At 36.9% G+C, this 57,671-nt stretch carries 60 protein-coding genes, 1 other RNA gene, 1 pseudogene and 2 riboswitches (1 of these 64 running past the window's edge); of the genes and pseudogenes, 15 read left to right on the forward strand and 47 right to left on the reverse strand.

The annotated features are described in order from the left end of the window. Positions 1-536: 536 nt before the first annotated feature. The 4 genes from SAZ04_RS06690 to SAZ04_RS06705 all read right to left on the reverse strand — a co-directional run bounded on the left by SAZ04_RS06690 (position 537) and on the right by SAZ04_RS06705 (position 2,943). Positions 537-764: a hypothetical protein gene (locus SAZ04_RS06690; RefSeq protein ID WP_332692977.1), complete on the reverse strand. Its 228-nt coding sequence runs from the start codon at positions 762-764 to the stop codon at positions 537-539. A gap of 34 nt (positions 765-798) precedes the next feature. After that, on the reverse strand, positions 799-1,524 hold the full coding sequence (locus SAZ04_RS06695) for a hypothetical protein (protein WP_332692980.1): 726 nt from the start codon (positions 1,522-1,524) through the stop codon (positions 799-801). 169 nt (positions 1,525-1,693) lie between these two features. After that, positions 1,694-1,987 carry a hypothetical protein gene (locus tag SAZ04_RS06700; protein WP_332692983.1) on the reverse strand — a complete coding sequence of 98 codons (294 nt, stop codon included), beginning with the start codon at positions 1,985-1,987 and terminating at the stop codon, positions 1,694-1,696. A gap of 539 nt (positions 1,988-2,526) precedes the next feature. Next, the gene (locus SAZ04_RS06705; protein WP_332692986.1) at positions 2,527-2,943 is read right to left on the reverse strand and encodes a hypothetical protein; all 417 of its coding nucleotides are present in this window, start codon (positions 2,941-2,943) and stop codon (positions 2,527-2,529) included. Between the two features lie 61 nt (positions 2,944-3,004). On the opposite strand from SAZ04_RS06705, the gene SAZ04_RS06710 reads away from it, so the two are divergent. Together SAZ04_RS06710 and SAZ04_RS06715 are read left to right on the forward strand one after the other, a co-directional pair. Next, positions 3,005-3,229, forward strand: coding sequence for a DUF4372 domain-containing protein (locus SAZ04_RS06710; RefSeq protein ID WP_332692989.1), 225 nt, complete (start codon positions 3,005-3,007; stop codon positions 3,227-3,229). A gap of 2 nt (positions 3,230-3,231) precedes the next feature. After that, on the forward strand, positions 3,232-3,972 hold the full coding sequence (locus tag SAZ04_RS06715; protein ID WP_332692992.1) for an IS4 family transposase: 741 nt from the start codon (positions 3,232-3,234) through the stop codon (positions 3,970-3,972). A 444-nt stretch (positions 3,973-4,416) separates the two neighbouring features. On the opposite strand, the gene SAZ04_RS06720 is transcribed toward SAZ04_RS06715, so the two are convergent. Both SAZ04_RS06720 and SAZ04_RS06725 read right to left on the reverse strand, forming a co-directional pair. Continuing rightward, on the reverse strand, positions 4,417-4,794 hold the full coding sequence (locus SAZ04_RS06720; protein WP_332692995.1) for a hypothetical protein: 378 nt from the start codon (positions 4,792-4,794) through the stop codon (positions 4,417-4,419). 106 nt (positions 4,795-4,900) lie between these two features. Then, positions 4,901-5,099, reverse strand: a pseudogene (locus SAZ04_RS06725) (insertion element protein); the annotation flags it as partial. A gap of 388 nt (positions 5,100-5,487) precedes the next feature. Here SAZ04_RS06725 and SAZ04_RS06730 point away from each other — a divergent pair. After that, positions 5,488-6,696, forward strand: coding sequence for an MFS transporter (locus tag SAZ04_RS06730; protein ID WP_332692998.1), 1,209 nt, complete (start codon positions 5,488-5,490; stop codon positions 6,694-6,696). Between the two features lie 96 nt (positions 6,697-6,792). Here SAZ04_RS06730 and SAZ04_RS06735 read toward each other — a convergent pair whose 3' ends face one another. From SAZ04_RS06735 to SAZ04_RS06750, 4 genes are all read right to left on the reverse strand, one after another. Beyond that, positions 6,793-7,272, reverse strand: coding sequence for a metal-dependent hydrolase (locus tag SAZ04_RS06735; RefSeq protein WP_332693001.1), 480 nt, complete (start codon positions 7,270-7,272; stop codon positions 6,793-6,795). A 150-nt stretch (positions 7,273-7,422) separates the two neighbouring features. Further along, entirely contained in the window at positions 7,423-9,867 is a 2,445-nt protein-coding gene (parC, locus tag SAZ04_RS06740; RefSeq protein ID WP_332693004.1) for a DNA topoisomerase IV subunit A, read from the reverse strand. 2 nt (positions 9,868-9,869) lie between these two features. Beyond that, the gene (gene parE / locus SAZ04_RS06745) at positions 9,870-11,822 is read right to left on the reverse strand and encodes a DNA topoisomerase IV subunit B (RefSeq protein WP_431308972.1); all 1,953 of its coding nucleotides are present in this window, start codon (positions 11,820-11,822) and stop codon (positions 9,870-9,872) included. 317 nt (positions 11,823-12,139) lie between these two features. Further along, entirely contained in the window at positions 12,140-12,553 is a 414-nt protein-coding gene (locus SAZ04_RS06750) for a CoA-binding protein (protein ID WP_332693466.1), read from the reverse strand. 140 nt (positions 12,554-12,693) lie between these two features. Between SAZ04_RS06750 and SAZ04_RS06755 the strand changes: the two genes are divergently transcribed. Then, positions 12,694-14,004 (forward strand): DUF2254 domain-containing protein, encoded by a 1,311-nt coding sequence (locus tag SAZ04_RS06755; RefSeq protein ID WP_332693009.1) that lies wholly within the window; start codon positions 12,694-12,696, stop codon positions 14,002-14,004. Positions 14,005-14,196: 192 nt separating this feature from the next. Here the strand turns inward: SAZ04_RS06755 and fadH are convergent, their stop codons facing one another. The 8 genes from fadH to SAZ04_RS06795 form a co-directional block, all read right to left on the reverse strand. Continuing rightward, positions 14,197-14,967 carry a 2,4-dienoyl-CoA reductase gene (fadH, locus tag SAZ04_RS06760; RefSeq protein ID WP_332693012.1) on the reverse strand — a complete coding sequence of 257 codons (771 nt, stop codon included), beginning with the start codon at positions 14,965-14,967 and terminating at the stop codon, positions 14,197-14,199. Positions 14,968-15,322: 355 nt separating this feature from the next. After that, positions 15,323-16,210 carry a LysR family transcriptional regulator gene (locus SAZ04_RS06765; RefSeq protein ID WP_332693014.1) on the reverse strand — a complete coding sequence of 296 codons (888 nt, stop codon included), beginning with the start codon at positions 16,208-16,210 and terminating at the stop codon, positions 15,323-15,325. A 639-nt stretch (positions 16,211-16,849) separates the two neighbouring features. Next, the gene (locus SAZ04_RS06770) at positions 16,850-17,059 is read right to left on the reverse strand and encodes a hypothetical protein (protein WP_332693017.1); all 210 of its coding nucleotides are present in this window, start codon (positions 17,057-17,059) and stop codon (positions 16,850-16,852) included. Positions 17,060-17,291: 232 nt separating this feature from the next. Beyond that, on the reverse strand, positions 17,292-18,284 hold the full coding sequence (locus SAZ04_RS06775; RefSeq protein ID WP_332693020.1) for an ABC transporter substrate-binding protein: 993 nt from the start codon (positions 18,282-18,284) through the stop codon (positions 17,292-17,294). Then, positions 18,281-19,033, reverse strand: a complete 753-nt coding sequence (locus SAZ04_RS06780) for an ABC transporter permease (protein ID WP_332693023.1) — start codon at positions 19,031-19,033, stop codon at positions 18,281-18,283. The genes SAZ04_RS06775 and SAZ04_RS06780 overlap by 4 nt, the downstream gene beginning before the upstream one ends. Continuing rightward, on the reverse strand, positions 19,030-19,806 hold the full coding sequence (locus SAZ04_RS06785; protein ID WP_332693026.1) for an ABC transporter ATP-binding protein: 777 nt from the start codon (positions 19,804-19,806) through the stop codon (positions 19,030-19,032). Before SAZ04_RS06785 ends, SAZ04_RS06780 begins: the two co-directional genes overlap by 4 nt. Then, positions 19,799-20,473 (reverse strand): thiaminase II, encoded by a 675-nt coding sequence (gene tenA / locus SAZ04_RS06790; RefSeq protein ID WP_332693029.1) that lies wholly within the window; start codon positions 20,471-20,473, stop codon positions 19,799-19,801. Before tenA ends, SAZ04_RS06785 begins: the two co-directional genes overlap by 8 nt. Positions 20,474-20,515: 42 nt before the next feature. Continuing rightward, positions 20,516-21,790 carry an acetylornithine deacetylase gene (locus tag SAZ04_RS06795; RefSeq protein ID WP_332693032.1) on the reverse strand — a complete coding sequence of 425 codons (1,275 nt, stop codon included), beginning with the start codon at positions 21,788-21,790 and terminating at the stop codon, positions 20,516-20,518. Positions 21,791-21,977: 187 nt separating this feature from the next. Continuing rightward, positions 21,978-22,078: riboswitch (TPP riboswitch) on the reverse strand. A gap of 291 nt (positions 22,079-22,369) precedes the next feature. Here SAZ04_RS06795 and SAZ04_RS06800 point away from each other — a divergent pair. Then, positions 22,370-23,032: a 3'-5' exonuclease gene (locus tag SAZ04_RS06800; protein ID WP_332693035.1), complete on the forward strand. Its 663-nt coding sequence runs from the start codon at positions 22,370-22,372 to the stop codon at positions 23,030-23,032. A 42-nt stretch (positions 23,033-23,074) separates the two neighbouring features. Further along, entirely contained in the window at positions 23,075-23,788 is a 714-nt protein-coding gene (locus SAZ04_RS06805) for a YwaF family protein (protein ID WP_332693038.1), read from the forward strand. A gap of 57 nt (positions 23,789-23,845) precedes the next feature. On the opposite strand, the gene SAZ04_RS06810 is transcribed toward SAZ04_RS06805, so the two are convergent. The 5 genes from SAZ04_RS06810 to SAZ04_RS06830 form a co-directional block, all read right to left on the reverse strand. Then, a complete protein-coding gene (locus tag SAZ04_RS06810) occupies positions 23,846-24,352 on the reverse strand; it encodes a small multi-drug export protein (protein WP_332693041.1) in 507 nt (168 codons plus the stop codon). A gap of 170 nt (positions 24,353-24,522) precedes the next feature. Then, entirely contained in the window at positions 24,523-24,648 is a 126-nt protein-coding gene (locus SAZ04_RS06815) for a hypothetical protein (protein WP_332693042.1), read from the reverse strand. A gap of 20 nt (positions 24,649-24,668) precedes the next feature. After that, a complete protein-coding gene (locus SAZ04_RS06820; RefSeq protein WP_332693044.1) occupies positions 24,669-25,007 on the reverse strand; it encodes a hypothetical protein in 339 nt (112 codons plus the stop codon). Positions 25,008-25,171: 164 nt separating this feature from the next. Further along, entirely contained in the window at positions 25,172-25,471 is a 300-nt protein-coding gene (locus SAZ04_RS06825) for a hypothetical protein (RefSeq protein ID WP_332693046.1), read from the reverse strand. Positions 25,472-25,541: 70 nt separating this feature from the next. Then, on the reverse strand, positions 25,542-27,059 hold the full coding sequence (locus SAZ04_RS06830; RefSeq protein WP_332693049.1) for a carboxypeptidase M32: 1,518 nt from the start codon (positions 27,057-27,059) through the stop codon (positions 25,542-25,544). 146 nt (positions 27,060-27,205) lie between these two features. Between SAZ04_RS06830 and SAZ04_RS06835 the strand changes: the two genes are divergently transcribed. Further along, positions 27,206-27,517, forward strand: coding sequence for an iron-sulfur cluster biosynthesis family protein (locus SAZ04_RS06835; RefSeq protein ID WP_332693051.1), 312 nt, complete (start codon positions 27,206-27,208; stop codon positions 27,515-27,517). 42 nt (positions 27,518-27,559) lie between these two features. On the opposite strand, the gene SAZ04_RS06840 is transcribed toward SAZ04_RS06835, so the two are convergent. From SAZ04_RS06840 to SAZ04_RS06880, 9 genes are all read right to left on the reverse strand, one after another. Continuing rightward, the gene (locus tag SAZ04_RS06840; RefSeq protein ID WP_332693053.1) at positions 27,560-27,826 is read right to left on the reverse strand and encodes a DUF2564 family protein; all 267 of its coding nucleotides are present in this window, start codon (positions 27,824-27,826) and stop codon (positions 27,560-27,562) included. Between the two features lie 1,169 nt (positions 27,827-28,995). Beyond that, positions 28,996-30,132, reverse strand: a complete 1,137-nt coding sequence (locus SAZ04_RS06845; protein ID WP_332693055.1) for a THUMP domain-containing class I SAM-dependent RNA methyltransferase — start codon at positions 30,130-30,132, stop codon at positions 28,996-28,998. Positions 30,133-30,251: 119 nt separating this feature from the next. Next, positions 30,252-30,638, reverse strand: an RNA gene (gene rnpB / locus SAZ04_RS06850) — RNase P RNA component class B. Positions 30,639-30,706: 68 nt separating this feature from the next. Continuing rightward, positions 30,707-31,096 (reverse strand): reverse transcriptase-like protein, encoded by a 390-nt coding sequence (locus SAZ04_RS06855; protein WP_332693059.1) that lies wholly within the window; start codon positions 31,094-31,096, stop codon positions 30,707-30,709. Between the two features lie 10 nt (positions 31,097-31,106). Further along, positions 31,107-31,418, reverse strand: a complete 312-nt coding sequence (gene gpsB, locus SAZ04_RS06860; RefSeq protein WP_332693062.1) for a cell division regulator GpsB — start codon at positions 31,416-31,418, stop codon at positions 31,107-31,109. A gap of 86 nt (positions 31,419-31,504) precedes the next feature. Beyond that, a complete protein-coding gene (locus SAZ04_RS06865) occupies positions 31,505-32,065 on the reverse strand; it encodes an SLOG family protein (RefSeq protein WP_332693065.1) in 561 nt (186 codons plus the stop codon). Positions 32,066-32,130: 65 nt separating this feature from the next. Then, complete coding sequence (locus SAZ04_RS06870; protein WP_332693068.1) at positions 32,131-32,562, reverse strand: spore coat protein; 432 nt, start codon at positions 32,560-32,562, stop codon at positions 32,131-32,133. 397 nt (positions 32,563-32,959) lie between these two features. Then, positions 32,960-34,207 (reverse strand): ribonuclease H-like domain-containing protein, encoded by a 1,248-nt coding sequence (locus SAZ04_RS06875; RefSeq protein ID WP_332693071.1) that lies wholly within the window; start codon positions 34,205-34,207, stop codon positions 32,960-32,962. Between the two features lie 15 nt (positions 34,208-34,222). Then, positions 34,223-36,484, reverse strand: a complete 2,262-nt coding sequence (locus tag SAZ04_RS06880; protein ID WP_332693074.1) for a DEAD/DEAH box helicase — start codon at positions 36,482-36,484, stop codon at positions 34,223-34,225. 409 nt (positions 36,485-36,893) lie between these two features. Between SAZ04_RS06880 and SAZ04_RS06885 the strand changes: the two genes are divergently transcribed. The 3 genes from SAZ04_RS06885 (at position 36,894) to SAZ04_RS06895 (ending at position 39,954) form a co-directional block, all read left to right on the forward strand. Continuing rightward, a complete protein-coding gene (locus tag SAZ04_RS06885) occupies positions 36,894-37,448 on the forward strand; it encodes a CBO0543 family protein (RefSeq protein WP_332693077.1) in 555 nt (184 codons plus the stop codon). A 301-nt stretch (positions 37,449-37,749) separates the two neighbouring features. After that, complete coding sequence (locus SAZ04_RS06890; protein WP_332693080.1) at positions 37,750-38,871, forward strand: acyltransferase family protein; 1,122 nt, start codon at positions 37,750-37,752, stop codon at positions 38,869-38,871. Between the two features lie 12 nt (positions 38,872-38,883). Beyond that, positions 38,884-39,954 carry a serine hydrolase domain-containing protein gene (locus SAZ04_RS06895; RefSeq protein ID WP_332693083.1) on the forward strand — a complete coding sequence of 357 codons (1,071 nt, stop codon included), beginning with the start codon at positions 38,884-38,886 and terminating at the stop codon, positions 39,952-39,954. A 106-nt stretch (positions 39,955-40,060) separates the two neighbouring features. Here the strand turns inward: SAZ04_RS06895 and SAZ04_RS06900 are convergent, their stop codons facing one another. Continuing rightward, positions 40,061-40,954: a CAP domain-containing protein gene (locus SAZ04_RS06900; protein WP_431308970.1), complete on the reverse strand. Its 894-nt coding sequence runs from the start codon at positions 40,952-40,954 to the stop codon at positions 40,061-40,063. 308 nt (positions 40,955-41,262) lie between these two features. On the opposite strand from SAZ04_RS06900, the gene SAZ04_RS06905 reads away from it, so the two are divergent. Continuing rightward, on the forward strand, positions 41,263-41,448 hold the full coding sequence (locus tag SAZ04_RS06905) for a DUF3918 family protein (protein WP_332693086.1): 186 nt from the start codon (positions 41,263-41,265) through the stop codon (positions 41,446-41,448). 58 nt (positions 41,449-41,506) lie between these two features. On the opposite strand, the gene SAZ04_RS06910 is transcribed toward SAZ04_RS06905, so the two are convergent. From SAZ04_RS06910 to SAZ04_RS06930, 5 genes are all read right to left on the reverse strand, one after another. Beyond that, positions 41,507-41,914, reverse strand: coding sequence for a VWA-like domain-containing protein (locus SAZ04_RS06910; RefSeq protein ID WP_332693089.1), 408 nt, complete (start codon positions 41,912-41,914; stop codon positions 41,507-41,509). A 306-nt stretch (positions 41,915-42,220) separates the two neighbouring features. Beyond that, entirely contained in the window at positions 42,221-42,658 is a 438-nt protein-coding gene (locus SAZ04_RS06915) for a hypothetical protein (protein ID WP_332693092.1), read from the reverse strand. Positions 42,659-43,021: 363 nt separating this feature from the next. Then, on the reverse strand, positions 43,022-43,225 hold the full coding sequence (cspD, locus tag SAZ04_RS06920; RefSeq protein WP_332693096.1) for a cold-shock protein CspD: 204 nt from the start codon (positions 43,223-43,225) through the stop codon (positions 43,022-43,024). A gap of 912 nt (positions 43,226-44,137) precedes the next feature. Beyond that, positions 44,138-45,004, reverse strand: a complete 867-nt coding sequence (locus tag SAZ04_RS06925) for a Cof-type HAD-IIB family hydrolase (RefSeq protein WP_332693099.1) — start codon at positions 45,002-45,004, stop codon at positions 44,138-44,140. Between the two features lie 209 nt (positions 45,005-45,213). Further along, positions 45,214-45,351, reverse strand: coding sequence for a hypothetical protein (locus SAZ04_RS06930; protein ID WP_332693102.1), 138 nt, complete (start codon positions 45,349-45,351; stop codon positions 45,214-45,216). Between the two features lie 175 nt (positions 45,352-45,526). Between SAZ04_RS06930 and SAZ04_RS06935 the strand changes: the two genes are divergently transcribed. After that, a complete protein-coding gene (locus tag SAZ04_RS06935; RefSeq protein WP_332693105.1) occupies positions 45,527-46,093 on the forward strand; it encodes a hypothetical protein in 567 nt (188 codons plus the stop codon). Positions 46,094-46,141: 48 nt separating this feature from the next. Here SAZ04_RS06935 and SAZ04_RS06940 read toward each other — a convergent pair whose 3' ends face one another. Further along, positions 46,142-46,861 (reverse strand): YhcN/YlaJ family sporulation lipoprotein, encoded by a 720-nt coding sequence (locus SAZ04_RS06940; protein ID WP_332693108.1) that lies wholly within the window; start codon positions 46,859-46,861, stop codon positions 46,142-46,144. A gap of 272 nt (positions 46,862-47,133) precedes the next feature. Here SAZ04_RS06940 and SAZ04_RS06945 point away from each other — a divergent pair, with 272 nt between their 5' ends. Together SAZ04_RS06945 and dapA are read left to right on the forward strand one after the other, a co-directional pair. Beyond that, a complete protein-coding gene (locus tag SAZ04_RS06945; RefSeq protein ID WP_332693111.1) occupies positions 47,134-47,268 on the forward strand; it encodes an aspartyl-phosphate phosphatase Spo0E family protein in 135 nt (44 codons plus the stop codon). A 73-nt stretch (positions 47,269-47,341) separates the two neighbouring features. Next, positions 47,342-47,522, forward strand: a riboswitch (Lysine riboswitch). 134 nt (positions 47,523-47,656) lie between these two features. After that, entirely contained in the window at positions 47,657-48,544 is an 888-nt protein-coding gene (gene dapA, locus SAZ04_RS06950) for a 4-hydroxy-tetrahydrodipicolinate synthase (RefSeq protein WP_332693114.1), read from the forward strand. A gap of 255 nt (positions 48,545-48,799) precedes the next feature. Here dapA and SAZ04_RS06955 read toward each other — a convergent pair whose 3' ends face one another. From SAZ04_RS06955 to SAZ04_RS06970, 4 genes are all read right to left on the reverse strand, one after another. Beyond that, complete coding sequence (locus SAZ04_RS06955; protein WP_332693117.1) at positions 48,800-49,999, reverse strand: M24 family metallopeptidase; 1,200 nt, start codon at positions 49,997-49,999, stop codon at positions 48,800-48,802. Positions 50,000-50,088: 89 nt separating this feature from the next. After that, on the reverse strand, positions 50,089-51,534 hold the full coding sequence (locus tag SAZ04_RS06960; protein ID WP_332693120.1) for an aldehyde dehydrogenase family protein: 1,446 nt from the start codon (positions 51,532-51,534) through the stop codon (positions 50,089-50,091). A gap of 18 nt (positions 51,535-51,552) precedes the next feature. Then, positions 51,553-52,590 carry a homoserine dehydrogenase gene (locus SAZ04_RS06965; RefSeq protein ID WP_332693123.1) on the reverse strand — a complete coding sequence of 346 codons (1,038 nt, stop codon included), beginning with the start codon at positions 52,588-52,590 and terminating at the stop codon, positions 51,553-51,555. Positions 52,591-52,641: 51 nt separating this feature from the next. Next, a complete protein-coding gene (locus SAZ04_RS06970; RefSeq protein ID WP_332693128.1) occupies positions 52,642-53,832 on the reverse strand; it encodes a cystathionine gamma-synthase family protein in 1,191 nt (396 codons plus the stop codon). Positions 53,833-53,998: 166 nt separating this feature from the next. On the opposite strand from SAZ04_RS06970, the gene SAZ04_RS06975 reads away from it, so the two are divergent. Then, positions 53,999-55,693 (forward strand): PucR family transcriptional regulator, encoded by a 1,695-nt coding sequence (locus tag SAZ04_RS06975; RefSeq protein ID WP_332693131.1) that lies wholly within the window; start codon positions 53,999-54,001, stop codon positions 55,691-55,693. 38 nt (positions 55,694-55,731) lie between these two features. Here the strand turns inward: SAZ04_RS06975 and kapB are convergent, their stop codons facing one another. The 4 genes from kapB to SAZ04_RS06995 all read right to left on the reverse strand — a co-directional run. After that, positions 55,732-56,109: a kinase-associated lipoprotein KapB gene (kapB, locus tag SAZ04_RS06980; protein WP_332693134.1), complete on the reverse strand. Its 378-nt coding sequence runs from the start codon at positions 56,107-56,109 to the stop codon at positions 55,732-55,734. Positions 56,110-56,121: 12 nt separating this feature from the next. After that, positions 56,122-56,313, reverse strand: coding sequence for a hypothetical protein (locus tag SAZ04_RS06985; RefSeq protein WP_332693137.1), 192 nt, complete (start codon positions 56,311-56,313; stop codon positions 56,122-56,124). Between the two features lie 10 nt (positions 56,314-56,323). Continuing rightward, on the reverse strand, positions 56,324-56,575 hold the full coding sequence (locus SAZ04_RS06990) for a hypothetical protein (RefSeq protein ID WP_332693140.1): 252 nt from the start codon (positions 56,573-56,575) through the stop codon (positions 56,324-56,326). 564 nt (positions 56,576-57,139) lie between these two features. Further along, positions 57,140-57,671, reverse strand: partial view of a YpjP family protein gene (locus SAZ04_RS06995; protein WP_332693143.1) — the 3' portion only. Its footprint extends 119 nt past the window's final position; 532 of the gene's 651 nt are visible here — the last part of the coding sequence; its start codon lies beyond the right edge, outside the window; it ends in the stop codon at positions 57,140-57,142.

A 57,671-nucleotide genomic window follows, 5' to 3' on the forward strand; every position in this document is an offset into this window, starting at 1 on the left:
TTTTCTTTGCGCAAAATAAAATTATTGAACATTTGGAGTATTTATAATAGTGAAATTAAATTAATGCAACACTAGTGACATTAATATTAACATTTGAGTTAGAAACTACAACATAAATGTTACAATTTTCCTAATTCACAATCCATAAATTGTTCAGTTACCAGTACTAAAGTTATAAGTTTTAGACAACAAGAGTAAAGATAGGGGTCTGTGTAGTAATGGAACCAAATCACACAATAAGCATTTTATCAAGACCTAAATCGTAAAAAGTCATAAAAAATAAGGAGTGAAATATATTAGTCATGTATAATATGTTTCACTCCTTTTACTTTTTGTTCCACAATCGCGCCCGATTGTGGAAGATCATAATAGCTTTTATTGGCTGATATAGTTCAACAAGAATGGTTCACAAAATAAATACTCGGGTTTAAAGTTATAGGAGACGAAGATATTTTCTCCCTCTTTCAACACAAAAAATTATTGTTACTTTAACTGACTCGACTCTATAAGGAGCCTGTCCTACCAGATACTACAAATTAATCTAACTCCAAATATAACTCAGACAAAGTACGACCATCAATTGTAGCTTTTTCAAATAACTCTTTGGGACTATTGAATTCCTGAGTATACGAATCGCTAACTCTTGTTAAATAACACTTTCCAGGATTTTGGCTAATCCAATATCTATCGTTTTTATATTCAAAAGAAATTTCTTCACCAATATTTACACTCTTTTGCAGTTCAATAAATTCTTCCAACCTCATTACTTCTACCTCATTTCATTTATTGTTATTATTTTTAGTACCACTTTAAACTTCTTTTACCATTAATCCAATCATGTCTATGAGGAACTTTAGGATGAAGCTTAGGATTACCATGATCAGTATAATCAATATCTACATCAGCTTTTCCGTTTTTATCATAATATCTTCTTTGTTCAACTTTCCCATCTTTTATCTTGTCTTTTGAAGAATGTGCTTTTCCTGTAGTCGGTAGTGACCGACTTGTACTCGTCGAATGATTTGCAGTCTTTTTTCCATCTTTTTTAGCATCTTGATATGCTTTTTCAGTAAAATAAGCAGATACTTGATTATAAAGCCAAGATCCTGCAGCTATAGTAGCACCACCAATTACAAGAGCACCAGTAACAGTAATTGCTATTTGTCCAATACCTGGAATAAAATATACACCTGCAGCTGCTCCAATAGCGAAAGTTTGGAATCCTCCATTGTAATCATTTCCATATGGATTATTTGTAGTGTAAAGAGCATCTTCATGATATGGATTTAAATATTCTTCAGGAATTTTTATAATCTCATCTTCAGAATAATAATTTGGATCTAACAGCTCTTTTGGAATATCTTCAAAGCTTTCAAATTCAAACTCCCATTCGAGACCTTCATCCATCACATTATGCTTACTTCCACTATGAGCAGATGCTAAAGATGAATTTAAAACTGAAAAAATTAACAAAACAGCTAACAATGCAGAAATCCTGCTACTAGTAAGGAAATTTTTAATCATTTAATACTTTCCTCCAATTTGTTTAATTACATTAACAACAATTTACAATTTCTATATTAATTTAAAGATAAAGGAATACAACAAATTCGACAAAACTAGACAAATAGAATTTAAAGGGGTTATGGTTATATTGCCGTTTTTGTTCCATTACCACAAATCCCTATTTCTTTTACTTAAAATACTGTTCAGATCGATTCTCTCTATCTAAAACATAATCAGAGTCTAGTAAATCTGTTAATAGATGGGGTTTCTCAATAAATGCCATACCATCGATACGACGACGATCTTGAGTATATGCATTATGTATGATTTCTGCATGAGTTGTGGGTCCAACGGCAGCGAACACCTCATACCCTTCTTCGACGAGATATTGAAATCGTTCTCCGCAATATTTCACACGGGAACCAAACGGAAAAAGTATAAGGGCGTTGGTCCAGTTATAATCTCCACTTCTTCTTTCCAACGTTCCGTGTCACGTTTAACGCGCTCTAATGTAGCATTCCCGATATAAATATGAGCGTAAGAGTTGTTTCCAAACGTCTAACTACCCTTCCGATTTCTTATAGTACACTGGATGCAGGGTAAAAGGAACGTAGAGATTGTTGTAATTGGGTTGTACATCTTGACTTTGTTTGTTATAGCGGTGATGTTGTATCTAGAAAGGTCGTTGTTCGCAGTTGGTTCGTTGGATGGGACGACTATCTTTTTCTACGTTATGGTAATAGTTTTGTACGTTTTTGGTTTTTATCAAATCTATAAAAATTACTCTATTTGGAAGAAAAAGGGCGCTAGTTAATACTAACGGGTTCAGTTATGGGAGGGAAAATGTGAATTGTGCAATTCACATTGATATTCCATGTAAATTAACACTGTAATTAGCACACAAAAACGCACAGATTAAAATCTGTGCGTTTTTACTCATATTTTCATTTCTTATTGTACTAAAGAGCGTTAGTTGAAGAAATTTAAATAACTTATACTTACTTAATTTTACATTGAATTTCAAGCACTTACTTTCCCTCTGACAATCTTAATGCTAATAATTAGTATCCAGAACATGAAAAGTAGACCAACTAATTCATTAAAATCATGCATGTTTTGCTTTCCATGCATTAGAAAGAACCACGAAAGCAAATAACCTGAAATTTGTAAAACCCCTGTCAAATAACCTAACATACTTAGTTTCTTCGTCTTGTCTAAAACATATAAACCTGCTGAATGTGTTATAAGCCAAGTAGATAACAATAAATTCGCAATTATATAAATGCTTACAGATAGTCCACCCTCAAGCATTGACCACTCATATAATAATGTTGCGAATTGACGTGTGTATATATTTTCACTTGAATTCAGTAGCTTTGCATAAAGTTCTTCAAATTTGTCAAGTAGTTTTGAGTAATTTATGGTTTCAAGGCACAAAAAAACTCCTTATAATTAGGATTGGTAGTTCTGTCCAAATCCCAATTAAAAGGAGCTCACCATGGACAAGAATACCATAAAATCTACAATTAATGAACTACTAAAAGGAATAGATGAACAAACTTTTTCTAAGCTGATTAACGTCATAGACCTGGATAAATATGTGAAGAAATTATCGGCATACAAGTTCTTTCAACTGCTTATTCTTGCGCAATTGGAAGAAACGGAAAGCCTAACGTTCTTATCAAAGCAGGTGAATACAAGAAAACCTATCAGCTTGAACTAGCGTTGGACACAATCAGTACATCACAACTTTCTAGAAAGCTTGGGAGCTTATCACCTAAAATCTTTGAAAAGATCTTTCATCACCTCGTCTTAAAGACTCAAGCGACCCTCAAACAACCTGCGATCATTCGTGATATAGGTCGTTTATACGTAATTGATTCAACGACGATGAGCATGAGTCTTAGCCAATTTCCTTGGGCAACATTTCGTAAAACGAAAGCTGGAATACGGCTTCACTTACGAGTGATCGTGACGAAAGATTTGACGATTCCTGATAAAGGTGTATTACTACCAGCTAAACACGCAGATCGCACACAAATGAGTGAGCTCATCGACATTGATTCAGATGCAATCCACTTATTTGACCGAGGGTACAACGACTATAAGAAGTTTGACGAATTCTGTTTACAGGATGTTCGTTTTATCACGCGCTTAAAGAAGAATGCGCAAATTGAGGTGCTCTCTGAACAAGTACCTGATCCTGAATCTCTTATTTCCAGAGATCAAGAAGTGTTTCTCGGCAATGGACAGAACGGAACGAAAATGACCCATCCTTTACGTCTTGTTGAAACCAAAGATCGTGAAGGAAACACGGTGATCATCGTCACCAACTGTTTTGAGCTCTCAGCTAACGAAATCGGTGAACTCTACCGCTATCGTTGGAAAATCGAAACCTTCTTTAAATGGATAAAGCTGCACCTCAAGCTCAAAAGCTTCTACGGCAAGAGTGAGAATGCCGTTTGAAAACAAATCTGGATCGCTCTCATCACGTACTGTTTACAAGTGCTCTTACAACAAAGTGTCCATCACGAGGGACCATTACTTGAAATCAAGCAAACGTTGAAAACCCTCTTATTTGATGGATTTGATGCATTCCTATGCGCTCTTTTCAGGCAGCCCGCGCGTTCATCGAAAGGACGTCGAAAACTGAACTGGGAGGCAGAGTTTCAAGTGATTGAGCAACAATTCCTTGAAGGTGAGGTGAGCCATTTAGACGACTTAATGTACGATCCAGTGTTTACAAACTAGGAACATCTATAAATCTAAAATTGTGGATAAGGACTACCGCACACGTCAGTGTTGTCCGTTTTTCACTTAGGTCCACCACGATAAAATCAGAATATTCTTTCTAATCCAGCCTTTAACGAAACGGTTCGATTGACAATAAAGATACTTATTTATGCAATGCTAATGACTTGAATTATATAGATTAAAAGCATATTCAACTGTTGTAGCTTGAAGCATTAGCGATAAACCATACAAAGCAAAACCTAAACAACCAGAAATTAAACCAATTGTGTTTGTTAAACTAAAATTTTTTGTTTTCTTCAAACGGATAAATAGTCCAATAGGTAATGTAATTGAGAGCAACATTATTAACGCCTTACTACCATGGTCCATACCTAAATACCCTGGAAACTCACTATAATAAGCGATTCCTGTCTCTGCCAACGTTTCACCTTCAATATAGTGGACAGGATTAGAAATACTAAAGACAATATTTATAATCATCCAGACTATTATAATGGTAACATGTAATATTCCTATCCAACCAATTACTTTCAATGAAAAACCCTTCTGCCCCGTTGAATAACCCTTTATTACTTTAACATAAAATTCCATTAATCCTTGAAAAATTTCAGAAAAAAAACCGAGATAAATTACGCTCGGCTCATTGCATGTAAATGATATTGTTTAGAGAAAACTGTTTTTTCGCAATTCCCCAGACGTTGAGCTGGTGTTGCAACAATCTCTTGTTTACCTTGTCTGGTTTTATAAGATAAACAAAAGTTATAATAGGTTCGAAGGATGGTCAGCGCCATTTGAGCATAACGAGGATTAAAGTTTGAATAGATATAACTTTTCCGGTTCATCGCAGTTTAGAGTGAAACAAAGCTGTCCACAATGAAACTAACAATTGTTTTCAATAATTTGCAAGATTTTTAGCTCCTTGATGAATTTCAGATATTAGGTTAGCAACTGGCCTTTTTTTCTTATTTGGAACCTATGTTTGGGTGTTTAAGCTACAGAATAACTGAACCAAATATGTGTTTATTTGTGGTAATGACCATTCTCACGTTGCACTATTAAGGAAAGATGTCTCAAAAAGGACTAGTCACAACCAGTAGCTGCTTAGACTCTTTTTGTATCGGAATACCTTTTCTGAATGCCGACACTACTTTAGATTGACAGTTTTTATTTTAATGTATACGATTTATATCGAAAGCGCTTAACTTTACAGAGTTGGAGGGAATATTATTGCAAGTTGCAGCTGAACATGTTCAGAAAGAAGTACCAGACGCGACCAAGAAAGATCATATAATCTTTTTAAGTACTGTTTTTTGTTTTTGGTTTTCCACATATATTTACATCCCTGTTTTTGGATTGCATTTGGAAAATATCGGGTTTTCATATTCGTTCATCGGTATCATACTAGGGAGCTATGGTGTAACACAAATTCTCCTTCGCTTCCCATTAGGAGTTATTTCAGATCATCTTATAGGGTTAAGAAAGCAATTATTAATCTTCGGTTTTTTCGTTGCCCTAGCTAGTAGTCTCCTTCTTCTATTTTCTAATACCTTCTTTGCTATTTTTACGGCTCGCCTTCTTGCAGGAGTAACAGCTGCAATGTGGGTAATGGCAACCGTTTTATATTCACAGTATTTTCATTCTGATCAAGCTTCAAAAGCGATGAGTAGAATTCAATTTCTGACTGTCTTTGCGCAATTTTCCAGTATGATCATTAGTGGTTATTTGGTGCTTTATTTCGGTTGGAGTTTTCCTTTTTGGGTGGCTGCTGTTACATCAATTATTGGTATATTCTTAGCTTTTCGTATAAAAGAAGTTTCATATCCTAGTCGTCCAAGTCGCAAACAAGAATTTCATATACTATCACATATTAAGAAAACGTATAGACTAAAAGGGTTAAAAACGATAACCTTCTTATCCTTAAGTGCACACTCTATTTTATTTATTACGATTTTCGGATTCTCGCCGATGTATGCGACTCATTTATCTGAAGCAACTTATGCTGTTACGATATTAATTTGCGCATTCTTTATTCCACATGCACTTGCATCTGTTTGGCTAATGTTCTATAAAGTAGACTTGCAAAAGCAAAAAAAGGTTTTACTCTTTTGCTTTTGTGCTACATCGATCTTTCTTTTCTTTATTCCTTTAACAAATTCACTATTTACCTTATGTTTTATACATGCTGGCATTGGACTAACGTTAGGCATTATTTTCCCTTTACTACTGGGCATGGTCATTCAAGTCAGTATTACCGATTTAAAAAATTCAGCAATGGGCTTTTATCAATCATTTTATGCGGTCGGGATATTAATAGGGCCATTATTTGCAGGTGAGATAGCAGAACGAGCTGAGTTGATTTTCGTATTTTATTTATGTGGATTCCTTTCGATTATTGCAACCATAGTTGTTCTTTTCATGGCACGTACAAAAGGGTAATAATCAACAACATCCATACCTTACTAATAAGTCCTCAATCACTTATGATGCTCATCCACAAGTGATTTGAGGATCTCCCTATAAAAATAGATTGTATTACGCTACTAACAAATAGATTGTCATTACAAGTAAGATTGCCATTACACTATTCTCACCGAGAATTGATCCAGTTTTCACATAAAATGGAATTCTAATGTTTGATTTGATTGGATAAAAGAGTTTTGTCCCTTGAGGTGTAAGTAAGTCTAATATAATGTGACTTATAACACCAACGATAATACCTAATTGTAAATCATTAGAACCACGGAATTCCAATTGTTGCAGTCCCCAATAAATAAGAAAGATAAAGAACAAACTATGTGTAATAGAACGATGCCCAAACATTTTGCTTAACATATTCGACAACAACGGAACGGTTCTTCCTATCATTGATCTTGGATGACAAATATCCGGTATGATGGCTCCAAAAAGAGCTGCACCATAAAAAATGATAGGTTCCTGAATATGTACAGAAAGTACATTCATTGTAAAAGTTGCTGCCGCTAACCCACCTACAATATGAGTTGGTCCTTTCATGCCGTTTCATCTCTTTTCACTTTACATAATAACATTGTAGTAAACTAAATAGTTACCTGGTTCCACAACTACCATACCACAGAACAAAAGTTCTTATCAAGAGTAAGTACAAACAGTAAAATGGCACTTGAAAAACGATGAGTAGGAAGCCTACTCATCGTTTTTTTTCTCTGTTACAATTTGTTGCCAAACTCCGATTATTAAGCCTTCAACAGTCGTATCAATAATAAACGAACCATTATTATATCGATCACTATTTCGGAATTTAGCTGGTGCTATCGTCACATTCGTTCCTTTTTCCGTTTGAATCATATACGTATCTGATTTAGAAATAACTCGCTTGCACGCTACAATCCGATGAGAATTTGATTTGAGTTCACGCAACATAACAAGGCCGCGCTTCGCTCTACCTGATTTATCGAATTCAGATAAAGACATTTTTTTTGCTGCTCCACGTTGAGTAACAATAAAGAATTCAACCTTTTCGTCCATGTTAAATGTCGTAGCATCAATTACATGGTCATCATCTTTTAAGTTAATTGCTTTTACTCCCGCTGCCCGTTGGCCAACTAGATTTATTTCCTCTTCACCGAGCCATAAACCAAAACCCAACTTCGTAGCAAGGAATACTTCTTGTTTTCCATTTGTTTTTCTTATAGAAATCACTTCATCATCATCTTTTAATTTAACAGCCATCAGTGGTTTTGAGTAACGCTGCGCTTGATATAGCGATAATTGAGATCGCTTAGCCATTCCGTTTTTCGTTAAGAAGAGTAGAGATTGTTCTTCGTTAAATGCTTCTATTCCCATTGCTTCAACAATTTCATCATCTTTATCAATCCCAACGATATTAGCGATATGTTGTCCATTATCTTTCCAACGAATATCTGGAAGTTGATGAACTGGCAAATAGAGATAATTTCCCATTTTTGTAAATATAAGAAGGGTATGGGTCGTGTTTATTTCAAAATGTCCTAATAAATAATCCCCTTCCTTCATCCCCGGGGGTTCTTTACTTGAGGCCGTATAGGAACGGATACTTGTACGCTTTACGTAACCTTCTTTAGTTACTGTTACCACCACATCTTCAGAAGCAATTAGGACGTCCATGTTAATTTTGATTTCTTCAATTTCCTCTTTAATGATCGTACGACGAGAATCAGCGAACTCCTTTTTGATCATTTGAAGATTGGTTTTAATCACTTTAATTAATTTCTTCTCACTATCAAGGATTGCCTCGAGCTCATGAATTCTGCGTTCAAGTTCAGCTGCTTCTATTTCAAGAGTCGTAATGTCCGTATTCGTTAAGCGATAAAGCTGCAACGTTACAATTGCTTCAGCTTGTGCTTCGGTAAAATCAAATTTTGTAATTAGGTTTTCTTTTGCATCTTTTTTATCTTTCGATGCACGGATTGTTGTAATGACTTCATCAAGGATGGAAATCGCTTTGATTAAACCTTGTACGATGTGCTGACGATCTTGCGCCTTTTTCAGGTCATATTTTGCTCGTCTTGTAAAAACAAGTTTTTGATGATCAATATAGGCTTGAATGAGTGCTTGAAGCCCCATCAATTTCGGTGCTTTATTAGCGATTGCTACCATATTGAAATTATATGTAACTTGTAAATCTGTATTTTTTAGTAGATAGTTTAAAATTGCATTGGCATCTGCTTCTTTTTTCAGCTCAACGACAATGCGCAGTCCAGTGCGATCCGTATCGTCGCGAACTTCAGCAATTCCATCAACTTTTTTATCAAAACGAAGCTCATCCATCTTCTTAACTAAATTTGCTTTTACGACTTCATACGGAATTTCAGTGATGACAATTTGTTCGCGCCCACCACGAAGTTCTTCAACTTCAGCTTTCGCACGGACAACCACTTTTCCTTTTCCGGTACGATACGCTTGACGAATCCCGTCAAGGCCTTGAACAGTACCACCTGTCGGAAAATCAGGTCCTTTAATGACTTGTAATAAATCATCGAGTGTCGTGTTTGTTTTTTCCATTTGCATAATAACACCATCGATAATTTCACCTAAATGGTGTGGCGGGATATCTGTTGCATAACCTGCTGATATCCCAGTTGATCCATTGACAAGCAAGTTTGGATACATGGCTGGTAATACAACAGGTTCATCTTCAGAGTCATCAAAGTTGGGAATATAATCAACTGTATCACGATCAATATCACGTAATAACTGAGCAGCTATTTTGGAAAGACGAGCTTCCGTATAACGCATCGCTGCTGGAGGGTCACCATCAACTGACCCATTATTTCCGTGCATATCAATTAAAATGTTCCGTACTTTCCAATCCTGACTCATTCGAACCATCGCTTCATAAACAGATGAATCTCCATGCGGATGGTAATTACCAATAACATTACCGACCGTTTTTGCTGATTTACGGAATGGTTTCTCTGCTGTATTGCCTTCCTTATACATCGCATACAATATACGACGTTGAACTGGCTTAAGACCATCCCTTGCATCAGGTAATGCACGTTCTTGAATAATATATTTACTATAACGACCAAAACGGTCACCAATCACGTCTTCTAAGGGAAGGTCTAAGTAACGCTCTGTTTGTACCAAGCTTACTCCTCCTCAATAATTGCTATGTTTTCATTTTCTAAGATGTTCGAGTCTTCTTCCATTCCAAATGCGACGTTAGACTCAATCCATTTACGTCTAGGTTCAACTTTATCACCCATTAGTGTTGTCACTCTTTTTTCGGCACGGGCTGCATCATCAAGCTTGACTCGAATCAGTGTTCTTGTCTCAGGATCCATCGTTGTTTCCCAAAGTTGAGTCGCATTCATCTCCCCAAGACCTTTATAACGTTGTAATGTATAGCCTCGTCCAACTTTTTTAGTCACCTGGTCAAGTTCGCGCTCATCCCACGCATACTCAACCACTTCTTTTTTACCGCTTCCTTTGCTCACTTTATATAGAGGGGGCAATGCAATGTATACTTTGCCTGCATCAAATAGTGGACGCATATAGCGGTAAAAGAATGTTAGCAGAAGAACTTGAATATGAGCACCATCTGTATCTGCGTCAGTCATAATAACGACCTTATCATAATTAACATCATCTATTGCAAAATCAGACCCAACTCCAGCTCCAATCGTATGGATAATGGTACGAATTTCTTCATTTTTCATGATATCTTCAAGTTTTGCCTTTTCCGTATTAATCACCTTACCCCGTAGAGGAAGAACGGCTTGGAACTTGCGATCACGGCCTTGCTTAGCTGAACCTCCAGCAGAATCACCCTCAACTAAGTATAGTTCATTTCTCTCGGGGTTTTTCGACTGAGCAGGTGTTAGTTTCCCACTTAAAAGAACATCTCTTCGTTTGCTCTTTTTGCCATTTCTTGCATCTTCTCGCGCTTTTCTAGCCGCCTCTCGTGCTTGCTGGGCTTTCAAAGATTTTCTGATCAACATTGTACTGACATCAGGATTTTCTTCAAAGAAGTAAGAAAGCTTTTCTGATACGACACCATCAACTGCTGAACGTGCTTCTGCTGTACCTAGTTTTCCTTTTGTTTGCCCTTCGAATTGTAGTTTTTCTTCAGGTACTCGAACGGAGATAATCGATGTAAAACCTTCACGGATATCTGATCCATCTAAATTTTTATCTTTTTCTTTTAACAACTTTACTTTTCTTGCATATTCGTTCACAGCACGTGTCATTGCCGCTTTTGCACCAAGTTCGTGAGTACCACCATCTTTAGTACGAACATTATTAACAAAAGATAAGACATTTTCCGTATAACCATCATTAAATTGAAAAGCAAAATCGACCTCGATATTATTTTGTTCTCCTGAGAAGAAAACAACAGGACTTAATGTTTCTTTATCCTCATTTAAATATTCAACGAACGCTTCAATTCCATTTTCAAAATAAAACTCTTTTTGTGAACCTTCCCCTCGCAAGTCAACAAGGTCAATTTTTAGCCCTTTTTGTAAGAAAGCGGCTTCACGTAAACGTTCTGTCAACGTTTCAATATTATACGTTGTTGCACTAAAAATGGTTGTATCAGGCTTAAAGTGAATTGTCGTTCCAGATTTACGTGTTTTTCCAACCTTTTCAAGAGTCGTAACTGGCTTTCCTCCATTTTCAAAACGCTGTTTATAAGCTTGCCCGTCACGGTTAATTTCAACAACAAGCCATTCAGAAAGAGCATTAACGACAGAAGCTCCAACCCCGTGAAGGCCTCCACTAGTAGAATACCCACCTTGCCCAAATTTTCCACCCGCATGAAGAACAGTAAGGATGACTTCAGGTGTTGGCTTCCCTGACCTATGCATTCCTGTTGGCATTCCACGCCCTTCATCAGTAACAGAGATACTATTATCGCTGTGAACCGTAACATTTATGTATGCTCCGTGCCCAGCAAGTGCTTCGTCAACGGAGTTATCTACTATTTCATATACAAGGTGATGAAGCCCGCGAGCGTCCGTACTGCCTATATACATTCCTGGGCGCTTTCTAACAGCCTCTAAACCTTCTAATACTTGTATTGCATCATCGTTATAATCCATATGTTGTTTCTTAGTCAAATTTGATACTCCTTTCAACATGCTACGAACATTGTAGCACAAGCGAACAAACGTTTCTATCTTTTTGAACAGTGCTGCTTTATCTATTGTAGCGGTTATTTCAGTATTCGCAACCTATTTTCCATTATCCTGCATTTCATTAAGTTTGGCAAAAAGAAAAAGAAGTGCCTCAAAAGGTCGTATTTTGCCTTTTGGGACACTTCCAAAGCAATAAAAGGAACCGTTTTACTTTATTAAACCTGATTTGAGTGGGTTTCTCATAGAGTGTGCAGGCATTGCACGCTAAGCTCTTATAAATCTTATTTCCATTTTGCGTGTTCGACTTTAATACAACGATTCATCACCGTTTTGATCCTCTTTTCTGTTAACATTTCATATGCTTCTTCATTTTCTAGGCCAAGTTGAGCCCAAAATGATTTAGCACCTACTTCAATCGTTTCTTGAGCAACCTCTGGTAAAAATTCACTTCGCCTAAAGACATTGACAATATCAATTTCCCCTTCAATTTCCTTTAACGAACCGACAGCTTTTACGCCCAACACCTCGTCAGCAGAAGGATTAACTGGAATGATTTCATATCCAGCATTTTGCATTGCTTCTGAAACCATATAAGACGTACGTTCAGGGTTTGGCGAAAGACCGACGACCGCTATACGTTTGCTTTCCTGTAACAATTGCTTAATCTCTTCGTTACTTGGATATTGAATGGTCAACATGATCACTCCTTCACTAATTTTCGTAATTCTTTTTCAGCACATTACGTATCTATTCCTGCAATAACTGGAAAAGAAACGTTTAATTTCATTAAATTAGCAAAAACTAATAATATATATTAACGAAGGGAGGATTCATAATGAAAAATCGTCCCACATTGCTTATGTTACGCTCACATTTTTGGTTTATCCCTGCTTTATATGGAATGATCTCTATTGCTTTAGCTGGAGTAAGTATTTGTATAGATTCAAATATAAATCATGATTTTTTACCTGCTGTTTTTATCGTAGACTTGAGCCTAGCTCAAACATTATTAAGTACAATCACATCGTCTCTCTTAACAATGACGACCATTTCATTCTCAACCATTATGGTCGTACTAACAACGTATTTATCACAATTTTCACCTCGAACGATGCAAGATTTTATAACAGATGTACATACACAACGCATTCTCGGTGTTTTTATTGGAGGCTTTGTCTATTCATTAATCCTTTTATTGCTTTTACGTGAAACGAGTCAGCAATTTCTCTTCCTCTCTCCGACATTAGCAGTGATTTATGCCATTATTTGTGTAGGTTTTTTTGTGTTTTTTGTCCATCATGTAGGGAGGTGGATACAAGTAAGTAATTTAATCCATCATATTACACGAAAAACGATTGAATCCATTCATGAGAATTACGAAGATGAGGAAATTCAGGTTGCTGATGAACCTTGGAAAGATTGGGAAAATGAAGAACTTAATCTAGTGGAACCGACCTATATGCATGCTGCAAAATCAGGCTATTTATTAGTCATTGAATTGAAAAAATTAGTTGAGCTAGCAAGTAACGATAACATCATTGTAAAAGTGGAAGTAGGACTTGGCGATTTTTTAGAAAAAGGAACAATTATTCTTTCATTTTGGGGTACTATGAAGAAGATAGACCGTTCTGTTTATCAAAGTTTATTTCATGTGGGTGAAGAACGAGCAACCATCCAAGATATAGATTTTGGACTGACGAAACTAGTAGAAATTACCTTACGCGCGCTCTCACCTGGTATAAACGACCCAAACACGGCGATAAGTGGTATTCGTGCTCTTGCAAGAATCTTGACTGTTTTAGCAAAAAAGAACCTTCACCGATCCTTTTACAATGACGAACACGAGAGCCTTCGTGTCATGGTAAAGCAGCGACATTTTGAAGATTATCTATATCGTTGCTATTACCAAATCCGTCATTATGGGATTGAGGATATTTCTGTCGTGGCTGCCATGATTGATTCCTTACAAATAATCGCAACACAAAATGATAAAAAAACAAAAGGAATGATCTGGAAATTTTCTCGTTACATCCAGCAAGGAATTAAGAAAGAATCATTGCTCGAACTTGATCGAGCATATATAAATGAAAAAATCCAACACTTAGCTATCCAAACCGAACATGCTAACGATTATCATCCGTTATAAAGGTTGTTCCAAAGGGCGGGTTTCCCTTTTGGAACAACCTTTTAGCAATGAGTAGAGCCTCTGCAATCTTTTTAAGCATTTTACTCAAAGCAGGCGCGCAGAGAGCGGAGCTATTGCAACTTCACTGAATTAAAGGGGCCCCTTTTTAATTTGCATTATTCAAACCTGTCATATAGAGCGCTTTCATATATGTTAAAACTTAAGTGCCGATCCATTTAACCATTGTCCACCATCAATCGTAATACAATCACCGTTAATATACTGAGCTTCTTTCGAAAACAGAAATGCTGCGACTCCTGCCACCTCCTCTACTTTTCCAAATCGTTTTGCTGGTATACCTGAAACGACTTTTTTGTATGCTTCGTCATGTAAAATGAGCTTCTCGGCTCCCCCAGTACCCTCAACAGGACCTGGTGCAATTGCATTAACTCGAATACCATATTGACTTCCCCATTCAACAGCGAGCGTCCTTGTCATAGCAAGCACCCCTGCCTTTGCACTTGCAGAATGAACAACACCTGGCCCAGCCGTCCATGCATATGTTGCAACAATATTCGTAATGCTCCCAGCCTTTTTTTCTTTAATCCACTCTTTTGCGACTGCCTGTGTACAATACCATGTACCATTCAAAACAATATCAATGACTGCATTCCAGCCATTAACAGAAAGTTCTTCTGCGTGAACAAGGAAATTACCGGCAGCATTATTGACAAGATAATCAATTGTACCAAATACCTCTTTTGTTTGGTCAACCATCGCTTGAACTTTTTCTGGTTCTCTTACATCCATAACAAAAGGTAAGATCTGTCCTTCAAATAACTCAATTTCCTGCTTTGCACGCTCCAATTTTTCTTGATCACGACCACTTATTGTCACATAAGCACCTAGTTCTGCAAAACGTTTTGCCATTGCCTTCCCCATTCCATTGCTTCCCCCTGTTACAATTACCGCTTTTCCCTTCATCGTCTTATCCCCCGTTAAGTTTTATAGTGAATGAATAATCATTCATTTATTAATTGAATTGAAATAAGCTCCTGTCTTATTTCTTATCGGTATAATACCTATCACCCTAGATTGCTTCCCAAAAGGATTAAGTTAAACTTTCCCACCTCAATTAATCATAACATGTTCCTCTTAGCGTTAGAAACCATTTTCAAGAGAAATCCTTTCCGAAGTGAAGTTTTTTACATGATTTTCTAATTTAACTTCATTTGCTTATGTCTTTAAAAATAAAATTATGTATTTTAAATGTCAATTGAAAACGTTTCCTTATCATCAAAACTGCAACTTTACTGACAAAAAAAATAAGTTTTTCATCTTATCTTTTTTCAATGCTCATTATTTTCTCGACAAATAAATCATGTGCTCTAGAAATAAAATCATATTTCCCTTTAATAATAGAAAGGTTTCTAGTGAATCTCCGATTACCTACAATGATCTCCTTTACCTCACCCAATTCTAGTTCTTTCCTTACGGTCAATCGTGATATCATCGCAATGCCGAGTCCAGCAGATACGGCTTCCTTTATTCCTTGACTACTACTAAAAACAAAAGTTCGATCCACTTGCAATTGTAAAGTTTGAATAAGTTGGTTGCTATAGGCACGTGTACCTGAGCCCTTCTCTCTTAAAATCCATACTTGATCTTGTAACAAGTCAGGTTTAACGATTCGCAATTGCGATAATGAATGATTTTTTGGAGCAATTATAATCATTTCATCATTCATAAAAGGAACAGTTTCTACTTCTGTATCGAAGACTTCTCCTTCAATTAAGCTAATATCTAACTCTTTTGAACGTGTCTTATCAATGATTTCTTCTGTATTTCCAACAATAACCTCTACATCTACCTTCGGATGTTCTAATGCATACTCAGCAAGAACTCTAGGAAGGATATATTCCCCAATCGTAAAACTAGCACCAATTTTGATTGCTCCTTGCACAATATGCTTTTGATCAGCAATTTCCTGTTTTGCCTCTTCATATAGAGAAAGAATTTTCTTCGCTTTTATATAAAACATCTCTCCTGCTGCTGTTACTTTTACTTGTTTCGGAGAGCGGATAAATAAAGTCGTTTCTAACTCATTTTCTAGATTTCGAATATGCAAACTGACATTCGGCTGAGATAAATTCAATAATTTTCCGGCTCTTGAAAAATGTCGTAGTTCTACAACCGTCACAAAAATCTTCAAATGATCTATATTCATTTTCAATCCCTCTTATCATTTCATCGTTCCTATTCACCTTACCATAAATTTATCAAATGATAAGGATTTTCGGTATATATTTCACTTATTATTAATTCTTTTCTATAGTAGACCTTGCATGTTATACGAGATATGAATATTCCTGAGACTTAATTTCCTAATGAAAATTTGAAGTGGGAGTACTCTCGGGCAACTATGATAGAGTGAATGATCATAAATTATTATTAGACTCATATACTTGGACAAAGCGTATATAAGCTAGTAAATAAATCAATGATCGGTGGTGCTTAATTTGAAAATTATTTCATGGTATGCGCACAAAGGAAATAAGAATGACAAGAAAGAAAAAAACAAAGCACTAGAGAAAACTCCTTTAAAGGACCTATTTAAGGCAAAGAAAAATAACCAAGATTGATTACAGAGCCCCTTCACAACTAAAATGCAACTTTCTCTTTAAGCTTTCTCAATTGTAGACAGAATATTTGCGGAGGCTTTAGTTCTTCTTCCCAAACACTAAGTTACTTTAATAAAAAAACTACACCTTTTTAGTTGCTCTCAAAAGGTGTAGTTTTTATTTGGCTATGCAGAGAGTCTTTGCTCATTTCTACTGCAAATCTCTATCGCTTTCTCTATATTCAATCATTTTGAAAGGTCAGACAAATACATAATAACTCCTTTTCGTCCTAACGACTGGATTAATTGTATTTTTTCGAGAACCTTCTCCTCATGACCTCTTTGTTCGACAGTGTGTAAGACTTCTTTGACAGTGGCGGTTTTGTTCGTGAATGGAGAAACCAATATATCCTCCTGTACAATTCCGAAACGTTCCTCTAAATATTGTTCTATCAAAGAAATCACTCCTTCATTTTTTATTGTCCCTACAAAGCGAGACTATCAAGCATTTTTTCTGTTTTGCTTGTTGTATAAATCTTACAACGTATAAAGTTGTCCGTTCAAACATCTCGTTAGGTTTTATATCAGAAAAAAATGAAGCCCGTCACTACATGGACAAAATTTCCAAAGTAGACAAAACGAAAAGCTACTAACTGATAAATCAGTCAGTAGCTTCATAATATGCAACTTATTCTACAATGTTGACAAAAATATCGGATATGGATGGTGCTTCTTCAATTAATTCAAATTCCAACATCCAATCAATTGTATCTTGCCACGAGGCTTCTTCTTGGCTTCCAAATCCTACATCGGACTCCATTTTTGGAAGAAGGATTTCTAAGCTTTCTTTCTCCACCTCTTCAATAAGAGGAAAGTTTGATTCATCTTGGTTAGTTAACAAAATGTTTAGAGCTTCTTCAGGTTTTTCCTTCATGAACTCATATCCTTTTGTCGCCGCACGCCAAAAGGCTTTAATCTCTTCTTCTTGCGCTTCCCATGTTTGATCACTCGTCACAACAACAAGTTCATAAAAACTTGGCACTCCGTAATCAACTGGATTGAAGTAACGTGTTTTGTGACCTTCATAACTTAAAACTGGAACTTCGTGATTAATATAGGCACCAGATACTGCGTCTACTCGCTCACTGACAATTGAAGAGCCTAGCTCAAAACCGACGTCCATCATTTGGACTTCATTTGCGTTACCACCATCATTTTCAACAATTGTTTTAATAAGTGCTTCGTTGACTGGGATACCAGGATAACCAACTGTTTTGCCTTCTAAATCTTTCGGACTTTGGATTTCGCTATCCTCTAAAAAGATCACATGGTTCAGCGGGGAACGAACAATGGCTCCAACTGATTTTATTGGAACATCTTGGTTTGCACGCGCAGTTACGACATCTGGTTGATACGAAATACCAAGAGTGATTTGTCCAGCTGCAGCTAAATTAATTGGATCCGTTGGGTTCGCTGGAAATTGAATATTCACCTTCACTCCTTCTTCTTCAAAGTAGCCATTTTCTTCTGCTACAAATAAATAACTATGTACAGCATTAGGGTACCAATCTAACATAATATCAATTTCTGCTAACTTAGCTTCTTCTTCACTATCTCCACCACAAGCTGCAAGACCTATTACCATTAATGCACTAATACTAGCTGTTATCCACTTTTTCATTCTGTTCTCCTCCACTTTAACGAAATTTTCTCGAGTACTACAACAATCAAAAATAACACAATTCCTATTGCGGACAACAAAACAATCGGTGCAAATACTCCCGCCCCATCAAATTGCGTCATCATCCGTCTACTAAAGTAGCCAAGACCTGCTTTGGCTCCTAGCCATTCTCCAATCGCGGCCCCAATAACGCTTAAGGTTACGGCCACTTTTAAACCTGAGTAAAAATGCGGGAGTGCTGAAGGGACACTCAATTTAAAGAAAATATCCTTCTTACTCGCACCCATTGTCAGCATCAGTTCTTTTAACTCTTTGCTACTTGAACGAAGGCCATCGAACGTGTTAACCGTAATTGGAAAAAAGGTGATTAAGAGTGTCACAACGACTTTGCTCCAGATCGAATAGCCAAACCATAGGACAAAAATTGGGGCAAGAGCAATAATCGGAATTGTTTGTGATGAAATAATAATTGGGTAAAATGCTTTTTCAGCAGCTTTACTTACACTCATCCAAATCGCTAATCCAACCCCAAGAAAGATGGAGAACGCTAATCCAATTAAAATAATCGCTAACGTTGCTGGCAAATGAACAAGAAATAACGTGTTTCGACTATCATATAACTTCACCATTACTTCTGTAGGCGATGGCAAAATGAATGTCATACCAATCACTCTAGAAACGATTTCCCAAATCAGAATTATAGCAACAATAAGTATCGCTGGTGTTACATAATCTTTTACATGCCTCATGATGTCACCTGTTTACGTAGTTGTTCGATTAATTGTTCTTTCACCGCAATCACGTCTGGTGAGTTGATATCGCGAATTTCTCTTGGACGTGTTAAAGGAACATGTACCTCCACGAGTTTTTGAACAGGTGCTTCTGTAAAAACAAATACACGGTCAGATAAAAATAAGGCTTCATCAACATCATGAGTGATAAATAAAATCGTTGTTTTCCACTTTTCCCATTGTTCTAACAACCATTCCTGCATCGACAATCGTGTAATTGCATCAAGGGCACTAAACGGTTCATCTAACAACAATACACTTGATCCACTTAACACTGTTCTTAAAAACGAAACACGCTGCCTCATGCCACCAGATAACTCGCCTGGATACTTTTTTTCAACACCTTTTAATCCAAACTCACCTAGTAGGTCGGATACTCTTTTATGAGCTTCTTGCTTTTTTATCCCTTTTAATTCAAGAGGAAGTGCCGCGTTGTCCAAAATCGTTCTCCAAGGCATGAGCAAGTCTTGTTGCGGCATATATCCGACTTTCCCATAGCGATTCGGATACTCTTTTCCATTTATGAGGATCTTTCCATTTAAAGGCTCTTCAAGTCCTGTTATGAGTCTAAAAATCGTACTTTTCCCCGATCCACTTGGCCCAATTATGCTAATGAATTCACCTTTATGGACATCAAAATCGAGTGAATTTAGAATGAGAACTGATTGTTCACTTTTGCTTTCTTTATAGTGAAAACTGACCCCTTTAAACTGTAAAGATCGTTCACTCATCCGTTGGCCACATTTCCTGTTTGTATGACATATCCCAGAACATATACTCAAAACGCGTCGTATTTAAAAAGATTTCTTCGAGCTTTCTAAGTTCCGACTCAGGTTTTCCTTCTGTTAATGTATTAAGCAGGTCAATGCACCAATGAGCTAATTTACCAAATTCTTCTGAAGAGTACATTTGAATCCATTCTCCGTAAAATTCATGCGTACTTGCCCCTGGTCTTTCATTTAGTTCTTTTCCAATTTCCCAGTAGCTCCACATGCAAGGAAGAACAGCAGCTACAAGATCGGCTAATGTCCCGTTTTGACCAACGTGTAACATGTAATGTGTGTAGGCAAGGGTTGTTGGAGCTGGTTTGGCTTGTTCAAACTCTTGTTCTTCAATTTCAAACTTCTTTGCATATTGACGATGAAGAGACATTTCTTCATTTAAAGTTGAATCTAATAATTTTGCAAACTTTCCCATCGTTTCAACGTCTTCTGCTTTCATAGCACCTAAAGCAAACAGCTTCGCATAATCGATTAAGTACAAATAATCTTGAATCATAAAGAAGCGGAACTTCTCACGATCAAGCGTCCCATCTCCAATTCCTTGGACAAATGGGTGAGCATGATTCTTCTTCCAAATCGGCTGCAATTTCTCATACAAACGTTCACTAAATTTCACGTGTAAGCACCTCTTTTTACGATAGTTCGATTATCCATTACTTTATGAATGGCGGTTTGTCCATTCATAAATAAACGTAGCAAGAACTTTTGTATAGTCGACTAATTGATCAATCGATACTTGTTCATTGACAGAATGGGCGTTCAGCAAATCTCCAGGGCCATAAATAACCGTCGGAATCCCTGCATCCGCTAACCATCCACCATCTGTTACGGTTGGAGAGACATCAAGAATCGCCTCTTGTCCGGTTACGTGTTGATGTGAGCGTGCTAGTATCTGGACTCCCGGATGGGTTGGATCGATCTCGAGTGATGGAAAAATTTCTCCACGGTCTTCAATCATCGAAGTTCCACCCCAAGTAAACGTAGGAGGATGCTCACGTAACCATATATCACCTTGAGCCACTTTTAAAATGTGTTCTTCTATCTCTTTTGCTACTTTGTCGTATGTTTCATTTGGATAAAAATGGACAGTAATCCACAATCGGCACTCATCTGCGACAAACGCTGCATGTCTTCCACCCTCAATCACTGCTGGGTTAATCGTATTCGCACCTGGTGGAAAACCCGGATAGCTTTTTGTAATGGCCCAGTGGCGCTCAAGTTCCCCAAGGCCCTCCATTACTTTCATCATTTTTTCAATTGCACTTGCAGCTACTAAATTGCCTCCGGCATGAATCATGCTTCTTCTTGTAGCATCATGGTATGTCTGATTGCTTTTCACCGTAATCCAACCAGTGATGACACCACCTTGGCCTTGAATATGTAAGTCACTCGTATCAACAACAACTGCACAATCAGCGCTGTATCCACGCTTGCAGCATTGCAGTGTACCCGCCTCTCCTACTTCTTCTCCAATGACAGATTGGAACAAAAGATCACCCGGCAACTCGATACCCGCTTCACGGAGTAGTTTTACCGCAAATAAAGCCCCAGCCAACCCACCTTTCATATCAGCTGCACCCCGTCCAATAACAACCCCATCTCGAACGATTGGTGTAAACGGATCGATCTCCCACTCTTCTCCCTCACTTACTTCTGCAACATCCATATGTCCATTAATAATCAGACTTTTGAATGTATCAGAAGCCGTTCCTTTTAGAAGACCAACTACGTTAGGGTCATTCGGGTATACATCCCACATATCAATCTCAAACCCTAACTCTTCTAAAAAGGTAGCGACGTATTGTTGCGCCTCTTTCGTATTTCTTGCTGGCGGGGCAGGTGTTTTAAATGAAATGAATGTTTTTAGTAAGTCAATCATCTCACCTTTTCGTTCATCAATTTGCTTCAATATTACATCTAAATTTTTTGACACGCCCTTCCCTCCTTTTGAAATCACACTTCATATCCTTTCAACACAGATAGAAATTTAACGTTAAAAGAGTTCTTCTATGGGACAATCGGTCCTCCATACACCCATGAAGACGCAAAAAAACCACTTCTAGTTCGCTCGAAGTGGTTGAGAACAAAAAGTATGCTTAACTCAAGAATATGATATCAGAAACTTTCATACACTTCTTCCCTCCGCTAGTCTGAACTAGATCAGGTTATAAGGGTTAAGATGACCATCTCTCTCAGCTAAAAAGCACCCCTAGTAGTGATTGCTATTAAATTTAAACTACTACTAGTTGTACCATATTATGATAACAACATCAACAAGTTACAACCAGATAAAACAGAATAATGATTTATATCCCTATAACCATCATTACCTCGAATTGAAATGATCGTAATTGATCTTCGTGATTAAATACATGGGTATTAATCAAGTTGAGGAGAATTCTACTCAGATATGTTACATTAAATTCGTCTCCTTTTTTTACCGTAACTGCATCGTAAACGCTTGATCAGAGAAGAGTATAGGTATTAAAGAAAATTGAAAGGATGATGTAAGGTGATAGCTATTGTTTTTGACCTAGAGTTAATCAAACGGTTTCGAAAAGGACAACCGAGTGAAATTGTTGAAATAGGTGCTTGCAAAGTTGATATGCAAACGAAAAAAATTATAGATCATTTCCAAATGTATATCTTTCCAAAACGAGGTCACATTTCTAAAAGCACGAGAAAATTTATTAAGATGAAGGAAGAAGATGTTGAAAAGGCTGTGCCATTTGACATAGGAATCCAAAAGTTTTCCAAATGGCTTGGAGAAGAGTACTATTTATGCTCTTGGGGTAAAGACGACCGAGCTCATTTCATCAATCAATCTGTTCAAAATAAACTGCCTCTTGAATGGTTACGTAACTATAATGATATCCAAAAGCCAATCGGCAAATTGTTATCAGAAGAGCTCAACAATCAATTAGGGCTTAAAAACGCATTAACAATAGCTGGAATCGAACCGATAGGAAAGGCTCACCGCGGCATTGATGATGCTATTAACACAGCTATGTTATTAATAAAATTCCTAGATCAAATTGAATTAAAAGAAAATAATTTGTCTACAAATGAAATTCAGAACCATTACCGAAAATACAAACGATCTAGGTTTCGTCACAAAGATCAAGCTGCTAAAGAAAAACAATACCCTTTCACTACACCACCGAATCATTCCTAAGCATCTATTGTTCTTTACGTAACCAAAAGGAGAGTGGACTACATGCGATCTATTTTTGAATTAGACATGTTTGTTGATGATTCCCTTTTTTTATCATCCGTACATATCTTCACTCTCATTCTTTTTTTGGTTTTTGTTATACTCCTTTATTCATTACGTCATTTCTCTCGGATGAAAAGATTCGGTCGTTGGATACTAGTACTATCATTAGCTATTTCAGAATTAAGTTTACTACTGTGGGGTATTTCCGTTGAGCTATGGGATATTAGATTTAACTTGCCATTACAACTTTGTACGATTAGTTTATATCTGTGCATGTACATGCTCGTATTCAAAAGTTATTTTGTGTTTGAAATTGTCTATTTCTTCGGATTAGCTGGAGCGTTACAGGCACTCATTACACCAGATTTGTTTTATACCTTTCCCCATTTTCGTTTTCTTCACTTTTTCATTGCGCATTTTGCTATTATTCTTGCTATCTTATATATGGTATGGGTTGAGAAATTTACGGTTAGTGCCAGATCTATTAGTAAATCAATGCTTGTTTTAAATGTATTTGCACTAATGGCATTCCTCGTCAACCAAGCGACTGGAGCTAACTATATGTTTCTCGCTAGAAAACCGCCGAATGTCAGCATTCTCGATTACTTAGGGCCTTATCCATGGTACATCCTCTCTCTTGAACTTCTTGCGTTTATCATGTTTCTACTTCTTTATTTTCCTTTTTTTATTCAAAAAGCACTCACAAAGAAGTGAGGACATTTCAATGTCCTCACTTCTTTGTATATAACATTGAAACTCACCAACAATCGATTACTTATTGAAAATCCCAATTAGAAAACCGCCTTCTCCAACGTTTAGAAAATCAATTCCAAAATGGGTTAAAACCGCAAAGAGCACACACCAAAACGCAAGGCTTCCTGTTAACCAATAGGCAACTGCCCTTTTCGTCCCCCCTAGTGATAAAGCCATTAAAGCTGTTAAGTGACTTCCAACAATTAATGGTCCAATAATCGTTAATCCTGGCATTCCGTATTTATTCCAAATCTTTTGTGCACGCTGTGTTCGTTTGCTTTCACTTTCTGTAGCACCTTCTTCTTGCTTCCCTTTTCTGTTTCTTCTCCACTGCTTTATTTTTTCAACAAAAATAATAACAAGGATAACGGTTAAGAAATTACCTACAAAACCTAATATTGTAACTGGAATAGCGGATAAACCAGCAAGAATTGCAATGGGTACTATCGCTACTGCTTCAAAAAACGGAACAGAAGCCAATAAAAACACAAGTACGTAAGCCCATAACACTTCAAAAAACCCCATAATCCACCCCTACTGTTATAGTGTTTATATTGATATGTACACTATTACAATTTTCTCCAAAAAAGAAAACCTTTTTTAAAAAATGAACTGGTTTAAACTAAGAATTAGGCTTTCTAACAAAAACAAAACAAGCACTAACTTAAACAAAAAAAGAGTGAATCATAAGTCCATTAATGAGGGACTGATTCACCTTCCTCTATATAAAGAGGCACCACTTCTCCTCTCCCTACATATGTGAATGCGGTTATGATTGCTAAAAAAGAAATAATTAATAGTACAGAAAATAGTCTTCTCATTATCTAATTCTCCTTCAATTTCATATTTCATTTTTACGTTGAATGTAATCAGCTGTACCAAGTGCAGGATATGTTTTTATGATTTCGCTCTCTACGATCCATACTATAACATTATCTCCTTCTCTTATATCTTTTACTACAAGTTGTTTTTCCTCTTCATCAACCATATACGCTGCTGTTATATCTACATATACTTCCCCATTGATAAACAACCATTGTTCTTCAACACTATATACTTCACCCGCAATATCTGGAGTATCTAATGGTCGTCGTAATCCCTCTACTGATCTTTCATTTTTAACTAAATAAGAAACGTTTAAAAATGAAAACCATGAACGAATCTTAGCTGAACTTAACATTATTCTCCACCTTCTTCCCTTAGTAATGATAAAACGATAGTATTCTACATACCGTTTCAAATCGGAAAATAAGTTTGTGTCACAAGAATCATTAATCAGCTAGGAACATACAAATTAGCTACATTCACCCACTAAAAAAGAAGACCAATGCTGGCCTCCTCTAATTAATGTAAGGATATTTTAGTTAAATCAAACTGGTTCTCTTTCATATACTGTTCAACAAGCTTAGCTTCATCCTTGCTTAGTCCTTGTAAGTCTGTATCACAAACAAGGGCAGGGCCATACAATGCTTTTACTTCATTGTTTTTTACTTGTATCCCTTCTTGATGACAAACAAAACTATACTTTTTTCCTCCCAATGAGCAACTTAATATTTTCGCTTCTCCATGAAAATAGGATTGTATATCCTTTTCAATTGCAGCGATAAAACATTGTTCTCTAGGGTGCTTCTCAACAATACGCATTAGTTTCACTCCAGCTTAATTTATATATTTAGTATTACCTAAATATACCCACTTTAATCAATACCTATGATTAAAATTTGTATAAGCGACGATACTTTTCTTCTAAATAACGTACTAATGGTTTTGAATCAATACCTCCACCAGTAATATCCTTAATAATTTCTGCTGGTTTCTTCAATTTTCCATGTTGATGAACTTTTTTCGTTAACCACTGATGAATAGGAGCAAATTCTCCTTTGCGAACTAGTTCATCAAAGTTAGGCAAGTCACTTTCCATTGCTTCTTTGATTTGAGCAGAATAAATATATCCTAGTGCGTATGATGGAAAATAGCCGAACGCCCCAAAAGACCAGTGTACGTCTTGAAGGACTCCTTCTCTATCATGAGAAGGTGTGATACCTAAATATTCTTCCATCTTTTCATTCCAAACTTCTGGTAATTCGTCTACAGTAATTTTATCTTCCATCAGTGCCTTTTCAAGCTCGTAGCGTAAGATAATATGTAAACAATATGTTAATTCGTCACTTTCGATTCGTATAAGCGATTGTTTTGCTTGGTTAACAGCAAAGTAAAAGTCATCGAGAGACACATTATCAAATTGTCCTGAAGCATGTTTCTTCAAAAGATCATAGTTTCGTTCCCAAAACCCGTAGTTCTTACCGACAAACTTTTCCCAGAAAAGAGATTGTGATTCATGAATTCCCATTGACGTTCCATCAGCAAGTGGTGTACCAATTAAGTCTTGTGCAATGTTTTGCTCATAAAGAGCATGACCACCTTCGTGGATCGTTCCAAAAAGAGCAACCCGAAAATCATCTTCATTGTATTTTGTCGTTACACGAACATCATTCGGATTAATTCCAATTGCAAACGGATGAACCGTTTCATCTAATCGTCCTGCTTCAAAGTCGTATCCGATTTCTTTTAAAATATCGATACTAAGTGCTTGTTGGTTTGCACGTGGGAATGTTTTATATAGAAATTCCGTATTCGGCTGATGAGATGATTCTGTGACTCCTTTCACGAGTGGAATTAATTGATCTCGAAGTTCACCAAATACTTTGTCAATGGTATCAACAAATACACCTGGCTCATAATCATCAAGCAGTGTATTATACGGATGATCTTCATATCCCCAATAACCGACAAACCGTTTTTTAAATTCAACCATTTTTTTCAAGTTTGGTTTAAATAATTCAAAATCAGCTTTATTTTTCGCTTCTTCCCAAAGAGATTCTGATTGCGTTTGCAGCATTACATATTCTTTATATTCTTCTTTTGGAATTTTCACGTTGCGTTCAAAATTTTTATGGCATTCATCCACAGATTTCTGTGTAATATCAGAGAGCTTTGTATAAACAGGGTCATCACGTAATTCATGTACGAAATGACCCATTTCAGCTGAAGTTGAAAGAGAGAACACCTCTGATGATAATGTTCCTATTACTTCTGACCGCTGAACGACTCCTTTTTTCGGAGCTCCCGTCCTAGAATCCCAAGCTAGTAAAGCTAGTGCTTGCCCATAATCTTCAATTTTTTTTACATATTGTCTAAAATCCGCTTCAAGCTTTTGTACTCGATCTGTCATCTGGAACATCCATCCTTTCTACTTAAATAAATAACCCATCATAAAGATCGTTTCGCCATCCGAACCGTTTTTCCTTCTTCGACTTATGGATCTATAGAAAAAAGTCGATTGCTGTGCTATTGTTTTGATAGCGAAGGAGGAATAAAATGAACGTCATTATCACTGATTCAGCAATAGCTTTATATAAAAAAGAAATGCCACTTACAGAAGGAGACTCACTTAGGCTTTTTGTACGTGTTGGGGGAGTCGGATCGGGAGGATTTTCCGTGGGGTTGATGCAAGATGAACCAACTTCTACCTCTTACAAGATTAACAAGCAAGGAGTAACATTTTTTGTGAATGAAGATGACTTTTGGTATTTAGATGGGATGACCATTGACTACAATGAAGATCTAGGTTACCTTGATTTTTCTAATCCGACATTCGATCAAATTGACCACCCAAATCAAAATAAGTAAGAAAGAAGAAGGGCGTCCAAATATAGGAACGCCCTTCTTTGTTTATTCTTTAGCCTCTTTTAATTGATGGTCCGCTTTCTCTAAAAGTTCATGAGACATTTCAAAAAAAGCTTGATCGACACCTGTTTGATGAGACATTGCTTTCTGAAGTTGCTGCTTAGCATCATGCAAAGCATTCGTTGCCGCTTCAACCTGTTCTTCATCCATGCTTCTCGTTGCTTGACCTACCATATGCTCAGCCGATAAAACCGACATTTCAACTTGCTTAATATCATTAAAACCTGATTGGTTAGACCTCTCGTTTGGCATCCTTGTCTCCTCCTTATATTAAAATGACAATTCAACATAAAGGTTGTCCAACTCAAAAATAAATCATACAACCAAAATAGCAATTCTCCCTAAAAAAAATATGAATCAGACCGGATAAAATTTTCGAGACAGGATATCATAATAACCGAGGAGCAGTTAATTGCTTCTTGAGCCATCCACGATAATTAAGTGTTTTCACAATCCAAATCGATGATGTTGACGATTGATCAACTCTTTATGAGGTGATTGCGTTGAACAGTGTCCAGAAATTTCAAGAGTGTTATTCGTAACATTTATGAAATGAGGGGTGTCTGTGAAAGACAATAATCGTTACGGCCGCAGAAGAATTACGTTATAGGAAGCTTAAAGTTGACGATTTTATCTCTATTATGAGGTGATTGCATTGTACAGTATCCAGAAATTTCAAGAGTGTTATTCGTAACATTATGAAATGAGGGGTGTCTGTGAAAGACAATAATCGTTTCGACCGCAGAGTGTAAACTACAATGTAATGCTTAAACGATTTTATTAACTCATTTATGAGGTGGTTGCGTTGAACAGTGTCCAGAAATTTCAAGAGTGTTATTTTATAACATTTATGAAATGAGGGGTGTCTGTGGAACACCATAATCGTTACGGCCGCAGAGTGTTTGTTGAAAATAAAAAGCTTGAGTAAGTGAATGGTTCTAGGGAGATGACCACAGTTTCGTTGGTCATCTCCCTTTTTAGTAGCAACATAAAGGAGAACTAATTTATTTTTAAGTGGGCATAAGAAAGACTGCTCAAAATGCTTTTGAAGCAATAATTGGAGCCTTCACACTACTTAAGAGGAGAAGGTCAGCAATTTGTGACCTTCTCCTCCAACCAATATCAATACTCAAGTATTAATTATTCATGTTACAATCTGGCACTAAAACGATATCGTTTTTCGACAGATACCTCATTTAACTTTTGTCACACAAAACATTAGAAATATCTGTCGCTGTAAACATGATCATCACTAATGCATCATGACCAATCGTCATTTTCCTGTTGTATATGTGAACATCAAACTTGATGGGATATGGTTTAGGAGGTAACGGCATTGCTGTTGACCTCTGTAATAGAATGTACGTTTACATTTTGTTTATGCTTACACGCTCCTACCATATTACGGTAAATGAAATTAATTAATTTCTTGGTGGTTTAGGACCAAAAAACTGATAATAATCCACTTTTAAATTCCCATTGTAAAGCTTTCGTTTTTTTGTTGCTTTTTCCCCATAAAGCTCTTCAAAACCTTCATGAGAAGTGAGCATATAAATTGACCATGTATCAAGGAGTTGGAACGTTTTTCCCATATCCTTATACATTTGTTCCACTTCAGGTCGTTCCCCAAGTCGTTCTCCATATGGAGGGTTTCCGATTAAGATTCCGTATTGACCACGATGTCTAAAATCCTTCACTTGCATTTGTTTAAATTGGATCATATCTCCAAAGCCTGCTTCCATTGCATTATTACTAGCAAGCTCTACGCTTCTGTGGTCAATATCAGCTCCTAAAATATCAAGAGGCTGATCATAATTTGCTACATCTTCAACTTCTTGACGCGCTTTTTCCCAGCGGTCTTTTCCAATCCAATGCCAATCTTCGGAAGCGAAGTCTCGATTAAACCCTGGAGCTAAATTTTGACCAATCATCGCAGCCTCGATTGGAATCGTTCCAGATCCTGTGAATGGATCTGCAAATGGACGGTCAGGCTTCCAAGGGGTAAGCATAATCATGGCTGCCGCAAGCGTCTCTTTAAGCGGTGCCTCATTATGTAAGTAACGATAGCCACGCTTATGAAGTCCAGTTCCACTCGTATCAATTGTTAAAGTCGCTACATCTTTATGAAGAGCTACTTCAATACGGTAAAAGGGACCATCTTCATCAAACCACTCTTGCTTGTAGCGCTTTTTCATGCTCTCTACAACGGCTTTTTTCACAATCGCTTGGCAATCAGAGACACTAAACAATTTCGATTTAACCGACTTTCCAATTACCGGAAACTCTGCATGAACTGGGATTAAATCAGCCCATGGGAGTGCTTTCGTTTTTTCAAATAGTTCATCAAACGTATACGCTTTAAATTCTCCTACTTTCAGTTTTACACGATCAGCTGTCCGCAGCCACAAATTCGCTCTAGGAATCGCTGAGGCGTCAGCTGTGAACGTTACCTTTCCGTTTTCAACTTGGACATCTTCATAACCTAGATCCTTTACTTCGCGCGCAACAAGAGCTTCTAACCCCATCGTAGCAGTTGCAATTAATGTAACTTTATCCATTATGTACTCCTTCAATAAACTTATTGATTTTATTATACGTTGTCTCTCATGTGAAGACAAATACTAGAAAATAAAAAAAGCCCCTAAAAGGGGTTTTCATTATTGTCATCCTTTAAACATTCGATAAGCCATGTTTTGTACCTTAGTACTGCAAACGGTGATGAACCTCGTACTCCGGTGGTAACCATCTATCTACAAGGGATCTCCTTGTCCTTCTCATTTGTTCATTTCCATTTGAGAAGATGCCCCTACCAAATTTTGGGTTTCTCGCTCGTGGGGTTTACCTCGTTCCACTCCATTCGTTTCCAAATGGACTCCGTCACTGTGGCACTTTCAAAGGTATCATACCATATCAAAAGACGTAGGTACTTACCTTGCCGTTAGCCCAGTCAAAACCAGACTACCCTAGCTTATTTATTGGCTAGGCACGAACACTACGGACATCTCAGCCCGTGCGAGCATGGACTTTCCTCTACACGACAAGCGTGCAGCGATTACCTGAATGTTTAAAGAGTCGCTAGCGACAAGACTTAGTATACCTTGAAAAGAAAAATGATTCAACTGGTAATTTTTTTCAAGTTTTTCGAATTGCCTTTCTAGCTAAAGCATCAGCATTCTTATTTTGATTACTTGGAACCCATTTCAAAAAAAACAAATCAAATTGTTCAATTCTAGAAAAGGCTTTTTCAAGATAAGGCTGATATTGCTTATTTTTCACATAACGCTTTTCAATCGCATCATCTATCAATTTAGAATCGGTTCTGAAAGAAGCAGTAGTCAATCCTTTCTCTAGGCAGATATCAAGCGCAATGATAAGAGCTTCATACTCCGCCTCATGATTGGACATACTACCAAGTGGAACAGAATGATTCTCAACTTGACCATTTTTATAGTTGATAAATACACCCGCTCCAGATGGACCGGGATTCCCAGCACTTGCCCCATCAATATAAACATCAATCATTGACTATCTCCTACTCGTACAATTTGCTTCCAAAAACCTTTTTCTCTAAATTCGATAAGCGTTGCAAAATATCATAGTTTGTACTTCCAACTGTTTGGGTTGGCACTTGACGTTGTGACCGATCGGATAATTTTTTCATTTCCCGTTTTAGATGTGCATTTTCTTGCTCTAAAAGTTCTACCTTTCGTTGAAAGAGCTCGTAATCTTGTATAACAGCATCTAAAAATTTATCAACTTCGTCAGGACTATACCCTCTCATACTTGTTTTGAAGTCTTTCTCCAAAATTTCTTTAGCAGTAAACCGGATATTCTGTTGGTTCATTTCCATCACCTCTACCCACATGTATGTACAGCTTTCTTTCTATTTTTCCAAAAGTTCGCGTACTTGTCAATTTGAATTTCTTGATTCTATTCCACATCAAGCTGATCATGCTGCTCTTCTTGCACTAGTATATCAAGGTCAGTAGGGGTTATAAAGATAATTGGAAACCCATCCCGCACTTCCCGTATTTTTGCCAATTCTAAGTAGTAAGTTGGAGAACCGGGCTTTTCTTCATCATATAAAAGCAGCATTCCGTCAGCTTTTGCTATCAAAAATTCATTTTTTTGTCTCAGTTGAGCTGGGTTATCGTATGGTCTTTTCGTAATGCTCTCCACAAAGTCGGCTTGCCTTATTATTTCTTGATAGTAAGATTTGGTTGCATCACCCCAGCGCTCTTCCTGTTGCAAGAAAGGCGTTAATACAGCTAGTTGTAATTGTGGATATTCTTCCTTTAACGCAAAAACCACTTCCGCTGCCCATAATTCCACTCCTAGTTGCCCACTAATGATCACCCATTCAAGTCCTTCTTCTACAAGCGAGCGTAATCGTTGTTCAATTGCTTTTTTTATATAATAGACACTTTGATGCTTTTGATCAAAAATACCTAGCTCATGACTTTTATAGCCTGATACAACAATTGTTTTCATGATCATTACATCCTTTCTTTATGAAGAAAGAGCGAACTGTCTCCAGTTCGCTCTTATCTCAATCATTAAAACTTGCGGTTGCAGCCACAATGTTTCTTATGACCGTAACCTGCCATTGGAGACATTGCTCCGGCTACTTGCGGACCATATCCTGGGCCTGCTCCTGGAGACATTGCTCCGGCTACTTGCGGGCCATATCCTGGGCCTGCTCCTGGAGACATTGCTCCGGCTACTTGTGGGCCATATCCCGGTCCTGGTGATGGTTGCACAAACTGCTGATTAAAAATGTTTTGATCAGCTGACGTTGTATGCGGAAAGCTTTTCACGTGCTTATACACATGATTTGTTTGATAGTGCGTGTGTGTTGGATACACTTCTGGAACAATATACTCACATGTTTTTTCGACAACATTCTGTTGAGTTGGTGCAACTTGAGTTGGCATCACTTGAGTTTGTGTAGGCAATTTGCAATAATTAGGTCTCGGTTTGCAGTACATAAGTTATTTCCTCCTTTTAAAGTTGAGTCAATATTAACCTATGTCTATTTTGTCTTAGATGTACTAGTTGTTTGACCTAATTATCCGCCTAATCCCGTTATTATCAACAGTTCGGTCTTTAGTCTATAAAAACATAAGAGCAGAATCTCGAATTTCACTCATGATGAACAAAGTTAGTCCAATCATCACAAAAAACAATACTAAAATAGCACGATACATTGTGTTCACTCATTTCTAAAAAAGAATACCGAACATATTGTAATAGTTTCAGCAACAAATGACAATTCCTTTTTTCGTGATTACATGAAGTTACAAAGCTCCGTTCACAAAATTGTTGTATTTTGTACAAAATATTGTTATTTTGCGGTTGCCCAGGAAATTTAAAAACGTTTCCATCTTAGCGACATTTACGATTTAAACGCTCTAATCTTTGATTAAGCTCCGCTAAGACTTTTCTCTGCTTCTCTCTTGTTTGCCTAAGAAGATACGTTTCATCGGATCGAGCTATCTTTGTATAATAAATGGCTTTCTCAAGATCTTTTAACTGGTGTTCACATATTTTAGAGCATTCCAATGCAGCTAAATACGTATAAGCTTTTGTTTCAACAAGATTGGTAAACCCCTCATATGCGTGCAACCAGTCTCGTTCTTGCTTCTTCCCTTTCGCAAATGCAAATAAACTCGCTTGAGCTACATCCGTTCCAATACCCATTAATTGTTCGTATAATTGCATCGCAATATTTTTCTCGCCAATTGCTTCATACCACCTTGCCACTTCATGCCGCTCTCTTGGAAGGAGATGATTTAAATCACTTTGAAGAATTAAAGAAGATAGATGTGTATACAAAGTAATAAGAGATAGAATATCCCATTCATGGTGTTGGAATATTCCTTTTACAAGCTCTGGATCTGCTTCATGTAAAAAGTCAAAATATAACATAGGAACCATATAGCTTGGTGTATCTTCCATTCTCTCAAAAAGAAGAATTTCCTTTTCAACAACAGATAACTTACAAGAAGGAAGAACATCTTTATACATCCGTCTTGTAGCATGTAGCAAATCAAAATGTCCAAATTTCGGTAGTTTTGGAACATGATCTCGGACAAATGTGTGTCGTGTTTTTACTTGTGGCCAGTCAAATGCTTTTCCGTTATACGTAACAAGGTTCCCTAACGTCCCGACATCTGTTAAAAAATGATGATAAAATGCTACTTCTGATTCCGGGCCAGGTAAGAAGTATTGTCTAACCAAAACACAATCCGACTTAATTTGACAATACCCTAACATAAATATCGTATTGCCTGCTCCGCTACTTAACCCCGTAGTTTCTGTATCAAAAAAAAGTAAATCTTCGACTTTCCGTCCTTTCGTAGAAAGGGGATGGGAGTAAACATGATCTTGCCATTTTTGAACAATTTCCTTCGTATCAGATAAAGTATATCTACCGTGCTGATAGCTAAGTGGATACTTAGTTTCTCTTATTAAAATATATTCATTTTCAAACCAATAAGGTCGTGTTTGAAACAAACGCCACTCTTTTTCAAATGGAACTGCCTCTTTCTTTACGATGTCCTTAGGGGCAATTGGTTGTTGTACTTCTGATATCCCCATATGACGTTTCATTCGTAGTAGCTTGCTTTTCATCGTATGCCCCTTCCCTTATTTTTTTAGAATACGAATAAATCGTTTTACTAACGCTTTTGTGTTCGCTTCACTAGCTCCTACACAGGCAGGACAACCTTGTTTACATGCACAAGCTGAGATTAGCTGTTCAACTTGGTCTAAGATTGTTGGCAAATGACGATACACCTCTTTGGCTAACCCAATTCCTCCTGGATAACGGTCATAAAGGAAGATCGTTGGTAATTCAGAATGCTCTGCTTTCATTTGCGGAACAACATGGAGGTCTTGTCGATCGCACATGACAAACACAGGCGCTACTTGTTGAATCAATTGCGCTAAACCTGTTAGAGCTTGATCAAAAGGACTTTCACCAAATCGAGTGACTAATTGCTCTGAAAAACTAATCCACATAGCACTTGTATGAAGTTCTTCCTCTGGTAAATGAATCGGTCCTGAACCAATATTTTCAAAGGTGGATAGCCTAATTTTCTTAAAGATCGTCACTTTCGCATTAACCATTACATCGCCATAGCTTATAGTAGCGACCTCTTCCTCTCGAACTTGATCTTCTTCTAATACACGAAGTTGCACAGCTAAGTTCGCATCTGTAAAATATTCGACCTCTACTTCACGCACAAAAGCTTTTTTCTCATCCCAATCAAGATACTCAACTTGAAACTGAACACCTTGATGCAAATAAATCGCCTCATCATGAAGCAACGTCATTGCACTAAATCGGTCCATTTCACCAATTACAGTAGGTTTGGCAACATTACTTCGGTCAATGATAACGACATTTTCTTGGGAAGCAGAGCGAAGACTAATTCCGTGTGCAGGGAACGCATCATTCATCCAATACCATTTATTTGCTCGTTCATGTAACACTTGTTCATCTGTTAGAAACTCTAGTACGTCTTCAATATCAACTCCATCAAACGTCTCCCCTCTTTTAAATGGCAGTTCATAGGCAGCACATTTTAAATGATCAACTAGAATGACAAGATTATCAGGATTAATACGAGCTGACTCAGGACTTTTGTCAAAAAAGAATTCTGGGTGACTAATAATATATTGATCCATTGGTGTTGAACTTGCTACCATGATAATGACAGACTCATTTTGCCTCCGTCCTGCGCGTCCTGCTTGTTGCCACGCACTCGCTACAGACCCTGGATATCCAGTCATAATACACACTTGAAGTTGGCCAATATCGACTCCTAGTTCAAGCGCGTTCGTACTAACAACACCAATAATAAGACCTTTTCTTAAGCCTCGCTCAATCTCACGTCGCTGCTTCGGTAAGTAACCACCTCGATAGCCACGGATAGCATCTGGACCTATATATTTCTTCGTTAATGCTTGTAAGTGACTTAGGATAACTTCAACCCGAACTCGACTACGAGCAAAAACAATCGTTTGGATTTTATTTTTAAGAAATTTTTTAGCAAGCTCATTGACTTCTACCGTTGCACTGTTGCGAATATTTAATGCTTTATTTACAATTGGTGGGTTATAAAAAAGAAAGTGTTTCTTTCCACGTGGCGCACCGTTTTGATCAATTAAGCGCATTGAACACCCTGTCAGTTCTTCTGCTAATTCTTTTGGGTTTGCAATCGTTGCAGATGTACAAATAAAAGTTGGGTTTCTTCCATAATAATTTGCAATTCGCTTAAGCCTGCGAATCACATTTGCCACATGACTACCAAATACCCCTCGATACGTATGAAGTTCATCAATAACGACGTATTTTAAATTCTCAAAAAAAGCAACCCACTTTGTATGATGAGGTAAAATCGCCGAATGCAGCATATCAGGATTTGTGATTACGACATGACCAGCTTTTCTAACGGCTTGGCGAATGTTTGGAGCTGTATCGCCGTCATACGTAAAGCACTTCACCGAAAGGCCCATTTCATCGATGATTTCATTTAATTCACTCTTTTGATCTTGAGCTAGCGCCTTAGTCGGAAATAAATAAAGCGCCCGGCTCTCTTCATCCTCGATAACCTCCTGCAAAACAGGAAGGTTGTAACATAGCGTTTTCCCTGAAGCTGTCGGCGTAACCGCAACAACATTTTCTTTTTTTCTTGTATAATGAAAAGCCTCATTTTGATGAGAGTAAAGAGATCCAATTCCACGTCTATCAAGCGCCTGTTGAATACGCCTATCCAATGATTCAGGAAACTCAACACTTTGAGCATCAACTGCTTCCATTTCATGCCAATGTACAATTCGTTCTTGCCATTTTTCACTTGTACGAATCTCATCTAATATAAATTGTAAGTCCTTCTTGAACATCCGCTACACCTCAGTTTCAATTAATGTTTGTTCAAAAAGGTCGATTTTGCAACAACCTCGAAGCAACCGTAAATTAAAATAACTCAAGAGCATTTTTTGCTTGAGCATCTTCTGCCAATGCAAGAACTAGACTTGGCATTACCTTTTTGAACAAACACTATTCATTTTATTTTAGCGAATGTTTGTTTGTTTTTCTACTAAAAAGATCTATTTAGTATGAATCCATAAATTCCCTACTAATTGTATTTCCATCCTTATGAAATGAGCACATCATTTTTTTGATTTCATGCCCAAAGCATTAGTTACATTTTTTATTCTAGAGAAAGAAGGTATAAGTCTCCTCTTACATAAGAACACTTTAAAATGAAGCTTAAACAACAATATAGTAAATACAAAAAGGATTGATAATGTGATCCCTAATGAGATAGCTAAGAATATTGATCAAACATATAAAGTATTAGTTGAAGCACAAGAACAGAACCATGCCATCTGGATAGAGTATGTGTTTTTATCATGGCAATGGTGGTTATGTCTATTTGTTACGATTATCCCGTGGGTTATTTGGTGGTATTACAGAAAAAAAAGAAGTACAAACCGTTTATTACTAGGAGCATTTTTTATAATCTCTATATCCATGTTCCTTGATTCGTTTGGTGCAGAATTAGGATATTGGGATTATAGGTATGAGGTATTACCGTTCTTACCATCTTTTTTACCTTGGGATCTAAGTCTGATTCCCGTATTTTTTCTTTTCCTTTCACAAATCAAACCCCATATTCATCCGATGATAAAAGCCATTTCCTTTTCAGCGATAGCTTCATTTTTAGGAGAACCGATTTTTGAATGGCTAGGCTTTTACCACTCGATAAATTGGAGTTCATTTTATTCTTTTCTGATTTATATCGGCATTTATTTAATTGGACATTATCTCGTATCAAGTAAAAATTTCGAGCCTTTACTCTAATCTTCAATTATCTGTAGTTTCTCCCTATCGATTAGGGATATCATCTGACAACTTAGTATACTAAAACTTTTTCCATTTGACATATACTGTATTAGCTTTTAGCATTATTGATATCAACGTATATAATTGCAAGGATTATTTTCTCTTCTATAGATCCCTTGTGTTTATCTTAGGCAATATCGGGTATATGATAGTAAATGCTTTGCGAATAGGAAGCCTTAAGATCAATGCTTTCTGATATATTCACCCGATAATTCACAAATTTTGCGACGAGACAAAATCAGAAAGATGTTGATCTATAATGAAAAAAAAGCATGTAAATGAGATATCTTTTTTAAGAAGCATAGCTTGTTTAAGTATCGTGTTGCTTCATTCCATTGTATGGGGCATGGAGTATATCGGCTTTTTATCTGATCTTCCGTCATACAGTAAAACATTGTTAGATTCTATTACCGTTTTTTTATACTATGGTACTCCTACATTTATTTTCATTACGGCATTTATTTTAGGTTATAGCTTTAGAGAAAACGGGAACATTCCCAAAAGTTTCTTAACAAAAAGATTAAAATTTATTTTAATTCCATATTTGTTTATGGCCGTTCTTTATGCAACACCTTATAGTTTAGTATCTGTGGAGCAATTTTTTCTTAAAATAGTGTTAAATATATTTATTGGCGACTTTCACGCTTACTTTGTCTTGATCATATTTCAATTCTATTTATTATTTGTCTTATTTAAGAACTGGTTAGATACTTATTCACCGATAAGAGTTATTCTATTTTCTTTATTCGTAAATGTGATGTACTTATCTTTTTTTAACTTTACCAACCCTATCGATATTGTTTTTAGCGATTATATATGGGAACGTTTTTATTGGATCCCGTTTCCTGGATGGATTTTTTATTTTTCACTTGCCTATTATATTGGCCGTCATTACCGAATATTCACCCACTATATTTCAAAGTATAGGACTTTTGTTTTGGTTGCACCTTTCTTAACCGGAATCATCCTCCTTTATTTGTATCATAGCGGGCTGATCACGATTCACAGTTCAAAGAGGATCGATATTATATTTCATACATTAAGCGTCATTGTTTTTGTTCTTTATGTAGCAAGAAATCTGAAAACCATCCCTCCTTTGTTTCTATCGATAAATAAATATTCTTACGGAATTTATTTGCTCCATACATGCTTTATGTCTGTACTCATTGTACTTTTTAGATACTTTTCAATTAACTTCGGAATTTTTACGATTTTAATATTATTTGTCGGCAGTACGGTCGCTTCGATGGTATCTGTTTACTATATGAATAGATTTCCATTCGGAAAGTATATTGTTGGTAAAGTTGATATCAATACTGCCTCACTACCGCCTGTTAAGTCTAAATCAATATACGTAAATACAAATAGTTCCAGTAGTTAGGGTGAATGTTTCATGGTTGTCAAAAGAAAGAGAAAGCTGTTGCTATTAGCGGGTATTGTGAACATATTGGCCCTTTCTTTAATTGGCTGCAAAAACTCATCCATGCAAGCCGAATCGACATGGGAGTATCACAAAAATCCTGCTGAAGCAGGATGGTCCCCTGAAAAATTACAAGAAGCGAAAGATTATTATGATTCCCTTGGCTCAACGGCCGCAATGGCGATCTATAATGGAAAAGTTTTGTTTGAATGGGGAGACATCACAAAAAAAACAAGTATTCACTCCGTTAGAAAAAGCTTTTTGAGTGCTCTTTATGGGATCCATGTACATGAAGGGAACATTCATCTTGGGGAAACATTGAACGAATTAGAGATCTCTGATAATGTCACACTTTCAGTCCTTGAGGAAAATGCAACCATTGCAGATCTTCTTACTTCTCGTTCTGGTATTTTTCTTAGGGCAGGAGAAGAGTCATTATTGATGAGATGGAATCGTCCTGAACGCGAATCGTATGTACCAGGATCTCAATTCCATTACAATAATTGGGATTTCAATGTACTCGGAACTATATTTAATAACAAAACAAACTCTGATTTATTTGAGGAATTTAATGAGAGGATCGCTACTCCAATTGGAATGGAAGATTATGTATTAGAAGATTCCATTTATAAATATGAATTAAAGCGCTCGATGCACCCATCTTATTTGTTTCGCATGTCTGCAAGAGACATGGCGAGGTTTGGGCTATTATTTTTGCAGGATGGGCAATGGGCCGGTCAGCAACTTATTCCTAAAGAGTGGATCAATGAAAGTACGACTGTACAAACACCCGTCCCTACCTCTATTAATTATGGTTATGGATATATGTGGTGGGTAGCTGACTCCAGTCCATTTGATAAATTAGGGCTCTACTCAGCAATCGGAAGATATGGACAATCAATTGATATTATTCCAGAAGCAAATCTTGTCTTTGTCCATCGTGTTGATTCTGATCGTATTATCAATAGAACCGTTAACCATGTAAATGATAAAAAACGATTCACATTACTTGAGAAGATTCTTGAGGCAAAGGCTCAGAATTAGAGTTGAATCTTATTTTAAAAAATCCGTTTGTGTACATCAGCTAATAATAAGATTTTTTTGTCTTGCCAAATAAAAACGGAGTTCAAATTCGAACTCCGTTTTTTTGTTATTTGCTTATAAACATTTGCGTCCAGTAATTCCCATTTTGATTATAACCAACACCTATATGAGTATACTCACCGTTCATGATATTAGCACGATGTCCTTCACTATTCATCCATGCTTGTACAACTTCTTCAGGAGATCTTTGCCCTTGGGCAATATTTTCACCTGCTGAATTATACGATATATCAAAATCCCTCATCATATCAAATGGTGAACCATAGGTAGGACTTGTATGTGAGAAATAATTATTTTCTTGCATATCTTTTGACTTCTCTCTTGCAACATTGCTTAACGCGGCATCTGCTTGTAAATCAGGTAATCCATTGTTTCTTCTTTCTTGATTTGTTAATTCAATAACTTTTGACTCTACTTCACTAATACCTTCTGTCTGTTCTGTTTCTGGTTCTGATTGTTGAGCTTCCTCTTGCTGTTCAGGCTCTGGCGCTGGCGCTTCTGGTTGTTCGGGTGCTGCGTTAGGTTGTTCTTGTCCTGGCTGTCCTGGTTGTTGTTTTGGAACACCTGCTCGTAAACGTTCTGCAATATCTTCCGGTCTTAATTGGGTTGCACCTTCAGGCAATAAACGCGCGATATCTTCTGGAGTTAACTGCTCCACCCCTTCTGGTAAATGTTGAACGATATCCCCAGGTAAAATACGAGCAATCTCACCTCGATTCATTTGAACAGAATGCTGTACATCAAAATCATATTTAGCATGCTGAACTTGAATCGGTTTTGTATGAGGAAATTCCTCACTTGAAGCTGTTGTAAAATCACTTGATATTTGTCCTTCTTCGATGCGTTGACCCTCCATAGAATTTTGTTCGTTATTGCATCCAACAATAAATAAAAGCACCAAACTTACAACACACAAAGCAATTGAGTTTCTTTTCATCATTTTCATACTCCTTTTCGAATTAATCGATAATAGTATTTTCCTTTTATGAACAAAAAACAAATGGGAATTATTGAGATGAAGCACTAGGTCGAGAAAGTTTCCTTTGACACTTTAGGTATTCCCATAATAAACGGATGTAGTCATGTAGATAAAAAAGATGAGATTATTATGCCAAACCCAACTTTTCTATGATTTAACTAAAAATGACTGATAGTGGCAAGGGCGTTTACGAATATTTATGGAGTGAATAACTGATGCTAAGAGATGTTTGAAACAAAAATTCAAACAGAATTAAAGGGGGAATAAGAATGGCAATGTTTGGTCGTAGACGTAAGAACAAGAATAATAACGGGTTAATGATGTCTGTAGTAGGTTTAGGGGTTGGAGCAGCTGCCTATTCGATGATGAGAAAACGTAATAACAATAGCGGAAGCAATATGAATATGATGGAACCATTTAAAGACATGTTAGGTCAAAATCAAACCAACCAATAATCTATTTATGCAAAAGAAGGGGATTCAATGAATCCCCTTCTTTTATTTCGTCTTTTCTTTACGCTATCTTTAGCGTTTTCCCAAAAGGAACTTTAGGTATGAAATCATTTGGCACAAGCCACATAACATCATAATTCACCTGTAAATCTTCATAAAAATAACCAGTAACATCCGTAATATAAAAGAGAAGATCAACTTTTTCTTCTTCTCCCCACTCGAGAACTTCTGTATAGGAAGATTTCCCATGCTTAAAATAGATAATGTCGGCCTCTTCAATTGAGGAAATTTTTCTTATTTTGAAGTCTGATTGCACAAGCTTCGTTTCTGGGTTTACTTCTTTAAAAAGCGTAACTATATTATCAATTAATTCAGAATTCACTTCGTTTGTTGATGTATCCACTGCTAGGGCAATGTTTTTTCCTTGTTGTCGTTGAAGAGTACTAAGTAGTACTTTTTGCCATTTCACATGCATCTCTCCCTAATCAATAATAACCGCAAACCTTATTTTGTTTTTAGAATCTAAAGATATACGTTTTTAATTTCTTAACTCCACACTCCACTTTCAATAAAGCTTATTGAGTATACGGGGTTTATCATACTTTCGTCAATATAAACTTTGGGCTAGTTGAATCATCATCTCTTGAACTCTTAAGAATAACATTAAATGAAGAAGCTAACGTATCTCGATAATAAAGAACACTATTTCCGAAAGTCCACAAAAAAACTCAGGAACGCATGATCTGCATTTCCTAAGTTTTTGGAATTGGTAATGCTATAGAGCCAAACGATTCCACTCGTGTGTTAACTCTGCTAGTTTATCTTTTATATTATTTATTGATTTTTCATCTTCAATTTTTAGATAATACGCCAATTCAATTAAAAAATGATCAATTTCACAATAAACAGCCTCTCTATTTCTTTTTATTTCGTTATTTTTTGAAGCTACTTTAACAGTAAAATCAATATCACTATCTAACACTTTCAATACATTTGGACTTTTTAACTTCGCCTCGACTAATTCCAGAAACCCTTTATGCCTAATAAATATTAATTTATTGTTTACTTCACTATTATAAATATTTAAAATCATTTTTCCTTTGTTAAACCCCCAAAAAATTCGATATTTATTTCGGAGCACGCCATTAATTAATTTATCTAATTGATTTTTTGGAACACAAATGGATATATCATCATAATGTGTTGCTTCCATTTCAAACACCCCTTACCATTATAGTAATTAATGAGCATTAATAATGTGTATACAAATAAGACAATTTATAGACGTATGATTCACTTTCTTTCCTTATCCACTTAATAATGAAAGCCCTTACAATACTATTATATTCACGTTCTACAATTCATGCCACTTTTCTTTTTTTACTTTATTCAGTTCCACTTTCAACAACTTCTACCAACGTATGGAGAATCGTTTGAGAATGTTCCTCACTCACAACAGATCAAACCTGACATTTTTATTTTTCTCGTTTTATTTGTTTACATAATAATAATACATTTAACTATTTTAACAAAAAAAGACATTGCTTCACTCGAAGCAATGTTTTTGTTAAGCAATTTATAGTTTTACAACGTTAGCTGCTTGTGGTCCACGGTCGCCTTCTACAATTTCAAATTCAACAGATTGACCTTCGTCAAGTGATTTGAAACCGTCGCCAGTAATAGCGCTGAAGTGTACGAATACGTCGTTTCCGCCTTCTACTTCAATGAAACCGAATCCTTTTTCTGCGTTAAACCATTTAACTGTACCAGTTTGTGCCATGCTTAAAAACCCCAATCTTAAAATTATTTACTTAATATGCAACTGTATTTACAATCCGAGGTAAATAAAAATTCACATATTATAAGGAACATCAACCACGAATCGAGTGAATATCCCTTATAACATGTGAATACTGAACTCTATTAAGTGTTACTATTGATGCAATAGTTATGGGTGAATATAAGGATTCATCATCCAATCTCCAAACGATGAAAGCCCTACCTCTCGTTCATCCTTGCGGCTCCGAAGACCGCGCCAGGTGAATGAAAAGCGCTAAGTAATAACTGAACGTTAACAACCGTTACATTAACTATATCCTATTTGATTGGAAATTGCAAGCAGCATTCTTTCTTTTTCCATCATGTCTTACATTAGTCTATTATCAATAGTTTCGCTTCTTTACAACGTACAGGAGCTTTTTTATGCATCAGCACCTCTTGTACCACAACAGATACAAACAGAGCCTATGAAATTAACAGGCTCTGTTTGTACTTCATACCCCTTGTTAATTGCGACTGTAATACTCATTAATTGATTTAAGGATTGAATGATCTTCCTTTATTACTACTGGCTTACTAGTTGTATTCGTTTTAGATTTCTTCATCTTCCCCACTCCCTTTCTTTTCGAATTGTTTGAATTATCTTTTCTCTTTTCTTGGTTTTATTATATGCGCCCTGTTGTATAATAGTCAATACTTTTTTCTTGATTGTATTAATACATTAAAAATTATAAAATCACGCAAAAAAGAATTACTGAACACTAAAGGATCTGAACCCACTAGCACACAACTAACTAGTCTGGTCCAGACCCTATGAATCACTTTTTATGTTCTCTATATTGTTCAACTGGCTACAGGTAGCTCATTAATCCTATCGCCCTCAAGCATATAGGGAATCCCCCATTACCTCACTTTACTTATTCTCTGCTAGCATTTTTCGAATAGCAAAAGCAACACCATCTTCTTCATTTGAATGCGTTATAAAATCAGCCAAATCTTTAATCTCTTGCTCCGCATTTCCCATTGCCACTTTTAATCGCGCTATTTCAAACATGGAAACGTCATTAAAACTATCACCAATTACCATCACTTCATCCATAGAAACCCCTACCTTTTGTGCATAAGCCATTACCGCTAATCCTTTTTGAGCATGAACGCTTGTAATTTCGATATTATCTCGTGCAGAGGCACTAATAGCTAATTGGTCGATTTCCATCAGCTTCTTTTTTGTCGTAGTTCGCTTTTGATCATCTTTTGAAAAGGCGAGTATCTTTAGGAGTATCGTAGCTTCTTGCTCTATAAAGGCATGGTAACTATCGACCAATTTTATTGCTCCGACATCAAACCGGTCTTTTGCTATTTTGCGCATCGTCTCCATATCATCATCAGATCCAGAAGAAAGTAAGAAATCTACAACTGCTTGCAACGCTTTTTCATAATTGTTTGAAACGGTTCCATGATTCGTATAAAGCTCAAAATAGATTTCATTTGAAGTTAAAATGTCAAAAATGACATTCATCTGATCCTCGTTAATCGGAAAGGTCGATAATACATTTCCTCTTTCATCTCGAGACTGAGCACCATTCACACTAATGATTGGACAAGTAATACTAGCTTCTCTTATCGGTAATCTTGCTTCTTTCTCATCTCTTCCAGTAGCAACAACAACTACAATTCCTTGTTCTTGAGCTTCTTTTATTGCCTTAGCATTTTCTTTTGTAACTTTTCTTATATCACCAAGTAAGGTACCATCCATATCAATTGCAATTAATTTGATCAACTATTTCCACTCCTATATGTACAGATCTAAGCTGCATACCCATAACCAACAGCCTGGTTTAAATACTCCCACATTATTCATGTTATTTTGTTATTATTCTTGCTAGCTTACTTTTTGGAAGCAGTCATTCACTTTCACACACAAAAAAGCATGCTTTTACAGCATGCGAGTTAGGTGATACGCTCCACACATCTCTTCCCTTCATTTCTTTACTTCTTTTTATTCACTATTTCCCTTGTTCTTTCTTCGTCTTGCTGCATCATTTGTGCAATTTCAGTTAATGTTTCATCTGCTTCCTTTGATTGTTGATATTCAATGACGTGAGCTACTCTATTTCCAAGTATCATAAACCCCAAAAACAATAAAAAAAACAATGACAACGCTATACTTATTATAAAAGTAAACATTGAATATACCACCGTCCTTTGTACCATCTTACGGTGGAAATTTGGAGTTAATGCATACTTTTTCCTGCTTGCTTCATACTAGAGGAAACGTTTGTATATCGGAGGTTGATGTACTTTGCAAAAAAGGAAGTTAGTGATAATAATCGGGACAAGTTTCATGCTCGCAAGTTGCGGAGCTGACTCTGAAGCAGAAATTGTAAATGATATTGAAGCACAACAAACAGAAACTGAATACCATTATTATCCAAAAGCAGCGAGTATAAGAGATCAAAACAAAGAAAGTGTCCCTAAATACACCGCACTTGAGTCCTACGGTGATGAAGCGGGTCACTATATTAGTGAAACAGCTACAATATTAGAAAAAATGGCACCTTTATTTGAACAGAGTACCGTTCACACGACTGATGTGCAGGCTGTACTTACACAGGTAGAAGAACTGAGAGAAAAAAGTTCAATGTTCATTGATTTAAATAGACCTGAACTTTTTGACGGGTTACACCATGTACATTTATCAACACTTATCGAAGTCGATGCTTTAGAGAGAGTTTTGCTTGATATGAAAGAACCAATCCATCCTCTTCAAGTAACGAATGCTCGTGTCTATTATGAAAATGCCGTTATGTCCCACAAGCTAATGGAACGTGAATACCTATCTATAACGGAGGAATTAGGAATCCATTAATTCAATATTATTAGATAAAAAAGAACAGGGTTTTCTTTCCCCCCTGTTCTACCTTCTTCCATGCGCTCCATCATCTAGTAAATCAGCTAGATCCCCCACAGTTCCACCGATGGAATCAAATGGTTTATCAATTCCAACATGGTGTTCTATTGCATTCATTCGATTAATCATTTTCCGATTGGTCGTAATATATATGTTCGAAAGTTCTGTTACCTGTTCAACCTCTTGCTCAACCGAACGACGGAGTTTCACACGGTCTTGCTCATTTGATTCTAAACCGATGACAATTCGATTCCCATCAGTCATTACATGAGCGTCACGAACATTTTCTAATGCTTCAACACGAGCTTCAATTTTTCTTGTTAAATCTGTCGTTGCCTGCAGGTGCCTATTACTTTGTATTGTTGTTTTCTCATTCAATTGTGTATCTGTACTGTGAGGATATTTATCACGAATTATCCCAGGGCGGTTGTTTAAGATTCTCGGGCCTTGCTTGTTTATTCCTTCATGATCCATACTTAAGTTACGTTTCCCTGTTGTGTATGCTCCCTCATGTGTTAAGTGTGGAGCTGGATCCGTTAATCCTTTTGGAGCATCATCTGGAACCATCATATCAGAAAGCGGCCCCTCTAAATTACGAGCATGAGTTACGCCATACCCACTAAACCCTTCGTTCCGATTTGGATTTGCTCCCATCTCTTCCTTTTGAGGTAACGTGCAACCTGTTAAAAAGATTATTCCAATAAGCAGGTAGCTGACATATTTCATTGAAATCCCTCCTATCCCTATTGTGCGAAAGACTTCGTATTTTCAACCTGAAAAAATATAGAAATTCTTCATTTCCCACTGCAAATCTTGTCGGTTTTTTTCTGTTTTTCACTAATTATGACTACTTTAGAAGAAACACTTTTCAACATTTTTCTTTTGGTTATAATAATTTTTAAATAGACATTTTTTAGTCCACGCATTAGTGATAGCTCCAGGTTCAACTTCTAAGTTGTCTGTTTCTGTTTAAAATAGTAGAGGTGGAGTGGAAATAAATGTATGTAGAAATAGAGCAAAAGCGATTACAAATGTTGATTCTTGCCAAGAAGTATGGAATGACTGCAAAAGTTACCATTCAATGTAGTCAAGAACTGGACAAGCTTCTAAACTTAATACAAAGAAATTCTTAATAAACCATTGCATTCATTAAGAACATTTGGTAAGGTAAACACAAATTACGTTATATCTTACTTCATACTTTGAAGTGAGGGTAGAGGTGCAAATATCATTAGTATGTTAGTGAAGGAGAATGAGCTCCAATGAAGCTAACTGAAAGGGGTATTTGCCGAAGCTAATAACACTCATTATTTATTAGCTGGGACTGTTCTAAATAAGGACAGTACTGTCATATAGCAATCTTGCTATATGGAGGGCTATCTCACACATTGAATTGGTTTTGCTAAAATCGCTTAACCTAACAACAATGAGTAGAGGCCTCATTGTTGTTTTTTTGTGCCTCCCAGTAGCCCATCTAACCCATACGTACATGGAAAATTTTATGAATCGAGGGTGAATTGGATGAATTTTGGACGAATTGTAACTGCAATGGTCACACCATTTAATCAACATGGACAACTGGATGTTGCAGCAACAAAGGAACTTGTACAACATCTTATTGCAAATGGAACCGATGCTTTAGTAGTAGCTGGAACGACTGGTGAATCACCTACTCTTTCTACAGAAGAGAAACTCCTTCTTTTTAAAACTGTTGTGGAATCTGTAAATGGACAAATTCCTGTTATTGCTGGAACTGGATCAAATAATACAAATGCATCCATTGAACTTACAAAGCAAGTAGAAGAAATTGGTGTAGATGCGATTATGCTTGTTGTCCCTTATTACAACAAACCATCTCAAGAAGGAATGTACGCTCATTTTAGTGCCATTGCTAAAGCAACGAAATTGCCAGTTATGCTTTATAACATTCCTGGACGCAGTGCCGTTAATATGAGTGTTGAAACAACTTTACGCTTAGCTCAACTCTCAAATATTGTAGCGACGAAAGAAGCAAGTGGTGACTTAGATGCAATGGCAACGATTATTGAACATGCACCTGAAGGGTTCTCCCTTTATAGTGGTGACGACAGTTTAACATTGCCTATTTTAGCAATTGGAGGAACAGGTGTTGTGTCTGTTGCTTCTCATATTGTTGGAAATGAAATGCAACAAATGGTGCGAAATTACCAATCAGGACAAGTGACCGCTGCTGCTATGCAACATCGTCAACTTGTCCCGGTTATGAAATCATTATTTATGGCCCCAAATCCTACAGCTGTTAAAGCTGCGTTAGAAATGAAAGGAATCAAAGTTGGATCGGTTCGCTTACCTCTTGTCCCATTGACTGCAGAGCAACAACAAGAGCTCCAAACCGTTGTACATCCAACGATGAATTTCTTTGTAAGTTAAGATGTGGTTATACTTTCTTACCTTTTTTAAAAGCATGTAGCCAAGGGCTACATGCTTTTTTCATGAATAGTATCGTAAACTGTTCTATGTTTACTAATTGATTTTTTTAAATATCCTGTACCAAAAAATTGTCTTTCATATATACCCGTATCTGAGTATCTTATTTACCTTGTTCATTAATTAAAAGGCTCTTATAAAGGGAAAGAAAAAGAAGTGTCTCAATAAGCCATTTTTTAACCTTTGAGACACTTACAGTTAAGAGGTTTGCTCATCTGTTAAGATGGAAAGAGTTGGTTTTTCATACAAATTACGTGGGAAATTTGTTAATAGCTCCACACCCGTATTTGTGATTTGAATGGTTTCGGTAATTTCAACACCGTAATCGTTATACCAAATTCCTGGCATCAAATGGAAAGTCATATTTGGTTCTAAGATGGTTTCATCCCCTGGGCGAAAACTAACTGTATGTTCGCCCCAATCTGGTGGAAAACTTAACCCTACTGAATAGCCAAGTCTAGAGCTCTTTCTGTGACCATACTTACCTATTGTTTTACTCCAAACCCGTTCCACTTCTTCAGCTCCAATACCCGGTTGAATGAAATCAAGCGTCGCTTCGATCCCTTCCTCAACCACTTTCGAAAGCTCTTTCACCTCATTCGGAGCTGTTCCAATCGACATCGTTCTAGCCATAGGGGCATGATAACGCTTATAAGCGCCTGCTATTTCAATTGTTAAAAAATCACCCTTTACATAGGCCCTTTCTGTCCACGTGAGATGTGGACAAGAAGTATTTTCATTCGTTGGCATCATAGGGACGATTGATGGATAGTCACCACCAAATTCTTTTGTACCTTGAATTTGAGCATGATAAATAGCTGCCGCAACATCACATTCTCTTACACCCACTTGAACTCGGTCATACGCTGCCGTCATCGCATTCTCAACAATTTTTCCAGCTCTTTTCATATACTTTATTTCCTGTTTTGATTTGATTAAGCGAATCATATTGATCAGACTCGATGTGTCTTTAAACGTTGCATTTGGTAATCCATGTTTTAATCGCTCATAGCATAATGCAGTAAAATAATGAACATCCATTTCTACACCAATAATCCTTGTACTTTGCCCGATCTCAGTTAATATATTAGCAACAAAATCAACTGGATGACGATCTTTCGATTGAACGTAATAATCAGGATAGGAAATGATATGGTGCTCATCAAGCCACGTCGTTTTTGCTACACCACTAGCATCCATCTGCCTTCCAATCCAGATTGGCTGCGCATCCTCTAATGTCACGACCATCATCTGATGAACATAAAAACTCCAAGCAGAGTAGTTTGTTAAATAATACATGTTCGATGGATTTGAGATGAGGAGAACGTCCACTCCCTCATCGACCATTCGCTTTTTTATCGCCTCTAACCTTTTTGTGTACTCTTCTAATGCGAACAAGCGTTTCGCCTTCTTTCTCTCATTAATTCATAGAAAGTGACTTAGGAATCATCGTTCTATAGCAAGGTTTTCTCCTCGATTCATTACAGTCACATTCTCCTTTGTAAGTTAAACGCAACAACTTTTTGCTCAGTCATCGCCTCTATGGCATACCGAACGCCTTCACGCCCGATACCAGATCCTTTTATTCCACCAAATGGCATTCCATCGATGCGAACATCACTACTGTCATTAATCATAACCCCTCCGAATTGCAATCCATGTATCGCTTTGAAGGCATGCTCTATATTTCCTGTAAATATTCCAGCTTGTAACCCATAATCTGTATCGTTAGAACGCTCTATCGCTTCCGCTAACGTATTAACAGCTTCAATAAGTACAACAGGTCCAAATACCTCTTGATTAGCTATTGTAGCTGCCTTAGGAACGTCTGTAAGGACAGTCGGTTCCAAGAAAGCCTTTCTTCGCTTCGATCCACAACAAACTGTTGCTCCAAGCTTCTTTGCTTCATGAATCCAATGCTCTACACGCTTTGCTTCTTTTTCAGAAATCATCGGTCCAACATCAGTCGTTTCATCACTTTTAGCTCCCATCCTTAATTGTTTCGTTTTTAAAATAAATTCAGCTAAAAATGATTCATATACTGATCGTTCAACATAAATACGTTGTACCCCAATACAGTTTTGACCTGCTACTCCAAATGCACCTGAAATGGTTGCCGAAACAGCCTCTTTTATATCAGCATCTTTCAAGATAATCGTTGGTGAGTTAGACCCCAGCTCCATCGCTGTCTTTTTCACCCCTACTTTTCGGGAAATTTCTTTGCCTGTTTCATAACCACCAGTAAAAGAAACAAACCTGACATCATCATGCTTAACTAAGGGGTCACATATAATAGAGCCATGACCTGTAACAACAGATAAAACATCAGCAGGTAATCCCGCATGTAAAAATGCCTCTGCCAGTCTTAATGCACTCAAAGGAGTTACTGAGGCTGGCTTTACAATGACCGCATTTCCAGAAGCAATGGCAGGGCCAACCTTATGTGCAACTAGATTAAGAGGATCATTAAATGGCGTAATTGCTGCTACAATTCCGACTGGAAACCGATAAACGTATCCGACTCGATTTTCATGCCCCGGCATTTGGGAAAATGGTATCGTTTCTCCCTCGATTCGTCTTGCTTCTTCGGCACTTATTCGTAATGTTTCAATACAACGTTTTACTTCTTTTCTCGCCTCTCGAATCGTTTTGCTGCTTTCCAAAACGATCGTTCTCGCAAAAACATCACCATTCGTTTCAATATAGGATGCTGCTGCATGAAGAATTCTCATTCGTTCATGCACAGGTAAGCTCGCATTTTTCCGTGCTCCTACTCGAGCTTGTGCAATGGCTAAATCTACATCCTCGACGGTTGCTGCTGGTACAGTCGCAATCAGGTTACCCGTGCCTGGGTCATAAACATCAATTGATTCTTTTCTATCAATCCATTCCCCCCCAATTAGCATCCGCTCCTTAACTATTTGTTTCGCCATTTTCATCCCTCCATTTCCTTATCGACTTCGCTCAATTTGTATTAAATCTATTAAGACCGCAAACCCCGTCTCCTTTATTCCTGCACCTGCCCCTATTAATGTGATAGGCCCAGACAAGTCACACGTGTAAGTGATCGCATTCATCGCACCGGATACACCAGCTAATGGATCATCAAACGGCACCATCTCAGGTTGAACAGCTGCCTTCAAACCATTTTCCGTTACAGTCAACGACCCAATTAGTTTCCAACATTTTTGCAACATTTTTGCTTTCTCTATATCATGGATAGTTAGTTCAGAAATCCCTTTGCAAATAACTTCATTACGTTTTAACGGATAACCTAACACGACATTTGCCAAAATTAACACTTTATATAAAACGTCATATCCTTTTACATCAGCTGTTGGATCTGCTTCTGCGTATCCTAAGACCTGCGCTTCTTTCAGTGCTTCGTTATAATCGAGCCCTTCCTCCATACGCATTAACATATAATTTGTTGTACCGTTTAAAATTCCTCTTATCTCGGTAATCTTATTGCCTGTCAGCGTTGCTTCAGGCAAGCGCAGTGCAGGGGTTCCACTCATAACCGCGCCTTCAAATAACCACTGAACTCCATTTTCCCGAGCAAGCTTAGATAAAGTCTCGTAGGCTAAAGCAACAGGCCCTTTATTTGTCATCACAACATTTTTTTTATTCGAAAATGCCCATTTACAATGGTCAATGGCAGGTTGGCCAGTCGCGACATCCGTAAATGTCATTTCAACAATCGAGTCAGCATTCGTTTTTGTAATTGTTTCTTGACTCGACCAACCACGCACGAGCCCTGGTTGATCAGGATACGAATCAAGAGAACCCTTTTCTTTTATCGCAGCCATCACATCTTCTAGGCACAGTCCTTCCGAATGATGGATTGAGCCTTTATATAAATCACAGATGGATACGATTTTAAAATCTATTTGATGATCCTTGCTCAGTTTCATACCCTTTTCACGTAAAATTTCGACAAATCCTTGCCCTACTCCACCAAATCCAATTAAAGCAAGTTTATGTGCCATTTTGGTTCCCTCCCTTTTCCAGCAAAAGTAAGGTTGATTTGACCACTTATATTAAAGGTTAATCTCTTCTAGGGCTTGTTTTAAGTCGTGAATTAAATCTTCTGTGTCTTCAATACCTGCGGAGTAGCGGACTAAGCCTTCTGGTATCCCTAAAGCTGCACGTTCTTCTGCCGTATTCTCAACATGACTTGTCGTTCTTGCTGGTCCGACCGTTGTTTCAACTGCACCTAAATTGGCCGCGCGATGGGCTAATTTTAATTTTGGTAGGAATTGGCGAACCGCATCTAGTTCCCCTTTTAAAGCGAAGCTTAGCATTCCACCAAATCCTTTCATTTGACTTTTGGCAATCTCATGATGCTTGTGAGTGATAAGCCCTGGATAAAAAACTTGCTCAACTTTTTCGTGAGTTGATAAAAATTGTGCAACTTTTAAGGCGTTTTCCTGTTGTTTTTCAACGCGAAGTTTTAATGTCTTCATTCCTCTTAATAGCAGATAGGCTGCCATTGGATCCAAGGTTGCACCATTTATTTCACGATAATGAAAGATGTCTGTTACAAGCTCAGCTGATCCACACACAACCCCACCTAAAGCATCTGCATGCCCCCCAAGAAATTTCGTTGCACTATGAATGACTAAATCAACACCATAAAATAGTGGATTTTGGTTAATTGGGGTAGCAAACGTATTATCGACAAAAACAAGAGCTCCAACAGCTTTTGCTGCTTTAGTAATTCGCTCGATATCCGTTATTTTCACCGTAGGGTTTGTTGGTGTCTCTAAATAAACTAGTTTGCAGCCTTTAGCAATTTCTTTTTCCATTTCTTCGTGGTTTCCTGTCTCAACCAACGTAACCTCGATGTTCAACTTAGGCAAAAATTCAGAGAATATTTTATTTGTGCCACCATACGTATCTTTTATAGAGACAATCTTGTCACCGGGCACAAGAAATGTTAGAAGCGAATTCGATATAGCTGCCATCCCTGTAGAAAAGCTAGTTGCAGCTTCTGCATGTTCAAGCGCTTTGACTTTGTCCTCAAACGCTTGCACTGTTGGGTTCGTATTTCTACCGTAAATATGGCCCTTTCGTTTACCGATAGCAACTTCATACCATATATCAATGTCATCATAATTATAGGCAACACTATGCACGACCGGAACTTGCGTAGCTCCATGCACCAAATACTCTTTTTCACCAGCCCAAACTGAATTAGTTCCTTGACTTATCGGTTTCTTTGCTTCCATGTTGCCACCCCTTTCTTGTCTTACATTCATCATATTCAATATATAGATGGAATTCATTCAACAATTTGTATGAAAAAAACACAATTGTATTCATTCATTTTTACAAATCTTCTGAAAATAGATTACAATTAGGTTTAGAGTGGATGGATTTAAGGAGGTAAGATTTATGAGTATTACAATGAAAGATGTTCAATCACTTAAGATCTTGAGAGATGCCGTAATTCGAAGTGGCGAAACCGAACTCGAGACGCGAATTGTGGATTGGATCTCTGTTATTGAGGCTCCTGTGGAAACGTTTGTGCGTAAAAATGAACTAGTCCTTACTTCTGGAGTCGGTTGCGCTTATAAACAAAAGGCATTTTATGAATTTGTTGAGGAAGTCATACAATCAGAGGCATGCGCGTTAGCGATTGCCATCGGACCTTTCGTGAAGTCCATTCCACCTTCCGTGATTCAACTTGCCCATAACCATAAGTTCATATTACTAGAAGTCGATTGGTCTATACGTTTTTCCGATATTTTAGAATCTGTTCTGGAACAAATTCACGAAAAAAAACATCAATACCTTAAAAAAATTGAATACATTCGAAAGTCCTTGCTTGACTATGTTCTTACTGGAAAATCACTGAATCGTGTAGCCGAACACGTGTCGCAATCGATTGATTGTAACGTCATAATTGCAGATAAACGAGGCGTCGTCCGTGGGAAGTCAAATACCTTTTCTAATGACTTACTTGAAAAGTGGGCTACTTTTTTACAAAAGCAATTAGAAGAGGATGGAATCTATCATTCTTTAGAACAGACATTTGAGTGGGTAAAGTACGTTAGCGGATACGCTCTACAAGTAACGATTCACTCATCTGGCAACATTCAAGGATATATTGTTGTAGATGGATTTGGCGAAGATCCATTAAGCCAAGAAGAACACAAAGAATGGGTAATGTTACTTGAACATGTCACAACAGCTGTTGCCATCCATTTTTTGCATGAACAAGCAGCAAAAGAAGCGGAATGGCGCCTTCGAGATGATTTTGTATGGGAGATTTCTAGAGGATCCATCTCATCGAATGAGCTCCTATTATCAAGAGCAAAGTCACTCGGCTATCAGATTAACCTTCCTTATATTTGCCTTGTCGCAAAGCCAGAACAATTAAACGAATCCTTTTTAGCAATGACACATCTTTCCATAACATATGACCACTGGCTACACGAATGCATCCGACATATGGAAGAGGAAGCAGAAAGTATTGCGAAATCTATGGCCTTAAAGTCTATGGTGACGTATCAAGGAGAAGAACTCATTATTTTCTTAGAAGTGAATCATCAGGATGTGATAGAACAAGCAAAGACTTACATAACAAAATTACTAAGCCGATTTCAATTTCTCTATCCGTCTATCACAATAACATGGGGCATTGCAAAACAATATGGTTATTCAAATTTTGCAGCTAGTTATGAAGAAGCAAAAAGAGCACTGGAAATTGGGAGAAAACGCAAGGGCCCAAATACGATTTCTGTTTATGCAGATACAAAAGTAGATCGAGTCATGGAGAGCTTGCTAAAAAATGAAGAATTGATTGATATAGCCAAGACAATACTTGATTCACTTCTACGCTACGCTCGTGAAAGACAGATAGACCTCCTTCATACGTTTACGACCTATCACCGTAACCGCGGCAATGTGAGTCAAACAGCTCGTGAATTAAATTTACATCGCCAATCATTACTATACCGTTTACGAAAAATAGAAACATTAACAAATTGTTCATTAGACGATGCAGATGACTTATTCTTATTGGATTTAAGTATTCGCTTATGGCTTAACGGAATGGATGTAAAAGAGACCGAGTTTAGATCTTAAATCTAACTCGGTCCCACGTTCTAATTATAATACTTTCATTAAAAGCCATAATCTTGCTTACATTCATTCAGTTTTTCTATACATGCTTGTGCCCATTCCGAGTTCTCTTCTTGTAAACCCAGCATTTGATCCTCTAATGCTTTTTGAAGTGATGACTTGTAAGTTGGAACTGCCTCTGAATACTGTTTTAATGAAGACAATGGCACCCACGTTTTTTCATATTCAGCCAATGCTTTACGTTGATGAAAAAAAGCTACTTTTGTCATTTTAGGGTTATGAAGATCTCCTTGAGTAGGGTGTTTTAATACAGCTATGACCTTTACCAGCGCGCGCCCATGTTCTTCTTGTTTGTCAATAAGTTCAGCAACATAGACACCTGTTTTGTAAAATGCACGTACATATTTAATCGTTCCCAAACTTCCACCTCCTTACATTTCACCAATACCGAGTCCAAACATCATCGTTAAGTAAATGATAATCATTAGAAAACCAATGGCAAAGCTCCAAATTGCCTGTTTTCTTTTCTGATGCAAAAAACTATAAATCCCAATTCCACCAAACAAGCCTGTTAATATAAAAAAGATAAAAGCCATAAGTATAATCACTATTTCCTGTTGCATCAAATCACCACTATAGCCCTGGTACTAACCACGTAAAAAGTTTCCACATAAATTCAGAAATCGGGACAAAATATTGTTCTGAAATAGCCCCTAAAGAACTTGTTTGTGAAAAACCATCAATAACAATAAACGTAAACGTAATTAGAATGGAAATAATCGTTATAGCTAAAATAATTGCTAATAATAAAGTATAGCCTAGTAGAACTCGTATCGTCCATTTTAGCCATTCCGGACATTTTTTTTCTTTCACATGTGATTCCAATCAAATCCCCCCACAAACTTTTAAACTTACTTTTATCCTACCAAAAAAACGTAAGAATTGAAGAGAGATTTACGAAAAAATATTGAACTTCATTACTTCAGATGAAATTTTCTTAGGATCGCTCCAATAGGGACTCCCTCAGGTGTAGAAACATCACTAAAATCATAATCCTGTAAGTTAATATGTTTTTCTTTCTTATCATCTACCGAATTCTTTTTCAAAGCATCGTCTATTTCAACCGTCTCATCAGCTTCATTCTCTTTGAGCTTTTCTATTTCTTTGGTATGTCAAACGCGCTTTCATTGTTTTCAATATATTGTATCGAAGTCCATTCAATTTCTTCGGGAGAGGTAAACTGTACGATAACTAGAATCCAAATCGCTACAAACATAGAGGTAGTTAGTAATAATAATAGCAACTATTTAAGCATGTTCTATCCTACTTTTCTCATTTAATACAAATATAGTACCACACTCTCATCATATTGTCTTTGTGTATAATTATACAATTTCAAAAAAATGCAATAAAATTTTCTATGTAACAAAAAAATAACCGTGTATATTTTTATACACGGTTACTACTGTTCCATCTTGGGGGCATATCTTTTCCCCAATGAATCGTTCCAATAGGATGATGCAATTCATGTGCATCTAGATACGTATGGTAATGAAAATTAAATGTGTATCCCTGTTTAGGCGGTTGATCACGGCGTACATGAAAACGAAAAATATCCTCTCCACTTTCTTCATTATAAAGATGAAGTATTTTCTCTCCAAGTCCCGCTGATGGACTACTTGAAATTTTCATCTGTTCCCAATCACTATCAGATAAAGTACTAGTTGTTTCACGAAGAACAGTATCTAGCCTAGGCAATATGGTATTTTTAAAAGATGAACTTATTTTTTCAGTAATCACAGAACCAAACTTCAACATACTTTGTTCAGATGCTTGCTTTACGATAAAGTTATTCAGTAAGTCTGCCGAGGCAACATTACGATGAATATATTGCTCCGTGTTAGCTGGTAAAACTTTATCAAATAGTTCATAACTTTCTTCGTTAACTTGATATATTAGTGGTTTCTCATTGTTTTCACCT

The sequence above is a fragment of the Halalkalibacter lacteus genome (genome assembly GCF_036663595.1).
Lineage (GTDB): Bacteria > Bacillota > Bacilli > Bacillales > Bacillaceae_D > Halalkalibacter > Halalkalibacter lacteus.

What these genes read in the sequence shown, in the direction of transcription:
- SAZ04_RS06690 (WP_332692977.1), bottom strand. Translation starts at nt 764, where the DNA reads ATGAGGTTGGAAGAATTTATTGAACTGCAAAAGAGTGTAAATATTGGT.
- SAZ04_RS06695 (WP_332692980.1), bottom strand. Translation starts at nt 1,524, where the DNA reads ATGATTAAAAATTTCCTTACTAGTAGCAGGATTTCTGCATTGTTAGCT.
- SAZ04_RS06710 (WP_332692989.1), top strand. Translation starts at nt 3,005, where the DNA reads ATGGACAAGAATACCATAAAATCTACAATTAATGAACTACTAAAAGGA.
- SAZ04_RS06735 (WP_332693001.1), bottom strand. Translation starts at nt 7,272, where the DNA reads ATGAAAGGACCAACTCATATTGTAGGTGGGTTAGCGGCAGCAACTTTT.
- parE (WP_431308972.1), bottom strand. Translation starts at nt 11,822, where the DNA reads ATGGATTATAACGATGATGCAATACAAGTATTAGAAGGTTTAGAGGCT.
- SAZ04_RS06755 (WP_332693009.1), top strand. Translation starts at nt 12,694, where the DNA reads ATGAAAAATCGTCCCACATTGCTTATGTTACGCTCACATTTTTGGTTT.
- fadH (WP_332693012.1), bottom strand. Translation starts at nt 14,967, where the DNA reads ATGAAGGGAAAAGCGGTAATTGTAACAGGGGGAAGCAATGGAATGGGG.
- SAZ04_RS06765 (WP_332693014.1), bottom strand. Translation starts at nt 16,210, where the DNA reads ATGAATATAGATCATTTGAAGATTTTTGTGACGGTTGTAGAACTACGA.
- SAZ04_RS06775 (WP_332693020.1), bottom strand. Translation starts at nt 18,284, where the DNA reads ATGAAAAAGTGGATAACAGCTAGTATTAGTGCATTAATGGTAATAGGT.
- SAZ04_RS06780 (WP_332693023.1), bottom strand. Translation starts at nt 19,033, where the DNA reads ATGAGGCATGTAAAAGATTATGTAACACCAGCGATACTTATTGTTGCT.
- SAZ04_RS06785 (WP_332693026.1), bottom strand. Translation starts at nt 19,806, where the DNA reads ATGAGTGAACGATCTTTACAGTTTAAAGGGGTCAGTTTTCACTATAAA.
- SAZ04_RS06805 (WP_332693038.1), top strand. Translation starts at nt 23,075, where the DNA reads ATGCGATCTATTTTTGAATTAGACATGTTTGTTGATGATTCCCTTTTT.
- SAZ04_RS06810 (WP_332693041.1), bottom strand. Translation starts at nt 24,352, where the DNA reads ATGGGGTTTTTTGAAGTGTTATGGGCTTACGTACTTGTGTTTTTATTG.
- SAZ04_RS06815 (WP_332693042.1), bottom strand. Translation starts at nt 24,648, where the DNA reads ATGAGAAGACTATTTTCTGTACTATTAATTATTTCTTTTTTAGCAATC.
- SAZ04_RS06820 (WP_332693044.1), bottom strand. Translation starts at nt 25,007, where the DNA reads ATGTTAAGTTCAGCTAAGATTCGTTCATGGTTTTCATTTTTAAACGTT.
- SAZ04_RS06825 (WP_332693046.1), bottom strand. Translation starts at nt 25,471, where the DNA reads ATGCGTATTGTTGAGAAGCACCCTAGAGAACAATGTTTTATCGCTGCA.
- SAZ04_RS06830 (WP_332693049.1), bottom strand. Translation starts at nt 27,059, where the DNA reads ATGACAGATCGAGTACAAAAGCTTGAAGCGGATTTTAGACAATATGTA.
- SAZ04_RS06835 (WP_332693051.1), top strand. Translation starts at nt 27,206, where the DNA reads ATGAACGTCATTATCACTGATTCAGCAATAGCTTTATATAAAAAAGAA.
- SAZ04_RS06840 (WP_332693053.1), bottom strand. Translation starts at nt 27,826, where the DNA reads ATGCCAAACGAGAGGTCTAACCAATCAGGTTTTAATGATATTAAGCAA.
- SAZ04_RS06845 (WP_332693055.1), bottom strand. Translation starts at nt 30,132, where the DNA reads ATGGATAAAGTTACATTAATTGCAACTGCTACGATGGGGTTAGAAGCT.
- SAZ04_RS06855 (WP_332693059.1), bottom strand. Translation starts at nt 31,096, where the DNA reads ATGATTGATGTTTATATTGATGGGGCAAGTGCTGGGAATCCCGGTCCA.
- gpsB (WP_332693062.1), bottom strand. Translation starts at nt 31,418, where the DNA reads ATGAACCAACAGAATATCCGGTTTACTGCTAAAGAAATTTTGGAGAAA.
- SAZ04_RS06865 (WP_332693065.1), bottom strand. Translation starts at nt 32,065, where the DNA reads ATGAAAACAATTGTTGTATCAGGCTATAAAAGTCATGAGCTAGGTATT.
- SAZ04_RS06870 (WP_332693068.1), bottom strand. Translation starts at nt 32,562, where the DNA reads ATGTACTGCAAACCGAGACCTAATTATTGCAAATTGCCTACACAAACT.
- SAZ04_RS06875 (WP_332693071.1), bottom strand. Translation starts at nt 34,207, where the DNA reads ATGAAAAGCAAGCTACTACGAATGAAACGTCATATGGGGATATCAGAA.
- SAZ04_RS06880 (WP_332693074.1), bottom strand. Translation starts at nt 36,484, where the DNA reads ATGTTCAAGAAGGACTTACAATTTATATTAGATGAGATTCGTACAAGT.
- SAZ04_RS06890 (WP_332693080.1), top strand. Translation starts at nt 37,750, where the DNA reads ATGAAAAAAAAGCATGTAAATGAGATATCTTTTTTAAGAAGCATAGCT.
- SAZ04_RS06895 (WP_332693083.1), top strand. Translation starts at nt 38,884, where the DNA reads ATGGTTGTCAAAAGAAAGAGAAAGCTGTTGCTATTAGCGGGTATTGTG.
- SAZ04_RS06900 (WP_431308970.1), bottom strand. Translation starts at nt 40,954, where the DNA reads ATGATGAAAAGAAACTCAATTGCTTTGTGTGTTGTAAGTTTGGTGCTT.
- SAZ04_RS06905 (WP_332693086.1), top strand. Translation starts at nt 41,263, where the DNA reads ATGGCAATGTTTGGTCGTAGACGTAAGAACAAGAATAATAACGGGTTA.
- SAZ04_RS06915 (WP_332693092.1), bottom strand. Translation starts at nt 42,658, where the DNA reads ATGGAAGCAACACATTATGATGATATATCCATTTGTGTTCCAAAAAAT.
- cspD (WP_332693096.1), bottom strand. Translation starts at nt 43,225, where the DNA reads ATGGCACAAACTGGTACAGTTAAATGGTTTAACGCAGAAAAAGGATTC.
- SAZ04_RS06930 (WP_332693102.1), bottom strand. Translation starts at nt 45,351, where the DNA reads ATGATACTTGGAAATAGAGTAGCTCACGTCATTGAATATCAACAATCA.
- SAZ04_RS06940 (WP_332693108.1), bottom strand. Translation starts at nt 46,861, where the DNA reads ATGAAATATGTCAGCTACCTGCTTATTGGAATAATCTTTTTAACAGGT.
- SAZ04_RS06945 (WP_332693111.1), top strand. Translation starts at nt 47,134, where the DNA reads ATGTATGTAGAAATAGAGCAAAAGCGATTACAAATGTTGATTCTTGCC.
- dapA (WP_332693114.1), top strand. Translation starts at nt 47,657, where the DNA reads ATGAATTTTGGACGAATTGTAACTGCAATGGTCACACCATTTAATCAA.
- SAZ04_RS06960 (WP_332693120.1), bottom strand. Translation starts at nt 51,534, where the DNA reads ATGGCGAAACAAATAGTTAAGGAGCGGATGCTAATTGGGGGGGAATGG.
- SAZ04_RS06965 (WP_332693123.1), bottom strand. Translation starts at nt 52,590, where the DNA reads ATGGCACATAAACTTGCTTTAATTGGATTTGGTGGAGTAGGGCAAGGA.
- SAZ04_RS06970 (WP_332693128.1), bottom strand. Translation starts at nt 53,832, where the DNA reads ATGGAAGCAAAGAAACCGATAAGTCAAGGAACTAATTCAGTTTGGGCT.
- SAZ04_RS06975 (WP_332693131.1), top strand. Translation starts at nt 53,999, where the DNA reads ATGAGTATTACAATGAAAGATGTTCAATCACTTAAGATCTTGAGAGAT.
- SAZ04_RS06985 (WP_332693137.1), bottom strand. Translation starts at nt 56,313, where the DNA reads ATGCAACAGGAAATAGTGATTATACTTATGGCTTTTATCTTTTTTATA.